General features: G+C 70.0%; 53 protein-coding genes, 3 pseudogenes and 1 riboswitch (2 of these 57 running past the window's edge). Of the genes and pseudogenes, 21 read left to right on the top strand and 35 right to left on the bottom strand.

The annotated features are described in order from the left end of the window. From rbfA to rimP, 6 genes are all read right to left on the bottom strand, one after another. Window positions 1-308, bottom strand: partial view of a 30S ribosome-binding factor RbfA gene (gene rbfA / locus QSK25_RS14835; protein ID WP_285638813.1) — the 5' portion only. The gene continues 142 nt to the left of window position 1, outside the view; 308 of the gene's 450 nt are visible here — the first part of the coding sequence; the start codon lies at window positions 306-308; its stop codon lies beyond the left edge, outside the window. Between the two features lie 13 nt (window positions 309-321). Continuing rightward, window positions 322-618 carry a DUF503 domain-containing protein gene (locus QSK25_RS14830; protein WP_285638812.1) on the bottom strand — a complete coding sequence of 99 codons (297 nt, stop codon included), beginning with the start codon at window positions 616-618 and terminating at the stop codon, window positions 322-324. Between the two features lie 71 nt (window positions 619-689). Further along, the gene (gene infB, locus QSK25_RS14825) at window positions 690-3,860 is read right to left on the bottom strand and encodes a translation initiation factor IF-2 (protein ID WP_285638811.1); all 3,171 of its coding nucleotides are present in this window, start codon (window positions 3,858-3,860) and stop codon (window positions 690-692) included. An 87-nt stretch (window positions 3,861-3,947) separates the two neighbouring features. Next, entirely contained in the window at window positions 3,948-4,187 is a 240-nt protein-coding gene (locus QSK25_RS14820) for a YlxR family protein (RefSeq protein WP_502881859.1), read from the bottom strand. Window positions 4,188-4,313: 126 nt separating this feature from the next. Then, window positions 4,314-5,327, bottom strand: a complete 1,014-nt coding sequence (gene nusA / locus QSK25_RS14815) for a transcription termination factor NusA (RefSeq protein WP_285638810.1) — start codon at window positions 5,325-5,327, stop codon at window positions 4,314-4,316. Next, complete coding sequence (gene rimP / locus QSK25_RS14810) at window positions 5,324-5,848, bottom strand: ribosome maturation factor RimP (RefSeq protein WP_285638809.1); 525 nt, start codon at window positions 5,846-5,848, stop codon at window positions 5,324-5,326. Before rimP ends, nusA begins: the two co-directional genes overlap by 4 nt. Window positions 5,849-5,977: 129 nt before the next feature. Here rimP and QSK25_RS14805 point away from each other — a divergent pair, with 129 nt between their 5' ends. Beyond that, a complete protein-coding gene (locus QSK25_RS14805; protein ID WP_285638808.1) occupies window positions 5,978-6,421 on the top strand; it encodes a hypothetical protein in 444 nt (147 codons plus the stop codon). Next, window positions 6,418-6,846: a ferritin-like domain-containing protein gene (locus tag QSK25_RS14800; RefSeq protein ID WP_285638807.1), complete on the top strand. Its 429-nt coding sequence runs from the start codon at window positions 6,418-6,420 to the stop codon at window positions 6,844-6,846. The genes QSK25_RS14805 and QSK25_RS14800 overlap by 4 nt, the downstream gene beginning before the upstream one ends. A 76-nt stretch (window positions 6,847-6,922) precedes the next feature. Here QSK25_RS14800 and QSK25_RS14795 read toward each other — a convergent pair whose 3' ends face one another. From QSK25_RS14795 to QSK25_RS14780, 4 genes are read right to left on the bottom strand one after another with little or no spacing between them, the layout of a single operon-like run. Further along, window positions 6,923-7,660, bottom strand: a complete 738-nt coding sequence (locus QSK25_RS14795) for a hypothetical protein (RefSeq protein WP_285638806.1) — start codon at window positions 7,658-7,660, stop codon at window positions 6,923-6,925. A gap of 55 nt (window positions 7,661-7,715) precedes the next feature. Beyond that, window positions 7,716-8,669 (bottom strand): aminotransferase class V-fold PLP-dependent enzyme, encoded by a 954-nt coding sequence (locus QSK25_RS14790; RefSeq protein WP_285638805.1) that lies wholly within the window; start codon window positions 8,667-8,669, stop codon window positions 7,716-7,718. Continuing rightward, window positions 8,662-9,126, bottom strand: a complete 465-nt coding sequence (locus tag QSK25_RS14785; protein ID WP_285638804.1) for a DUF4442 domain-containing protein — start codon at window positions 9,124-9,126, stop codon at window positions 8,662-8,664. Before QSK25_RS14785 ends, QSK25_RS14790 begins: the two co-directional genes overlap by 8 nt. A gap of 11 nt (window positions 9,127-9,137) precedes the next feature. Next, the gene (locus QSK25_RS14780; protein WP_285638803.1) at window positions 9,138-10,085 is read right to left on the bottom strand and encodes a glycosyltransferase; all 948 of its coding nucleotides are present in this window, start codon (window positions 10,083-10,085) and stop codon (window positions 9,138-9,140) included. Between the two features lie 22 nt (window positions 10,086-10,107). On the opposite strand from QSK25_RS14780, the gene QSK25_RS14775 reads away from it, so the two are divergent. Both QSK25_RS14775 and QSK25_RS14770 read left to right on the top strand, forming a co-directional pair. Beyond that, complete coding sequence (locus QSK25_RS14775; protein WP_285638802.1) at window positions 10,108-10,665, top strand: sugar O-acetyltransferase; 558 nt, start codon at window positions 10,108-10,110, stop codon at window positions 10,663-10,665. A 4-nt stretch (window positions 10,666-10,669) separates the two neighbouring features. After that, entirely contained in the window at window positions 10,670-11,077 is a 408-nt protein-coding gene (locus QSK25_RS14770) for a YjbQ family protein (RefSeq protein WP_285638801.1), read from the top strand. Here the strand turns inward: QSK25_RS14770 and QSK25_RS14765 are convergent. Beyond that, a complete protein-coding gene (locus tag QSK25_RS14765; protein WP_285638800.1) occupies window positions 10,973-11,932 on the bottom strand; it encodes a YhgE/Pip domain-containing protein in 960 nt (319 codons plus the stop codon). The genes QSK25_RS14770 and QSK25_RS14765 overlap by 105 nt on opposite strands. A gap of 116 nt (window positions 11,933-12,048) precedes the next feature. On the opposite strand from QSK25_RS14765, the gene QSK25_RS14760 reads away from it, so the two are divergent. Further along, window positions 12,049-13,059, top strand: coding sequence for a DUF8017 domain-containing protein (locus tag QSK25_RS14760; RefSeq protein WP_285638799.1), 1,011 nt, complete (start codon window positions 12,049-12,051; stop codon window positions 13,057-13,059). Between the two features lie 195 nt (window positions 13,060-13,254). Here the strand turns inward: QSK25_RS14760 and QSK25_RS14755 are convergent, their stop codons facing one another. After that, the gene (locus QSK25_RS14755) at window positions 13,255-16,242 is read right to left on the bottom strand and encodes an AfsR/SARP family transcriptional regulator (RefSeq protein WP_285638798.1); all 2,988 of its coding nucleotides are present in this window, start codon (window positions 16,240-16,242) and stop codon (window positions 13,255-13,257) included. A gap of 708 nt (window positions 16,243-16,950) precedes the next feature. Between QSK25_RS14755 and QSK25_RS14750 the strand changes: the two genes are divergently transcribed. The 3 genes from QSK25_RS14750 (at window position 16,951) to QSK25_RS14740 (ending at window position 20,470) form a co-directional block, all read left to right on the top strand. Further along, entirely contained in the window at window positions 16,951-17,187 is a 237-nt protein-coding gene (locus tag QSK25_RS14750) for a hypothetical protein (RefSeq protein WP_285638797.1), read from the top strand. 44 nt (window positions 17,188-17,231) lie between these two features. Continuing rightward, window positions 17,232-19,787, top strand: coding sequence for an ATP-binding protein (locus QSK25_RS14745; RefSeq protein WP_285638796.1), 2,556 nt, complete (start codon window positions 17,232-17,234; stop codon window positions 19,785-19,787). Window positions 19,788-19,954: 167 nt separating this feature from the next. Next, the gene (locus QSK25_RS14740; protein ID WP_285638795.1) at window positions 19,955-20,470 is read left to right on the top strand and encodes a hypothetical protein; all 516 of its coding nucleotides are present in this window, start codon (window positions 19,955-19,957) and stop codon (window positions 20,468-20,470) included. Window positions 20,471-20,528: 58 nt separating this feature from the next. Here QSK25_RS14740 and QSK25_RS14735 read toward each other — a convergent pair whose 3' ends face one another. Continuing rightward, window positions 20,529-22,274 (bottom strand): proline--tRNA ligase, encoded by a 1,746-nt coding sequence (locus QSK25_RS14735; RefSeq protein WP_285638794.1) that lies wholly within the window; start codon window positions 22,272-22,274, stop codon window positions 20,529-20,531. Between the two features lie 135 nt (window positions 22,275-22,409). Between QSK25_RS14735 and QSK25_RS14730 the strand changes: the two genes are divergently transcribed. Then, window positions 22,410-22,766: a VOC family protein gene (locus tag QSK25_RS14730; protein WP_285638793.1), complete on the top strand. Its 357-nt coding sequence runs from the start codon at window positions 22,410-22,412 to the stop codon at window positions 22,764-22,766. A gap of 617 nt (window positions 22,767-23,383) precedes the next feature. On the opposite strand, the gene QSK25_RS14725 is transcribed toward QSK25_RS14730, so the two are convergent. After that, window positions 23,384-24,346, bottom strand: coding sequence for a GNAT family N-acetyltransferase (locus tag QSK25_RS14725; RefSeq protein ID WP_285638792.1), 963 nt, complete (start codon window positions 24,344-24,346; stop codon window positions 23,384-23,386). A gap of 86 nt (window positions 24,347-24,432) precedes the next feature. On the opposite strand from QSK25_RS14725, the gene QSK25_RS14720 reads away from it, so the two are divergent. From QSK25_RS14720 to QSK25_RS14700, 5 genes and pseudogenes are all read left to right on the top strand, one after another. Beyond that, entirely contained in the window at window positions 24,433-25,188 is a 756-nt protein-coding gene (locus QSK25_RS14720; protein WP_285638791.1) for an SAM-dependent methyltransferase, read from the top strand. A 52-nt stretch (window positions 25,189-25,240) separates the two neighbouring features. Further along, the gene (yaaA, locus tag QSK25_RS14715; protein WP_285638790.1) at window positions 25,241-25,969 is read left to right on the top strand and encodes a peroxide stress protein YaaA; all 729 of its coding nucleotides are present in this window, start codon (window positions 25,241-25,243) and stop codon (window positions 25,967-25,969) included. 210 nt (window positions 25,970-26,179) lie between these two features. Next, window positions 26,180-27,151 (top strand): serine protein kinase RIO, encoded by a 972-nt coding sequence (locus QSK25_RS14710; RefSeq protein WP_502881858.1) that lies wholly within the window; start codon window positions 26,180-26,182, stop codon window positions 27,149-27,151. Between the two features lie 231 nt (window positions 27,152-27,382). Then, a complete protein-coding gene (locus QSK25_RS14705; RefSeq protein WP_285638789.1) occupies window positions 27,383-28,930 on the top strand; it encodes a DEAD/DEAH box helicase in 1,548 nt (515 codons plus the stop codon). A gap of 96 nt (window positions 28,931-29,026) precedes the next feature. Then, window positions 29,027-30,115: pseudogene (locus QSK25_RS14700) on the top strand (MFS transporter); the annotation flags it as partial. 34 nt (window positions 30,116-30,149) lie between these two features. Here QSK25_RS14700 and QSK25_RS14695 read toward each other — a convergent pair. The 14 genes and pseudogenes from QSK25_RS14695 to QSK25_RS14630 form a co-directional block, all read right to left on the bottom strand. After that, a pseudogene (locus QSK25_RS14695) lies at window positions 30,150-30,374 on the bottom strand (ABC transporter ATP-binding protein); the annotation flags it as partial. A 93-nt stretch (window positions 30,375-30,467) separates the two neighbouring features. Continuing rightward, window positions 30,468-31,337: a ricin-type beta-trefoil lectin domain protein gene (locus QSK25_RS14690; protein WP_285638788.1), complete on the bottom strand. Its 870-nt coding sequence runs from the start codon at window positions 31,335-31,337 to the stop codon at window positions 30,468-30,470. Window positions 31,338-31,461: 124 nt separating this feature from the next. Continuing rightward, on the bottom strand, window positions 31,462-32,670 hold the full coding sequence (cobA, locus tag QSK25_RS14685) for a uroporphyrinogen-III C-methyltransferase (protein WP_285638787.1): 1,209 nt from the start codon (window positions 32,668-32,670) through the stop codon (window positions 31,462-31,464). A 51-nt stretch (window positions 32,671-32,721) separates the two neighbouring features. Beyond that, a complete protein-coding gene (locus QSK25_RS14680; RefSeq protein ID WP_285638786.1) occupies window positions 32,722-33,435 on the bottom strand; it encodes a PIG-L deacetylase family protein in 714 nt (237 codons plus the stop codon). A gap of 52 nt (window positions 33,436-33,487) precedes the next feature. Next, window positions 33,488-34,264, bottom strand: a complete 777-nt coding sequence (locus QSK25_RS14675) for a S1 family peptidase (protein WP_285638785.1) — start codon at window positions 34,262-34,264, stop codon at window positions 33,488-33,490. A 122-nt stretch (window positions 34,265-34,386) separates the two neighbouring features. After that, window positions 34,387-35,754: a M36 family metallopeptidase gene (locus QSK25_RS14670; RefSeq protein ID WP_285638784.1), complete on the bottom strand. Its 1,368-nt coding sequence runs from the start codon at window positions 35,752-35,754 to the stop codon at window positions 34,387-34,389. Between the two features lie 107 nt (window positions 35,755-35,861). Further along, entirely contained in the window at window positions 35,862-37,118 is a 1,257-nt protein-coding gene (locus QSK25_RS14665) for a cobalamin biosynthesis protein (RefSeq protein WP_285638783.1), read from the bottom strand. Window positions 37,119-37,296: 178 nt separating this feature from the next. Beyond that, on the bottom strand, window positions 37,297-38,118 hold the full coding sequence (locus QSK25_RS14660) for a hypothetical protein (RefSeq protein WP_285638782.1): 822 nt from the start codon (window positions 38,116-38,118) through the stop codon (window positions 37,297-37,299). Next, entirely contained in the window at window positions 38,118-39,158 is a 1,041-nt protein-coding gene (locus tag QSK25_RS14655; protein ID WP_285638781.1) for a cobalt-precorrin-4/precorrin-4 C(11)-methyltransferase, read from the bottom strand. The genes QSK25_RS14660 and QSK25_RS14655 overlap by 1 nt, the downstream gene beginning before the upstream one ends. A 32-nt stretch (window positions 39,159-39,190) precedes the next feature. Continuing rightward, window positions 39,191-40,564: a cobyrinic acid a,c-diamide synthase CobB gene (locus QSK25_RS14650; RefSeq protein WP_285638780.1), complete on the bottom strand. Its 1,374-nt coding sequence runs from the start codon at window positions 40,562-40,564 to the stop codon at window positions 39,191-39,193. 49 nt (window positions 40,565-40,613) lie between these two features. Further along, window positions 40,614-41,228 (bottom strand): cob(I)yrinic acid a,c-diamide adenosyltransferase, encoded by a 615-nt coding sequence (gene cobO, locus QSK25_RS14645; RefSeq protein WP_285638779.1) that lies wholly within the window; start codon window positions 41,226-41,228, stop codon window positions 40,614-40,616. Between the two features lie 13 nt (window positions 41,229-41,241). Further along, window positions 41,242-43,149 (bottom strand): putative cobaltochelatase, encoded by a 1,908-nt coding sequence (locus QSK25_RS14640; RefSeq protein WP_285638778.1) that lies wholly within the window; start codon window positions 43,147-43,149, stop codon window positions 41,242-41,244. Between the two features lie 36 nt (window positions 43,150-43,185). Continuing rightward, window positions 43,186-43,320, bottom strand: a riboswitch (cobalamin riboswitch). A 112-nt stretch (window positions 43,321-43,432) separates the two neighbouring features. Next, complete coding sequence (locus tag QSK25_RS14635) at window positions 43,433-44,392, bottom strand: threonine aldolase family protein (RefSeq protein ID WP_285638777.1); 960 nt, start codon at window positions 44,390-44,392, stop codon at window positions 43,433-43,435. 22 nt (window positions 44,393-44,414) lie between these two features. Further along, a complete protein-coding gene (locus QSK25_RS14630) occupies window positions 44,415-45,476 on the bottom strand; it encodes a cytochrome P450 family protein (protein ID WP_285638776.1) in 1,062 nt (353 codons plus the stop codon). A gap of 43 nt (window positions 45,477-45,519) precedes the next feature. Between QSK25_RS14630 and QSK25_RS14625 the strand changes: the two genes are divergently transcribed. Continuing rightward, complete coding sequence (locus QSK25_RS14625) at window positions 45,520-46,713, top strand: 8-amino-7-oxononanoate synthase (protein ID WP_285638775.1); 1,194 nt, start codon at window positions 45,520-45,522, stop codon at window positions 46,711-46,713. On the opposite strand, the gene QSK25_RS14620 is transcribed toward QSK25_RS14625, so the two are convergent. Together QSK25_RS14620 and QSK25_RS14615 are read right to left on the bottom strand one after the other, a co-directional pair. Continuing rightward, entirely contained in the window at window positions 46,667-47,125 is a 459-nt protein-coding gene (locus tag QSK25_RS14620; RefSeq protein ID WP_285638774.1) for a GNAT family N-acetyltransferase, read from the bottom strand. The two genes, QSK25_RS14625 and QSK25_RS14620, sit on opposite strands and share 47 nt — an antisense overlap. A gap of 13 nt (window positions 47,126-47,138) precedes the next feature. After that, window positions 47,139-47,873 (bottom strand): serine protease, encoded by a 735-nt coding sequence (locus tag QSK25_RS14615; protein WP_285638773.1) that lies wholly within the window; start codon window positions 47,871-47,873, stop codon window positions 47,139-47,141. 148 nt (window positions 47,874-48,021) lie between these two features. On the opposite strand from QSK25_RS14615, the gene QSK25_RS14610 reads away from it, so the two are divergent. Next, the gene (locus tag QSK25_RS14610) at window positions 48,022-48,630 is read left to right on the top strand and encodes a LysE family translocator (RefSeq protein ID WP_285638772.1); all 609 of its coding nucleotides are present in this window, start codon (window positions 48,022-48,024) and stop codon (window positions 48,628-48,630) included. A 23-nt stretch (window positions 48,631-48,653) separates the two neighbouring features. On the opposite strand, the pseudogene QSK25_RS14605 reads toward QSK25_RS14610, so the two are convergent. The 3 genes and pseudogenes from QSK25_RS14605 to QSK25_RS14595 form a co-directional block, all read right to left on the bottom strand. Further along, window positions 48,654-49,316 (bottom strand): annotated as a pseudogene (locus QSK25_RS14605) (S1 family peptidase); the annotation flags it as partial. Between the two features lie 58 nt (window positions 49,317-49,374). Then, the gene (locus tag QSK25_RS14600) at window positions 49,375-50,151 is read right to left on the bottom strand and encodes a S1 family peptidase (RefSeq protein ID WP_285638771.1); all 777 of its coding nucleotides are present in this window, start codon (window positions 50,149-50,151) and stop codon (window positions 49,375-49,377) included. A 15-nt stretch (window positions 50,152-50,166) separates the two neighbouring features. Then, entirely contained in the window at window positions 50,167-51,189 is a 1,023-nt protein-coding gene (locus QSK25_RS14595) for a M48 family metallopeptidase (protein WP_285638770.1), read from the bottom strand. A gap of 70 nt (window positions 51,190-51,259) precedes the next feature. Between QSK25_RS14595 and QSK25_RS14590 the strand changes: the two genes are divergently transcribed. From QSK25_RS14590 to QSK25_RS14575, 4 genes are read left to right on the top strand one after another with little or no spacing between them, the layout of a single operon-like run. Next, on the top strand, window positions 51,260-52,156 hold the full coding sequence (locus QSK25_RS14590) for an alpha/beta hydrolase (protein WP_285638769.1): 897 nt from the start codon (window positions 51,260-51,262) through the stop codon (window positions 52,154-52,156). Between the two features lie 34 nt (window positions 52,157-52,190). Then, a complete protein-coding gene (locus QSK25_RS14585) occupies window positions 52,191-54,065 on the top strand; it encodes an ABC transporter ATP-binding protein (protein WP_285638768.1) in 1,875 nt (624 codons plus the stop codon). Then, window positions 54,062-54,697 (top strand): CatB-related O-acetyltransferase, encoded by a 636-nt coding sequence (locus QSK25_RS14580; RefSeq protein WP_285638767.1) that lies wholly within the window; start codon window positions 54,062-54,064, stop codon window positions 54,695-54,697. Before QSK25_RS14585 ends, QSK25_RS14580 begins: the two co-directional genes overlap by 4 nt. Further along, entirely contained in the window at window positions 54,694-55,221 is a 528-nt protein-coding gene (locus QSK25_RS14575) for an AAA family ATPase (RefSeq protein WP_285638766.1), read from the top strand. The genes QSK25_RS14580 and QSK25_RS14575 overlap by 4 nt, the downstream gene beginning before the upstream one ends. On the opposite strand, the gene QSK25_RS14570 is transcribed toward QSK25_RS14575, so the two are convergent. Beyond that, entirely contained in the window at window positions 55,206-55,781 is a 576-nt protein-coding gene (locus QSK25_RS14570) for a hypothetical protein (RefSeq protein ID WP_285638765.1), read from the bottom strand. The genes QSK25_RS14575 and QSK25_RS14570 overlap by 16 nt on opposite strands. 23 nt (window positions 55,782-55,804) lie before the next feature. Then, entirely contained in the window at window positions 55,805-56,635 is an 831-nt protein-coding gene (locus QSK25_RS14565) for a helix-turn-helix domain-containing protein (RefSeq protein WP_285639373.1), read from the bottom strand. A 134-nt stretch (window positions 56,636-56,769) separates the two neighbouring features. On the opposite strand from QSK25_RS14565, the gene QSK25_RS14560 reads away from it, so the two are divergent. Beyond that, a protein-coding gene (locus tag QSK25_RS14560; protein ID WP_285638764.1) for a GntR family transcriptional regulator crosses the window boundary here: on the top strand, window positions 56,770-57,254 show its 5' portion. 49 nt of this gene lie beyond the right edge of the window; the window shows 485 of its 534 coding nt (coding positions 1-485); it begins with the start codon at window positions 56,770-56,772; the stop codon falls past the right edge of the window.

The raw sequence follows: 57,254 nt of genomic DNA, 5'->3' as shown, positions 1-57,254 counted from the left end.
GGAACGGTGTCCGTCATGAACGTCAAGGTGGGCGTGAACCGAACCCCGGTCTGAGCTCCGACCAGGGACCGCAACACCCCCTTGGCCTTCTCCAGCGCCGCGGCAGCCCCGGCGTAGTCGGGCTCGACGTCCAGCCGCTCACCCAGAACGGTGTAGTACACAGTCGCGTCGTGCAGGTCGCCGGTCACCTTGGTGTCGGTGATCGTGACGCGCGCCAGACGCGGGTCCTTGACCTCGTGCTCGAGAGCCGAAGCGACGATCTGAGAGATCCGCTTGGCGAGCTTGCGGGCACGTGCCGTGTCGGCCACGAGCCTCCCCTTCCTAGTCGTCCTCCGGCCCGACGAGTCGCGTCCGGGCGGAGAGCAGTTCCAGTTCGGGCCGTCCGGCGACCAGCCTCTCACAGCCGTCGAGAACGTCCCTGACGTGCGAAGCGTCGCCGGCAACCACGGCGACACCGATCAACGCTCGCCGGTGCAGGTCCTGGTGACCGGCCTCGGCGGCGGCGACTTCGAAGCGCTTGCGCAGTTCGGCCACGACGGGCCGGATCACCGAGCGCTTCTCCTTCAACGAGTGGACGTCACCCAGCAGCACGTCCAGTTCCAGAGCCCCCACGTACATGGGAAAGATCCTCCAGAAGAAAGGGGTGCGAAGCCACTGGTTAAAGCGGCTCCGCACCCCTCATCGTCCTACTAGGCGCGCGGCTTCTCGCGCATCTCGAAGGTCTCGATGATGTCTTCCAGCTTGAGGTCGCTGTAGTTGCCGAGCGTGAGACCACACTCGAAACCTTCGCGGACCTCGGTGGCGTCGTCCTTGAACCGCTTGAGCGAGCTGATCGGGAGGTTCTCCGCGATCACCTTGCCGTCACGGAGCAGGCGAGCACGCGCGTTGCGGCGGATCTCGCCCGACAGGACCATGCAACCCGCGATCGTGCCGACCTTGGAGGACTTGAAGACGTCGCGGATCTCGGCGCGGCCGAGCTGGACCTCTTCGTACTCCGGCTTGAGGAGACCCTTGAGGGCCGCCTCGATCTCGTCGATCGCCTGGTAGATGACCGTGTAGTAACGGACGTCGATGCCCTCGCGGTTCGCGAGCTCGGTCGCCTTGCCCTCGGCCCGGACGTTGAAGCCCAGGACGATGGCGGAGGAGGCCACGGCGAGGTTGATGTCGCCTTCGGTGATGCCACCGACACCGCGGTGGACCACGCGCAGCTCGACGTCGTCGCCGACCTCGATCTTCATGAGCGCGTCCTCGAGGGCCTCGACGGTACCCGAGTTGTCACCCTTGATGATCAAGGTGAGAGCGCTGGTTTCCTTCAGCGCCGCATCCAGGTCTTCCAGGCTGACGCGCTTGCGCTTCGCGGCGTTCTGCGCGTTGCGGGTGCGGGCCTGGCGACGCTCGGCGATCTGCCGGGCGACGCGGTCCTCGTCGACGACGAGGAACGAGTCACCTGCGCGCGGCACCGACGTCAGACCGATGACCTGCACCGGACGCGACGGGGTCGCGTCGTGCACGTCGTCGCCGTGCTCGTCCACCATGCGGCGGACGCGGCCGTAGGCGTCGCCCGCGACGATCGAGTCGCCGACGCGGAGCGTGCCTCGCTGGACCAGCACCGTGGCGACCGGACCGCGACCGCGGTCGAGGTGCGCCTCGATCGCGACGCCCTGGGCCTCCATGGCCGGGTTGGCCCGCAGGTCCAGCGACGCGTCGGCCGTCAACAGGATGGCCTCGAGGAGGCTGTCGATGTTGATGCCCTGCTTCGCGGAGATGTCGACGAACATCGTGTCGCCGCCGTACTCCTCGGCGACCAGGCCGTACTCCGTCAGCTGCTGACGGATCTTGGCCGGGTTGGCGCCTTCCTTGTCGATCTTGTTGACCGCGACCACGATCGGCGCCTGAGCGGCCTGCGCGTGGTTGATGGCCTCGACCGTCTGCGGCATCACGCCGTCGTCAGCGGCGACGACGATGACCGCGATGTCGGTCGCGTTCGCACCACGGGCACGCATGGCGGTGAACGCCTCGTGACCGGGGGTGTCGATGAAGGTGATGAGCCGCGGGTTGCCCTCGAGCTCGGTCTCCACCTGGTAGGCACCGATGTGCTGGGTGATGCCGCCGGCCTCGCCCTCGTGCACCTTCGCCTTGCGGATGGTGTCGAGGAGTCGCGTCTTACCGTGGTCGACGTGACCCATGACGGTGACGACCGGCGGGCGAACCTGCAGGTCATCCTCGTCACCGGCGTCCTCGCCGTAGGTGATGTCGAACGTCTCGAGCAGCTCGCGGTCCTCCTCCTCGGGGGACACGACCTGCACGACGTAGTTCATCTCGGAGCCGAGCAGCTCCAGGATCTCGTCGGACACCGACTGGGTCGCCGTGACCATCTCGCCCAGGTGGAAGAGCACCTGCACGAGCGACGCCGGGTTGGCGTTGATCTTGTCGGCGAAGTCGGTCAGCGAGGCACCGCGCGGCAGGCGGATCGTCTCGCCACTGCCCTTGGGCAGGCGGACGCCACCGACCGAAGGCGCCTGCATGTTGTCCATATACTCCTGGCGCTTCTGCCGCTTGGACTTGCGTCCACGACGCGCCGGACCACCCGGACGACCGAAGGCACCAGCGGTACCGCCGCGACCAGCACCGCCGCCACCGCCACCGGGACGACCGCGGAAACCGCCGCCACCGGCCGGGGCGCCGCCACCGGCACCGCCACCACCGCCGGGACGGAAGCCGCCGCCTCCGCCACCGCCGCCACCGGGACGGAAGCCGCCGCCACCGCCACCGCCGCCACCGGGACGGAAGCCACCGCCACCGCCACCGCCGCCACCGCCGCGGAAGCCGCCACCGCCGCCGCCCCCACCGGGACGACCGCCGCCACCACCGGGACGGCCACCGCCGCCACCGCCGGGACCAGGACGGTTACCGGCCGGACGGCCCGGCATCATGCCGGGGTTCGGCCGCGGGGGCATGTTGCCCGGGTTGGGACGGGGACCGCCCTGACCGGGAGCTGGGCGAGGCCCGCCCTGGCCGGGGCCGGGACGACCGCCACCCTGAGCGGCGGCCGGACGCGGACCACCCTGACCGGGCGCACCACCGGGACGGGGGTTCGCCGGACGCGGGTCGCCGGGCTTCGGGCCACCGGCGGGGCGGTCGCCGCCCTGCTCGGGACGCGGGCCCGGACGGGGTCCGGGACGCGGCGACGGAGCGTTGCCGCCACCGACGCCGAAGGGGTTGTTGCCCGGACGCGGCGCGCGCGGGCCGGCAGGCTTGGGAGACTGCGGGCGCGGCGGGACCACGGACGGGGACTGGCCACCGGCGGCCGCGGCGGGAGCCTGCGGCTGCTGGGGCTGGGACTGCGGCTGCTGCGGAGCCGGGCGCGGGCCCGGACGCGGTCCGCCACCCGGCTTGGTGCCGGGAGCCGGGGCAGCCTTCGGGGCCGCCGGAGCCTGCGCGGCCGGAGCCGCGGGAGCGGCCGGGGCCTGCTGCTGCGGAGCGGGCGCCGCCGGAGCCTGGGCCTGCGCGGCAGGAGCTGCCGGAGCGGGCTTCGGTGCGGGCGGACGCGGAGCCGCCGGGCGCGGGCCGGGCATGGCCCTGGGCGCGGCGGGCTTGTTGTCGGAGGATGCCGGCTTCTGCTCCGCCACCGGGGCGGAGGGAGCGGGCGCGGGAGCCTTCGGCTTCGGAGCGGACGGCTTGGGAGCCGGCTTCGAGGACTTGGCTTCGTAGGCGTCACGGAGCCGCCGGGCCACGGGGGCCTCGACGGTGGAGGACGCGGTCTTGACGTACTCGCCCTGCTCGGCGAGCTTGTTCAGAATTTCCTTGCTCGATACACCGAGCTCTTTCGCGAGCTCATGCACGCGGGCCTTGCCTGCCACTGCTCTCCTTGGTCGTGAGGCCGGCGGGCAAGTCCCATCGACCTCGTCTTAACGTCGCGCGTTCATGTCTTCAGCTTCACGGCTGACTCATGACGGGTCGACCTGCTTCCTTGATGCTTGTTGGCCTCGGGGCTGTCCCGTGGCCAATTCCCCTTGCCGCTCCACGTGCTCACGCAGCGAAGCGACGTCGAGTGCTCCCTGGACCCGGAGGGCCCGCGAGAACGCCCGTCGCCGCTCGGCGTTGCGGAGACATTCGAGATCGAAATGCAACCAAGCACCCCGACCAGGAAGCCGCCGACGGAGGTCCGGAACCACCGAACCGTCCACCGCGACCACACGCAGCAGCTCAGACGGCAGCGTCCGTGCGCGGCACCCGATACACGTACGAACAGGGCCGATGTGCTGGAGAACCTCGCCTGACGCTGAACCGTTGATAATTCTATCCCCTGGAGCTCATTCAGCCGAACCGGATGTGACCGCACCGGCCGCCGGAGCCTCCGCATCGCTGCGGATGTCGATGCGCCAGCCCGTCAGACGAGCGGCCAGGCGAGCGTTCTGGCCCTCCTTGCCGATCGCCAGCGAGAGCTGGAAGTCGGGCACCACGACGCGAGCGGTCTTGGCGCGCTCGTCGAGCACCCGTACCGACACAACCTTCGCTGGTGACAATGCATTCCCGACGAAAGTGGCGGGGTCGTCCGAGTGGTCGATGATGTCGATCTTCTCGCCACCGAGCTCGTGCATGACGTTGCGCACACGGGCCCCCATCGGGCCGATGCAGGCGCCCTTGGCGTTCACTCCGGCAACCGTTGATTTCACCGCGATCTTCGAACGGTGACCTGCCTCACGTGCCACCGCGGGGATCTCCACGGTGCCGTCCGCGATCTCCGGGACCTCGAGGGCGAACAGCCGCCGCACGAGGTTCGGGTGCGTCCGGGACAGGGCGATCTGCGGGCCGCGCGCGCCCCGCGAGACGCTCACGACGTAGCACTTGATGCGCTCGCCGTGGTTGTACTGCTCGCCCGGCACCTGCTCGGCCGGCGGCAGCACGCCCTCGGTGTCACCCACCTGGACGACGACCATGCCGCGGGCGTTCGCGCGGGCGTCGCGCTGGACGACTCCCGCGATGATCTCGCCCTCCTTGGCGGCGAACTCGCCGAAGGTGCGCTCGTGCTCGGCGTCGCGCAGGCGCTGCAGGATGACCTGGCGCGCCGTCGTGGCCGCGATGCGGCCGAAGCCCTCCGGAGTGTCGTCCCACTCCTCCTGGACCGAACCGTCCGGCCCCAGGTCCTGCGCGAGCACGCGCACGACGCCGGTCTTGCGGTCGATCTCCACGCGCGAGTGCGTGGCGTGCCCTTCGGTGTGCTTGTAGGCGGTCAGCAGCGCTGACTCGATCGCCTCCAGGACCGTCTCGAAGGGGATGTCCTTTTCACGTTCGATCGCCCTCAGGGCGGCGATGTCGACGTTCACCTCGGCTCCTCCTTCGGTGCTTTCCGAGTGAGCCGAGCCAGTTCCTCGACCGGCGGCTGCTTGAACTCGATCTCCATGACCGCGCGTTCGATGTGTCGGTACTCCACGCGCCGCAGCTCGCCCTGGTGCAGCAGCTCGACCCCGGACTCGTCGCACTCGCCGACCCGGCCGAACCACTCGGCCTTCTCGGGTTGCTTGACCTTCACGAGACGCAGGTGCGCACGCTTCCAGTGGCGCGGGCGGGTGAGCGGGCGGTCGACACCCGGCGAGGTGACCTCGAGGGTGTACGGCCCGTTGATGATGTGGTCGTGCTCGTCGAGCGCGGCGGAGACCACGCGGCTCGCCTCGGCGACCTCGTCGAGCCCGATGCCGTCTTCACCGTCCACGACGACCTTGACCAGACGGCGGCGCCCAGCCTGATTCACGTCGAGCGCGTCGAGGTCGAAGCCCGCGGCTTCGAGCGCTTCCCGCACAACGGGTGCTAGCTGCGCGGAAAGCTCTCCGCGCGGCGGGCTGGACACGTGGTGTCTCCTTCAGTTCGAACGCATGAAAACCCCGGCCGACGCTGACTCCGGCGGCCGTGGACGACCAGACTATCTCGTTCGCCCGGCTCCCACCGACCCGCACGGCTGCTGGCAATATGGGTTCGCGTGATCTCCGAATCGGTCAGCCGCCGCCGTGTGCTGCTCGCGGTGGCCGCCGCACCGCTCGCCGTTGCGTGCACCACAGAACCTCCGCCGCCACCGCCGCCGGACCCGCTCTCGGCCCTCGCGGCGCAGGCCCGCGCGGACGCGAAGCTGGCGCAGACGCTGACGACGGTGCCCGCCGCGGCCGAGATCGCGAAGGCCCGCGAGACCCACGCCTCGCTGCTGCAGGCCGAGGTGGACCGCGAACGCCCGCCGCTGTCCTCCACCGCCCCGCCCGCCCCCACGACGCCTCCCACGCCCCCGGACCCCGTGGCGGCCCTGCGGACGGCGCTGGACGAGGCCGTGCGCGAGGCGTCCGCCGTCGTGGCCTCGCTGCCGACGTACCGCGCGGGCATGGTCGGTTCGGTGGCGGCGGGCTGCGCTTCGTTGCGGGAGGTGCTCGGATGAGCGTCGAGTCGGTCCAGACCGCGCTGGGCACCGAGCACGCGGCGCTGTGGACCTACGGGATGGTGTCGGCGTTCCTGGACGACCAGGCGGCGGCCGTCTCCGAGGGCGCGAACCTGCACCGGGCGCGCCGCGACACCACCGAACGCTGGCTGCGCGACCACGGGGCCGTGCCGAACCCCCCGGCGGCCGCGTACCTGCCGCCCTCGCCCGTGTCGGACGCCCCGTCGGCGCTCGCCGCGCTGGTCGCGGTCGAGCAGGACACGTGCGCCGCGTGGCGCGGGGTGCTGGAGCGGACCGACGAGGCCGGGCTGCGGGCGTCGGCCCTGGAGGCGCTGACGACGGCGGCCGTGCGGGCCACGCGGTGGCGCAAGGCGGCGGGGACGACCCCGGCGTCGATCACGCTTCCGGGCGTCGCGTCAGGCTGAGGGCGGTGAGGGGCCTGCCGTTCGCGCGGGCCCCGGGGGCCAGGGCCGGGCCCGCGACGCAGGCGGGCCCGAATCCTCAGCCGGCGAACGACGACGCGAGCCTGATCGCGTCGTTGGAGACCTTCTTCATCTCCCGGTTGTGCACGATCGCGTCGGAGCCCCTGGCGGGCGAGTCCGACTCGACGATCACGACGGTCTGCTCGCGCTGCTCCGACGCGTACCCACCGTTGCCCAGCGTGGTGAGCGACGGCACCGTGATGGCCTTGTCCAGCACCAGGTCCTTGACGTTGCCGGTGCCGTCCTTCTGGGTCAGCTCGCGCAGCGCCCTGGCCTCCTCGGTGCTCTTCATCTTGACCACGGACACCGACGAGTACACGGTGCGGCCGTCCGGCAGCACGACCGTGTAGAACGCCCGCGTCAGCTGGAGGCACGGCGTGGTCTTGAAGAACGCCTGCGTCTGGCCCGTCGCGTGGGCCGCGCAGTCGCTGTCCTTCACCGGTTCCGGGAGTTCCGGCACGGTGGTGAACTCGAACTCCCCCGCGGTCTTCTGCGGTTGCCCGACCGGTTGGTCGATGGGGTCCGACGGCTGCAACACCCACCACACGAACCCGGACACCACCGCGACGCCGACGAGCGCCAGCGCCTTGCCCACCCAGGTCGACCTGCGCTGGGGAGGCGGCGGCTGGGGAGGCATGTGCTGCTGCCCCTGCTGGCGGTTGTCCATGATCGACTGGAGCTTCACGAGCTCGTCGGCCGGGTACAACGGCGCGGTGTCGGTGGGCCTCGGTGGGAAGCGAGGCAGGTTCTGTGTCACCTCTTCAGGTGACTGGCGTGGTTCCGACACAAGGACCCACGGTAACGGACGGCGGTCATGCAAGCGCTTCGAGCACCCGATCAACGTCCTCGACCGTGTTGTACAGGTGACATGCATACCGTGTGCGACCTGCGCGAACCGACGAAACCACTCCTTGGACGGGTGGTCCGGCCACTGAGACGATCGCCGAGCCGTTCGGCGGCAGCCCCAGCCCGGTGAGGAGGCGATCCGTCAGGCCGACGCAGTGCGCGCGGACGGCTTCGAGGTCCACAGAGGCCACCCACGGGAGCGCGACCGCGGCGCCGACGTGGGAGATCCACGCGGGTGAGAGGTCGAACCGCCGTGCGTCCGAACGGAGCACCAGCTCGGTGCCGTAGTTCTCGCCCGTGCTGTACCAGTTGGCGGCCAACGGCTTCAGCGAGTCGGCGCGGTCGGGCCGCACGGCCATCCAGGCCGCGCCGCGCGGCGACATCAGCCACTTGTACGCGACCCCGACCACGAAATCGGCCCACGCCAACGACAACGGCATCCACCCGGCCGCCTGCGACACGTCCAGCAGCACGGGTTTCCCGGACGCCCGCAACGCCTCGAGGTCGGCGAACGTGCCGTCCGCGCTCTGCACCACGCTCGTGGCAACGAGATCAGCCTCGTCCACAGTGGACGCGATCACGTGCCCGGCGGCGACGAACGGCAGCGCGACGCTGGTGAACTCGATCGGGTCGACGAACACCTTCGACCCGGCCGGCAGCGAGGCGGCCACGAGCGACACGAAGTGCGAAACCGTTGCGCCGCAGGCGACCGACGTCGCGGGCACCCCGATCAGCTGACCGAACGCCGCGCGCGAGGTCTCGACGGCTTCGGTGAACGTGGACGACGTGTCCTCGCCGCGCCGCCAGCGTTCGAACGACGCCGCGACCGCGTCCGCGACGTGCCGCGGCGGCACCCCGATGGACGCCGTGTTCAGGTACCCGTCCTGAACGTCGAAAACAGCTCCGAAGGCCTCACGCATGCGCGAGCTGCTTGTCGCGCTTGCGCCGCGCGTAGACCTGCTTCTTCACCCGTGCGATCACGGCCCCATCCTGCCCGACGACGTCGGTCTCGAACCAGATCAACGCCTTCGCGCCACCGCTGGTCTGCTCGAGGACCTGCGCGACGTGCTCGTCGGTCAGCCGGAACTCGGCGCGCACCGTGCCGCGGCCGGGCGCGACGAACTCGATCTCACCGGCCTGGTCCCACACGACGTGCTCGCCGCGGAGCTGGTTGAACAGCAGCAACACCCAGAACGGGTCGGTCATCGCGAACAGCGATCCGCCGAAGTGGGTGCCGAAGAAGTTGCGGTTCCACGGACGCAGACGCATCCGCACGCGCGCATACCGGTAGTCCGCCGAGATCTCCTCGACGCGGATACCGGCGAACAGGAACGGCGGCCACAGGTTCATCCCGAAGCGCAGGCGGCTTGCCTTCATAAAAAACAGTGTTACACAACCTCCGCCAGCCTGTCCGCAACTTCCTCCGGCGACGGCATGTGACGTATCTCCTCCGCCACCTGCACTGCGGCTTCGCCGTACCGTCCGGTGCCGAGCACCAGCCGTGCGCTCTCCGCGATCGCGTCGGCACTCGCCGAGTCAGGCCACACCGCCGCACCTGACGTCACGAGCGCATGAGCGTTGCCGGTCTGATCCGCCCCCTGTGGCAACACGACCTGAGGAACCCCCTCGGCCAGTGCCGCGAGCATCGTGCCGCTACCGCCGTGATGCACGACCAGGTCCGCCTGCCTGATCACCTCGACCTGCGGCACCCACTGGTGCACCGTCACGTTCGACGGCACGTGCGTGAGCGCTGCCCTGGGCGCCGCGACGACGATCTGCGCGTCCAGCCGGGCGAGCCCCGCGATGGCCGGCAACAAGGCGTCCCGCGTGCCGAACACGCTCCCGAGCGTGAGGTAGACGAGCTTCTCGTGCGTGCGCCGGGGCAACTCACCGGGCATCTCATGCGCGACGGGCCGCAGCAGCAGACGTTCCTGCTTGAAGTCCTTGTCCTGCAACGACGGCGGGCAGATGTCGAGGTGCCGTCCGGCAGAGGGCCGCGCGAGCCCGATGCCGTCCGCGAACATGCGCCCGAACCCGTGCCACAGCACGGGAAACGCCCGCCGCCGCGCCTCCCGGAACACCTTCGGCACCGCCCAGCCGCTGATCACCAGGTCCGGCAGCACCCGTTCGAGCTCGGGCGCGATGTCCTCGGCGTAGATCTCACCGAACACCATGCCGGGCCGGAAAGGCTTCAACCCCAACCGGTCCAGCTCTGCGTGCAGGTCGTCGCCCACGGCGAAGTGCACCTCATGGCCTGCATCGCGCAGTGCGAGAGCCAACGGGATCATCGGGAACGTGTGGCCGACCGTGGCCATGCTGGCGAAGAGCACGCGCATGCCGTGACGATACTGAAGCGCTATGGGAACCAACCGCGAGAAGATGATCAACGGCGAGCGCTACCTCCCGGCTGACCCCGAGCTCGACGCGGACCGGCGCCGCGGCTGGCGCGAGATGGCCCGGTTCAACGCGCACGACCCCGAGGACCTCGACGGGATGTACGCGATCCTCCAGGGGTTCGTGGCGGAGATCGGCGAGAACACGACGTTCATGCAGCGCCTGCAGATCGAGTACGGCTACAACACGCGGGTCGGTGCGAACAGCTTCATGAACTACGGCGGCGTCATCCTCGACTGCGGGCCGGTGACCATCGGCGACCACGTGATGATGGGCCCCAACGTGCAGTTGCTGACCGCGTTGCACCCCGTCGAGGACCACGACGCACGGATCGAGGGGTGGGAGACGACCGCACCGATCGTCATCGGCGACAAGGTGTGGTTCGGCGGTGGCGTGATCGTGTGTCCCGGTGTGACGGTCGGTCACAACACGGTCGTGGGCGCGGGCAGTGTCGTGACGCGTGATCTGCCTGATCACGTGCTCGCGGTCGGCAACCCCGCCAGGGTCGTTCGTAAGATCTGAGGTCATGCGCAGCGAGGAGATCCAGATCCGCACCGGTTCCGACGAAGTCGTCCACGACCTGACCCGGGACTGCCAGCGGTTCCTCGAGAGCGAGGACGGCGACGGCCTGCTGCACGTGTGGGTTCCGCACGCGACGGCGGGTGTCGCCGTCATCGAGACGGGCGCGGGCAGCGACGACGACCTGCTGACCGCGCTGGAACGGATCCTGCCCCGCGACGTGAAGTGGCGGCACAGGCACGGCACCCCCGGTCACGGTCGTGACCACGTGATGCCCGCGCTCGTGCCGCCTTACGCGACGATCCCGGTGCTAGGCGGTGTGCTGACGCTCGGCACGTGGCAGTCCGTGTGCCTGGTCGACACCAACGTCGACAACCCCGTCCGCACGGTCCGGCTGAGCTTTCTTCGCGGCTAACAGCACGACGCCGACGAGCGCGATGCCGCCGAACACCCACCACTCGGCGCCGACGGACCCGCCGTACATGAGGCTGCGCAGCCCCTCCGTGGAGAACCGGAACGGCGTCCACGACCACAGGACCGCCCGGTAGGCGGGGTTGAGCAGCTCGGGCACCTGGCCCGCGACGGCCGGCGCCATCAGGTAGAGCAGGCCGAGGACGCCCATCGCGCGGATGCCGAGGAGCTGGAAGAGCCCGGCCTGCAGCAGCGCGAACGACGCCGCGACGGCGAGCATGAACGCGAGCGCGTCCGCGTCGAACGTGACGCCCCACCACGCCAGCAACCCGACGGTCGAGCCCGTGACCAGCACGGCCGCGGTGAGCGCCGACAGCCACCGCAGGCGCCTGCCCCTCAGCACCACGAAGAGCAGCCCGGCGACCATGCCACCGACCCACAGCAGCGCGGACGCGGCGAGCGGCGCGGTGCGTTCGGCGGCGGACACGGCCGGAGCCTCGACCTTCACCGGCAGCCCGGCGCCCTGGGCCACGCCGGTCAGCACCTGCTGCGCCACCTGCGTGCCGGACGGGTTGACGGCGGGGTTGAGCCGGATCGTCGCCTGCCCCGGCACGATCTCCAGCACGCCGTAGACCTCCTTGTCCCGCAGCAGCGTCGCGGCCTCGGTCGAGTCCACGACCCTGAGCCGCACCTCGGGCGAATCGGCCCGTGCGACGCGGTCCGCGATCGGCGGAGGCGCCACCACGGCGAGCGGGACGTCGTGCGGGTGCGCGGTCGCCTGCACGCCGAACGTCAGCAGTCCCAGGAGAAAAGCCACCACCGCGCCTGCGACGGCGGTGACCAGCGCGGTGCGCATCATCTGCCTCCCTAGTTCATCAAGCGTTGAATTTAACGAGGACCGTACGCCCGCGATGCGACGGAAGTCAACGCTTGATGAATTAAGCTCCTGTCAGACCCACCAGGTACCGTTTGCCCGTGACTTACCCAGGTGGCGGCGGACAGGGCGGCTGGAACGACCAGCAGGGCTGGGGCCAGCAGCAACAGGGTGACCATCAAAGCGGTGGCTACCAGACCGGCGGCTACCAGACCGGCGGTCAGCAGCAGGGCGACTACCCGAGCGGCGGTTACCAGACCGGCGGCTACCCGCAGACCGGTGGTTTCCCGCAGCAGGGCGGCTTCCCCCAGCAGGGCTACGGCGGGTACGGCGGCCTGGGCGTGTACGGCGGCTTCGACGACGAGCCTCCGAACAAGGGCAAGAAGACGCTGTGGCTCGTGGTCGGCGCGGTCGTCCTCGTCGTGCTGCTCGGCGGCGGCATCACCTGGTTCGCGCTGTCCCGCAGCGGAGGCGGCACCACGGCGGCACCGGAGTCGTCCACCCCGACCAGCGCCACCTCGCAGCCGGCCGACAGCCCGTGCCCGAAGAACGAGGGCCAGCAGTGCATCGAGACGGCGCTCGGCTACAACTACGTCGTCCCGAAGAACTGGGACGTCATCGCTGACGCCAAGATCCCGGTGGACGGCTTCGAGGGCATCTCGCTGTCGGGCATCACCACCTACGGCGACTACACCTGCGAGGGCAAGCAGTTCACCAAGGGCACCAACGGCGGCACGCTGCTGCCCAAGAGCGACATCAACAAGACCGCCACCGACTTCACCAAGGCCGTCGCCGCGCAGTTCTACTCCTCGGGCGTCGACCCGAAGGTCACGACCACCGAGCCCAAGCCGGTGAAGATCCAGCACACCCAGAAGGACGGCAAGAAGGTCGTCGTCGAGGGCGTGCAGGTCGACGCCACCATCACCCAGACCGGCAACAAGTGCCTGGCCAGCAAGGGCATGGTGAAGGTCGTGGTCCTCAACGGCAGCAACAAGCTGCACGTGCTGATCGTGAACGGCGACCTGGAGGGCGGCGGTGGCGGCGCCACCCCGCCGCTGCCCAAGGAGTCGGACCTGCAGAAGATGGCCGACTCGCTGACGCCGACCTCCTGACGCCTACCGGGCGCCGCCGTCGGTGACGGCGGCGCAACGGGTCTCTTTCGACGCGGGCCAGGGCGTTCGCACCGCGCGGCCCGCTCACCCGCACGACGCGCGCAGGTGCGTTCGGCGGAGGCAGCGGACTCAAAATCCGTCCAGTGTGCGTTCAGGTCACGCGGCAGCGCGATCCCACATCCGTGCCGGACGCTCCTACCGGGTGCCGCCGTTGGCCGCGGCGACGGCCGGCAGCGGGTTCTCGGCGGTGATCTTCTCGAGCACCGCCAGCGCCTTGCCCTCCCACAGCTGGAGCCGGAGCTCCTGGAACGTCATCATCGCCTGCTCCACGATGGCGACGGCGTGGAACGTCTCACCCCGCTGCGACACGAGCTGCGCGAGGTCGAGGCGGATGCGCGCGGCCCCGACCCGGTCGAGGTTCTCCTCGCACAGCCGGATCGCGCGCCGCAGCAACCGTCCCGCCTCGGCGAACATGCGCATGCGACCGTGGATCAGGCCCAGCAGGTGCAGCGCGTAGCTCTCCCCCACGGTGTCACCGGAGCGCTGCACCATGCCGAGCACCGACGTGATGAGCTGCTGCGCCTGCTCGTACCGGCCCTGCACGAGCATCGCGTTGCCGAGCCGGTACAGCACCTGGGCCTCGACGCGCGGGCTGGAGATCTCCCGGCACATCGCGAGCGCGCCCCGCAGCTGGCCGACGGCCAGTTCGTGCTCGCCCCGGTCCAGCGACAGCTGCGCGAGCTGGGAGACGACGTAGGCCTGGCCGACGACGTCACCGACGCGTTTGAAGCCGGTGAGCGACTGCTCGAAGATCCGCAGCGCGACCTCCGGCCTGCCCTCGTTGTACTCCAGCAGCCCGAGGTTGCGGCGGACGAGCGCCAGGCCGTGGTCGTCGTCCAGCTCGGTGAAGATCTCCAGCGACGGTTCCAGCGCGGCGCGCGCGGCGTCCATGCGGCGCTGGCTGTGGTGCAACGAACCCAGCGAGCAGAGCAGGGCCGCGGTGCCGCGCTGGTTGCCCGCCTCGCGCACGGCGTCGAGCGCGCGTTCGTGGGTGTGCTGCCAGTCGTCGAGGTAACTGCGCGTCTCGAACAACGTCACGAGCGTCATCGCGAGGTCCCAGCTCAGCTCGTCGAGGCCCGCGTCGGCGGCCTGCAGGACCGCGGCGCAGATGTTCTGGCGTTCGCTTTCCAGCCAGCCCAACGGGTCCTGCAACACCTTCTCGACGTACGGCGCGCTCGGCTGCCAGCGTTGCCCGGAGCCGTGCAGGACGGTGAAGTCGCCGCCGTAGAGCTGCTGGTGCGCCTGTTCGGCCATGGCGAGCCAGCCACCGGCGACGCGTTCGACGGACGCGAGCTGCACGGCCGGGTCCTCGTGCACCGCGAGCTGTTCCTTGGCGAACAGGCGGATCAGGTCGTGGAAGCGGTACCGCGGCAGGCCCGTGACGTCGCTGCCGACGACGTCCAGCAGCTGCGCGTCGACCAGGCGCTCCAGCAGGTCGAAACCGCGATGGCGCTCGTCGTCGGTCAGCGCCGAGGCCGTCCAGACCGGCAGGCTTTCCGCTTCCAGCAACGACATGAGCCGCATGACCCGGCAGGTCTCCGGCTCCAGGCCGTCGTAGGTCAGCGAGAGGCTGGCGCGCACGACCATGTCGCCGTGTACGAGTTCGTCGAGGCGGTACCGCTCGTCGGCGAGGCGGCCGACCATCGAGGCGAGCGTCCAGTGCGGGCGGGCGGCGAGGCGCGCGCCGATGATCCGCAACGCCAGTGGGAGCCCTCCCACGACGTCCACCAACGCGGCCGCGGCGACCGGTTCGCTCTGCAGACGTTGCGTGCCGATGATGCGCCCCAACAACTCCAGGGCGTCATCGGAGTCCATGAAGTCGACGTCCACCAAATGAGATCCGGCAAGACCCGTCAACCGCGTACGGCTCGTGACGACGACACCGCACGTGGGCGAACCCGGAAGCAGTTGGTGCACCTGGGACTCGCTGCCCGCGTCGTCGAGGACGACCAGCACGCGCCGGCTGGCGAGCATGCTGCGGTACATGTCGGCCCGTTCGTCGACGCTGTCGGGCAGAGTCGAGCCCACGGCGCCCAACGCGGACAGGAATCGGCCGAGGACCTCGGCGGGCGTGGCCGGTTGGGCCTGGGTGCCGCGGAGGTCGCAGTACAGCTGGCCGTCCGGATAGGTCTCGGTCGCGACGCGATGGGCCACGTGCACCGCGAGAGCGCTCTTACCGATGCCCGCCTTGCCCGAGATGTTGACCACGGGCATCGTCAGGTGCTCGCCCGCGAGGACGCTCTCAGCGCGCGCCACGACGTCCTGGCGGCCGATGAAGTCCGAGATGGTGGCCGGGAGCTGGTGCGGTGACACGACGTTCTGCACGGTGACCGGAGCGGACTTCTCCTGGTCGAGGCGCAGCACCTCGTCGTCGGTCAGGATCGCGGTCTCGAGTTTGCGCAGCTGGTCGCTCGGTTCGAGACCGAGGTGCTCGATGAACAGGTCTCGGCCTGCGCGGTAAACGTCGAGCGCTTCCGACTGCCGGCCGGAGCGGTAGAGCGCGAGCATGAGCTGGCCGCGCGGCCGTTCGCGCAGTGGGTGTTCGGTGACCATGCTCTGCAATTCACCCACAAGAGCGTGATGCCGGCCCAGCAACAACTCGATGTCGATGCAGTTCTCCAACACCGACAGGCGTTTCTCGTCGAGGCGCAGCGCCTTGTTCTGCAACGTGGCCCCGGCACCACCCAGCGCCGGACCGCGCCACAGCGCGAGCGCGGCGCGCAGCACCGCGGACGCCTCGTCCATGCGGCCTTGCCGGACGGCGACGTCGGAGTCGGCCACGCGGCGTTCGAAGAGGAAGGTGTCGATCTTGTCAGCGGCGACTCTCAGCAGGTAGCCGGGCTGACGGGTCTCGATCTGCGCGTCGACGTCGACCCTCGAGAACTCCCGCCGGAGCGCGGACACGCAGATCTGGATCTGCGCTCGCGCGGTCGACGGCGGGGTGTGCTCCCAGACGAGGTCGATCAACTGGTCCATGCTGACGACGCGGTTCGCTTCGAGCAGCAACGCGCCCAGGATCGTCAGCTGACGTCCCGGCGGCACCTGCACCTGCTCCTCGGCGCCGATCACCTCGATCGGGCCCAGCAGCTTGAAGATCAGTTCCTCGTCAGGGGCTGTGCTCATGACGGACGACCCCTCGCGCCTCTATTTTCCGCAATGCCCCCGCACCTCGCGCTCCCGGTCGTTCTCACCTTTGTGTGAATCAATTTTCAGAAGCTGCGAAACAAAGCACTTCCGGGACATCTACCCAAGAGTGGACTTGAATATGAAGCAACCTCACATCTAACACTGGAACGCTCCGAAACTAGCCTCAGCGACGAAACCTGTCAAGATCCTTCTTGTGCATCGCGGCACAATCCATCACAATGATACCGATCTCAACAGGCATCTCATTTGGAGATGATCAGGGCCGGGGTATCGAGGCAGATCAGCCCGCACGTGAAGCGAGAATTCCCCGGCACCGAGGATCACTTCACAAAGATCGTACGGCGTGTCGCCAAACAGCCCGCCAGCTCAAAGGACTACTCCGTGCGGCGCAGGACGTTCGTTCGGTTCGCTAACCGAATCTAACCATTGCGGTACACCGCACCTAATTCCTGTGATTAACAGCCACCCTGCGTAGTAACAGCTGCGCGCTGACCGGGTACTCGGCGGTGGAGCTGTCTCATTTGGCGTCTGCCGCACCACCATCGCGACCGATTGATACGCGGCGGGTGCGTGATAGAGCCGCGATGGGCGGCGCTCCTAACTTCGTTCTCAGACGCCGCTCGTATGGCGTTGGAGCACAACTCGAAGCCTTAAGTCCGACCAAACATGCATGAGGAGGCCGACATGATCCGCAGGACGACCGCCGTCGCTCTGGTTCTCTCCGCCGTTCCGGCGGCCCTGGCGCTCGCCTTCACCGGCACCGCGCAGGCCACCGACACCCCGTGGCAGCACAGAGGAGGAAACGACACCCCCTGGGTGCAGCGCCACGCCAACGACACCCCTTGGGGCGCGATCGACACACCGTGGAACCACTCCGTCAAGCTGCCCAAGCCGCAGGGCGACGACACCCCCTGGAGCTGATCACTCCCCTCTGCACGGACACCCACCCACTGGAGACCGGAACCATGCGATTTCACCTGCTGGGCTCACTGGAAGTCCTCGACGACGACCTGCCCGTACCACTGGGCGGGGTCAAGCAGCGCGCGGCTCTGGGTTTCCTCCTGCTGCACGCCAACCGGGTGGTGGCGACGAGCAAGCTGCTCCAAGCGCTGTGGCAGCGGGACGTCCCGCCCACCGCGCGCAAGATGCTGCAGAACGCCGTCTCAGGGTTGCGAGGCGTTCTCACTCCTCACGGCAGCGCCGCCGAGGGGTCCGCACTGCTGCTCACCCACGCGCCGGGATACCTGCTGCGCGTGGACCAGAACTCCCTCGACCTGTCGCGCTTCCAGCAACTGGCCGAACAGGGACGAGGTGAACTGTCCGCCGGCAACTGGCCCGCCGCCGCCAGGGTGCTGCGCAAAGCGCTCAGCCTGTGGCGCGGCCCGGTGCTCGCGGATCTCGTGGAGACCGGGATCAACTGGCCGGAGCTGACCGCCATCAAGGACTGGCGGCTGTCGGCTCAGGAGAACTGCTTCGAGGCGGAGCTCGCCTGTGGCAGGCACTACGAGGTCATCGGCGAGCTGGAGTCGTTGATCGAGGTCGAGCCGTACCGCGAACGGATCGGCGGCCAGTTGATGCTCGCGCTGTACCGGTGTGGGCGGCAGGTGGACGCGTTGAGCGTCTACCGCCGGACCAGGGCGGCGCTGGTGGAGGAACTCGGCCTCGAGCCGGGCCGCGAACTCCAGGAGCTGGAGCGCGCGATCCTCGATCACGCCCCCGTGCTGGACCTTCCGCCGTCGGTGCAGCGCAGGCACCTGCTCGCCGTCGGCCAGACCTCTCCCGCTCCCGTCGTGATCACGGCTCCGGCCGCCGCCGAGCCCGCTGTGGCGGTGCCCGCCGCGACGGTGCCCGCGCGGGACGTGACAACGGTGGAGCGCAAGCTCGTCAGCGTCGTGATGGTGTCCGCGCAACTCGGTCTCGCCGCCGGGGACGGCGACCCGGAGGACGTCGACGCGGTGCACCAGGAAGTCGCCGCTGTCGTTGCCGCCGAGGTTTCGCGACTGGGTGGCGTCGTCGGTGGCAACGTCGGATCCGTGTTCCTGGCGATGTTCGGTGTGCCCAAGACAGCCGAGGACGACGCCGACCGGGCCGTGCGTGCTGCTCTCGCCGTTCGGGATCGTCTGGCTTCTGTGGCGGACGTGCAGATCGGTGTGGCCACCGGCGACTCTCTCGTGCGTTTGCCTGCTGTTGGTACGCCGACCGCGACGGGCGTGCTGCTCGACCAGTGCCGTCAGCTGATGGCGTTGGCACCGCTCGGTGCGGTGCGTGCGTGCACCTCGACGCGTGAGGCCACGGTCTCCGTGACGTGGGAACCCGATGGCGCACCGACCGGTGGCTGGCAGGCGGTGTCCTGCGTGTCGCCGCGTGGAGCCGACCGTCGCGCGCGGGCGGCCGTGCCGTTCGTGGAGCGCGAGCGAGAACTGCTTGTGCTGCAAGGAATTCTGGAGGAGGTCCGCACTCGCCGGCGGCCGCACTTCGTGACCGTGCTCGGCGAGGCCGGGGTCGGCAAGACGCGGCTCGTCGACGAGCTGGCCTCTTCTGCTTCGGCTTTGCGCGGTACCGCGACGGCTTTCGGTGACGACCACGGCTTCGGGCCGTTGGCGGACGTGGTCAGCGGGTTCTCGCCGTTCGAGACCCTGCGGGCAGCTCTGGCGTCGCTGGTCGGCGTCGGTGAGCTCGCGGACCGGTTGCACGGCAGCCTGGCCTGCCTGGCCTCCCCCGGTGCCGGCGTGCAGCCGGACTTCCCCTCGTGGCGGCGGTTCCTCGAAGAGGTCGCGGAGTCGTCACCGCTGGTCGTGCTGCTGGAGGACGTGCACTGGGCCAACGACGTGGTGCTGGACTTCGTGGAGGAGTTGAGCGAGCACGCCGGTTCGGTGCCGCTGCTGGTGATCGCGACCGCACGGCCGGAGCTGCTGCAGCGCAGGCCGTCGTGGTTCGGCGGGAAGCGCAACGCGACCACGATCAGCCTGGAACCCCTGTCGCACATCGGGACGCGGAACCTGCTGAACTCGTTGCTGCCGACCGGCGAGCTGTCTGCCGAGCTTTGGCAGGCCTTGGTGTCGTGCGTCGGCGGCAATCCGTTGTTCGCCACCGAGTACGCACGGATGATGGCCGACCCACGGCTCTTGTGCGTGCAGAACGGCAATTCGTTGCCCCTGCCGCCATCGGTTCGTGGCGTGCTCACGGCTCAGCTCGACTCACTGCCGTTCGAGGTGAAGGCGGTGCTCCAGGACGCCGCCGTCGCGGGTGACCTGGTGTCGCCCGGAGCCGTGGCGGCGACGGGCGGACGGGACGCGCTGGAGGTCGCGAAGGCGCTGGAACTGCTGGAGCAGCGCGACTTCCTGCGCCGGCAGGGCCGCAACAGCGAGACGGGCGAGATCGAGTACGGCTTCCGGCACGAGCTGGTGCGCGACGTGGTGGCCGACCAGGTGCCCCGTGCGGTGCGGGCCGCGAAGCACGAACGGGCCGGGGCGTGGTTCGACGAACCTGCCCTGAACCTCACCGACCGCCGGGCGGGCTAGCCCGGTGCACCGCTGAACGCCGGGTGCGCGCCCACCCCCTGCGCGCTGCCCGGCGTTCGGTCGTGTGACCGGAAAGTTATTGAGCCCCTTGGCAACCCCCGTGCTCTAAGGGGCGTCTCTTCACCGTGGCCGCAGGGGGCGGCCCGTTGCACGGGGGGTTTTTCGTTATGCGCAAGTATGTTCTGGCGATCCTCGCTGCCTTCGCAGCGTTGATCAGCGTCGCGGTGCCGTCGTCGGCGGCACCGGTGCAGGCGCAGGACCTCAAGATCCTGCACAGCTTCGGCTACAAGCACCTGCTGCTCGGCATGAAGCCCGCACAGGCTGAAGCGACCGGTCTGCTCACGGACAAGGACACATCGGGCGGCCAGGGCTGGGCCTTCTACCAGTTCGTGGCGTCCGAGGGGGACCGGGGACCCAACACCTGGGTCGCGGCGCACGAGACCTGCGGCGTTCAGATGATCATCGCGACCTACGCCATGAAGACGCCGCGCGGGATCGGCGTCGGCTCGTCCCGGGCAGACCTGGTGAGGGCCTACCCGAGCGCGCACGCCGACCCCACTGGCAAGTACGACGTGCTCGTGGACGCTCCGCTGAACCCGGGCTTCCAGTACGCCTTCGTGATCGACTACGACACCGACGAGGTGACCTGGATGAGCCTGGAGAAGAAGGGCGGCTTCTGCTGACCACGTGAGAAACGCCCGGCCGGGAAGCTCCCGGCCGGGCGTTTCGCCGTTCGTGCGCTCAGCCGCAGACGACCTGCACGAGGTGGTCGACGACCTCGGCGACCGGCACGTCGGCGCGTTCGCCGGACTTGCGGTCCTTGACCTCCACCACGCCGTCCTTCAGGCCGCGGCCGACGACGAGGATGGTCGGGATGCCGACGAGCTCGGCGTCCGCGAACTTCACGCCGGGGCTCGCCTTGCGGTCGTCCAGCAGGACCTTGAGGCCCTTGTCGCTGAGCTGCTTCGCGAAGTCCTCGCCGGCCTGCACGAGCGCCGCGTCCTTGCCGGCGACCACGACGTGCACGTCGGCGGGGGCGACGTTGCGGGGCCAGATCAGGCCGCGGTCGTCGTGCGACTGCTCGGCGATGGCCGCGACGAGCCGCGAGACACCGACACCGTACGAACCCATGGTGATGCGGACGGGCTTGGAGTCCGGGCCGAGGGCGTCGAGCGTGAACGCGTCCGCGTACTTGCGGCCGAGCTGGAAGATGTGGCCGATCTCGATGCCGCGCGCGGCGACCAGCACACCCTGGCCGTCCGGGGAGGCGTCGCCCTCGCGGACCTCGGCGACGTCGATGACGCCGTCGGGGGTGAAGTCGCGGCCCGCCACCAGGTCGACGACGTGGTGGTCGGCCTTGTCCGCACCCGTGACCCACGCCGTGCCCGTGACGACGCGGGGGTCGGCGAGGAAGCGGATGCCGTTGGCCTGGATCGCGCCCGGACCGATGTACCCCTTGACCAGGAACGAGTTCTTGGCGAAGTCCGACGCCTCGAGCATCGCGACCTCGGCGGGCTCCAGCGCCGCTTCGAGGCGCTTGAAGTCGACCTCGCGGTCACCGGGGACGGCCACCGCGAGCAGCGTCCAGTCCTTCTGGCCGGGCTGCTGGGTCTTGACCAGGACGTTCTTCAACGTGTCGGCCGCGGTGAACTTGCGGTCGGTGTTGGCGTTGAGGAAGTCGACCAGCGTCTCGATGGTGGGCGTGTTCGGCGTGTGGTGCACCTGCGCGGCGGGCTTGTCGTCGATCGGCTGCGCGGCGGGCACGGGCGTCTTGACGGCCTCGACGTTCGCCGCGTAACCCGACTCGGTGCTGCGCACGAACGTGTCCTCACCGGTCTCCGCGACCGCGAGGAACTCCTCCGAAGCCGAACCGCCCATCGCACCGGACGTGGCGGAGACGATCACGTACTCCAGGCCCAGCCGGTCGAAGATGCGGATGTAGGCGTCGCGGTGGTTGCGGTAGGACTCGCTGAGACCCTCGTCGGTGAGGTCGAACGAGTACGAGTCCTTCATCAGGAACTCGCGCCCGCGCAGGATGCCCGCACGGGGACGCGCCTCGTCGCGGTACTTGGTCTGGATCTGGTACAGCGTGACGGGGTAGTCCTTGTAGGAGCTGTACTCGCCCTTCACGGTGAGGGTGAACATCTCCTCGTGCGTGGGCCCGAGCAGGTAGTCCGCGCCCTTGCGGTCCTTCAGCCGGAACAGGTTGGGCCCGTACTCCTCCCACCGGTTCGTCGCCTCGTAGGGCTCCTTGGGCAGCAGCGCGGGGAACTGGATCTCCTGCGCGCCGAAGGCGTCCATCTCCTCGCGGACGACGGCCTCGATGTTGCGCAGGACCTTGAGCCCCAGCGGCAGCCAGGTGTACCCGCCCGGCGCGACGCGGCGGACGTAGCCGGCGCGCACCAGCAGCTTGTGGCTGGGCACTTCGGCGTCCGCCGGATCCTCGCGAAGGGTGCGCAGGAACAGCGACGACATCCTGGTGATCACGGTGGGTACTCCTCGTTCACGGGCAGTTGAAACAGCGTACTGGTTGGACGTTCTTTAACGATGCGCGCGGTGCTTCACTTGACCTCTGACCTGCGCAAACCGGAATTGTCAGACCCCCTGGGTAGCGTCCCTCCCATGCCTCTGAACATCGACATGATCACCATCGACACGGGCGACGCCCGCAAGCTCGCCGAGTTCTGGACCGCCGCCCTCGGCACCACGATCCAGAACGACTGGGGCGAGTTCCTCGTCCTCGCCCCCACCGGCTCCGGCCCCGCCCTCGGCATCCAGCAGGTGCCGGACGTCACCCCGGGCAAGAACAGAGTCCACTTCGACTCGCACGTGCCGGACCGCAAGGCGGAAGTGGCCCGCCTCGTGGCGCTGGGGGCCGAGGAGGTGGCGGTGCACGGCGTGCCGGGCCTGGTGTGGTCGGTGGTGGCGGATCCGGACGGCAACCAGTTCTGCGTGGGCCAGCCGGGCGAGGAGCTCTGACTCCCAGCCCGCTCACGGCCCAGCCCGCTCACGGGTGAGGCCTGAGGCCTCTGGTGCCTGAGGCCTCTGGTGCCTGAGGCCTCAGGCAGGTGAGGGGCTCTGGAGGGTGAGGCTTGCGGCCGTGCGGCTCCTGACCGCACGGCACCAGCCGGCGAGACCCGACCGGCCAGACCCAGCCGGCGGGCGAGGCCCAGGGCCGCACCGCACCGCACCGCACCGCACCGGCCAGCAAGACCCAGGGCCGTGCCGCGCAGGCTGCGACACCAGCGTTCAGCCACCCGGTTCCGGCCGACCGGCGCCAGCACCAACCACCCGACACCAGCTGCCAGCTGCCAGCTGCCATCGCCGGCGACTCAACGCCGGCGACTCAACGCCGGCCACCAGACCCGGCTACACCGCACCCGACCCCGGCCGCTCGACCCCAGACACCCGGCACCGGCCACGTGCCGCCATCCGCCCGACACCGGTCACCAACCTGACCACCAGCCCGCCGCCGGGCACCGACAGCTCAGCCCCAGGCACCCGGCCAACACCAGCTCACTCGGCGCCAGCCTCAACCGGCGCCAGCCTCAACAGGCGCCAACCCGTCAGCCCCAAGCCGCGCGGCCCGTCGGACATCACCTCCGGCAGTCCACCGGCACCCCGTAGTCGACCCACGTCCGCACCACCCCGAACCCGGCCCGCTCGTACACGCCGAGCGCACCGTCCGAGTTGGCCGAGTCCACGGAGATCCCCGCGCGGTGGAACCCCGCGGCCGCCCCCTGGGCCAGCGTCCAGCTCAGCAGCCCCGAGGCCACCCCACGCCCGCGGTGCTCCTCCAGGGTGCCGACGTCCCCGATCCACAACTCGCGCACGCCGGTCATCTCCTCGACGACCGGGTAGTGCCGCGCGAGCACGAAGCCGACCACCGCGCCCTCGTGGAGCGCGAGGAAGGAGGACTCCGGCACGAAACGCGCGCTGTCGGTGAACGACGCCGCCCACTCCTGCGGGCTGCGGTCGGTCGAACCCCAGTGCCGGGCGAACGCCGCGTTGCAGACCTGCCTGACCTCCTCGGAACGGGCCGCCGAGAACGGCACCACCTCGTAGCCGGCGGGTGGCGGGACCTGGGCGAGTGACTCGCCCAGTGCCACCTCCAGTTCGTGGAAGTGGCGGTCGGCGGTGAAGCCGAGGCCTTCGACCAGGGCGACGTGGCCCGAACACCTGCTCTCGACCATCGTGGTCACGACGAGCGGCAGGTCGGGGTGTCGCGCGGAGTGGAGTTCGCGGGCGAGCGCGGCGAGCTTCAGCAGCAGCAGCCGGCCGATGCCCCTGCGGCGGAACGCCGGGTGCACCAGGCCGTCGAGGCGGAGTCGGTGTGCGCCAACGGGTTGGTCGCGCGGAGCCAGCAGGCCGTAGGCGACCAGCTGCGAGTCGGCGACCGCGCCCAGCGAGCCGACCGGGAGGTCGGTCCTGCCGAACGACTCGGCGAAGTCCTCTTCGGACAGCAGTTCGCCGGTGTCGTCGACGGCCTCGGCGGCGTTGTAGAGCGCTGCCACCTCAGGGATGTCCGCTGTCGTGAGCGGGCGCCACACGAGTTCCACGTCGCCCGAAGTTACGGAAGGGAGGTACCGCCGACAACTGAATAAGGCGTTGCCCGCGCAACGCGGAAAAAGCCATCCTGCAAGGGATGACGCCTCCAGAGATCGCACCGCTGCACGAGGACCTGACGTTCCACGGTCCCTTGTCCGAGGAACGGGCGGCCCGCCTGATCCGGTCGCTGGCGCCGCTGGACGGCGCTCACGTGGTCGACGTCGGGTGCGGCTGGGCGGAGTTCCTGCTGCGCACCCTCGATGCGGCGAGAACGGCCACCGGCACGGGGGTGGACCGCGATGCGAAAGCCATCGCGCACGCCGAGGCCAGCGCCGGCGCCAGGGACCTCGCCGACCGGGTGCGCTTCCAGGTGGCCGACGTGAGCGGGTGGCGGCCGGACCGGCCCGCCGACGTGCTGATCGTCAACGGGGCCAGCCAGGTGTGGGGCGGGGATCCGTTGCACCACACGGCGAACGCGCTGACGGAGGCCAGGAAGTTGCTGGCGCCGCGCGGGCGGTTGTTGCTGGGCGAGGGTTTCTGGGAGCGGGAACCCAGCGAGGCGCAGCTGGCGGCGATGCCGGTGCCCAGGGCCCAGTACCGCTCGCTGGCGGACCTCGTCGACCTGGCGCACGCCCACGGCTACCGGTTGGTGGCGGTGGAGCAGGCGAACCAGGACGAGTGGGACGTCTTCGAGAACGGTCACGCCCTGGCCTGGGAACGCTGGCTGCGCGACCACCCCGGCTCCGAGCACGCGGCGGAGATCAGGGCTACGGCCGACACCCAGCGCGACTACCGGCTACGCGGGTGGCGCGGCACGATGGGCCTCGCCTACCTGACCCTGCAGGCACCCTGACCGCACAGGCACCCTGACCGCACGGCCCGCGCCGCTGCCCTACGCTTCTCCCGTGCTGGTGCTGCTTCCCCCGTCGGAGACCAAGGCGATCGGCGGCGAGGGCGCGCCGCTCGACCTCGACGCGCTGTCGTTCCCCGAGCTCAACCCGGTGCGCGACAAGCTCGTGTCCGCGCTGGCCGACCTCGCGCGGGACGTCCCGGCGAGCCTCAAGGCGCTCGACATCTCCGAGCGTCAGCTGGACGAGGTGCACCGCAACGCCCAGCTGCGCACGTCGGAGACGACACCGGCTCTGCTGCGCTACACCGGCGTGCTCTACGACAACCTCGACTTCCCGTCGCTGAAGAAGGTCGAGAAGGAACGCGCCTACGAGCGGCTCGCGGTCGCGTCGGCGCTGTTCGGGGCTCTCAAGGGCGGCGACCCGGTGCCCGCGTACCGGCTGTCGGGCGGCACGACGCTGCCCGACCACGGCAGCCTCCGCACGCTGTGGAAGCCCGCGTTGGAGCCCGTGCTGACGAGCGCGGACGAGTTCGTCGTCGACCTGCGTTCCGGCGCGTACTCGAGCCTCGCGAAGATCCCGCACGCCGTGGTCGTCCGGGTGGTCACCAGCGAGGGCAAGGTAGTCAGCCACTTCAACAAGGCGCACAAGGGTCTGCTCGCCCGCGCCATCGTGCGGTCCGCGAGCGCGCCGAAGGACCTGAAAGGCCTGGTCAAGCTCGCACAGAAGGCCGGCCTGAAGATCGTTCCGACGGGCGAGAAGACCGCGGACCTGATCACGGATTAATTCGGTTGCGGGCCGGCGGGCCCGCACGGCAGGGTTCTCCCCGAAGCGTGACATCGGAGCTGGATCGAGGAGGTGCGTCATGTCAGAGCCTGTCTTTGGGCGTGGCACCGCACTCGCGACCCGTCCAGCCGCCCTTCGCGCCTGATCAGCATCGTTTGATCGCAGAGCGCCAGTAGGGCGGTCACCCTTCATCTCTTGGGAGACCCCACCGTGCGCGAGCACGATCTTTACGAGCGTTTCGAAACGTCCTACGACGACGCCGACACCATGCGTCGCAAGGGAAAGCGCAGCAGGAGCAACCGGGCCGCCGACGACGGGGAACCGACGCGTCGCGGCCGCATGACCGAGGAAGAGAAGGTCCGCGTCGCCCGAGTGCGCGAGGACCAGCTCAGTTCGGCGGACACCCCCGAGGACGGTGACCGCTGGTCCACGTGGGGCGACGCCGAGCAGGGCCCCAAACCGCACCCGAGCTGGCTCATCACGGAACTGGCCGCGGTCGACCGCGAGCTCGGCATCGTGAAGACCGGCAAGGAGGCGGACGTCTTCCTGCTGGAACGCGCCATGGGCGAGAAGGCGTGCCTGCTCGCCGCCAAGCGCTACCGCAGCAACGACCACCGGATGTTCCACCGCGACGCGGGGTACCTCGAGGGTCGTCGCATGAAGAAGTCCCGTGAGACGCGGGCGATCGCGAACCGCACCGCGTTCGGGCGCAACCTGATCGCGGAGCAGTGGACGGTCGCGGAGTTCGCCGCGCTCTCGAAGCTGTGGCAGATCGGCGCGCCCGTGCCGTACCCGGTGCAGCGCAGCGGCACCGAGCTGCTGCTGGAGTTCATCGGGGACGACGAGGGCAACGCGGCACCGCGGCTCGCGCAGACCCGTCCGGACGAGGACGAGCTGCTCGACCTGTGGCGTCAGCTCGTCGCGGCGCTGATGACGTTGTCCGAGGCGGGTATCACGCACGGCGACCTCTCGGCGTACAACCTGATGGTGCACGACGGCAGGCTGGTCATGATCGACCTGCCGCAGGTGGTCGACCTCGTCGCGAACCCGCGCGGTGTGGAGTTCCTCGACCGCGACGTCCGCAACATCTGCGGCTGGTTCGCCTCGAAGGGCCTTCCGCCGGAGATCGGAGACCCGTCCGCGCTGGTCACGACGTTGCTGGACGTGGCGGGCATGTCGTGAGCGTCGTGCGCGCCCGGCCGTGTCCAACGACACGGCCGGGCGCGCAACGCGTTGGCGATGATCAGCTAGACTGTAAAAGCACCGATGAAGGCTTGACCGCCGTTGACCGGTGCGTCCACCTACTCATTCAGGCGTGACCACCACGCCGGGCTCGTCCTTGTGAACTGGCACCGCGACTCGCGCGGGGCAGCCTTGAGACGTGCCATGTCTCGGAGGTTTGTTTTGCCATCCATGTCCGAAGGTCGTTCCGAGCGCGGACAAAGCCGCAGGTCACCGCGGCGCCGCTCGGGTCGCCAGGGCAACTCCTCGCGTCCGCAGGCGCGGGTCGAGGAACCGATCGTCGCCGAGCACATCGAGAGCACGCTGCCGGAAGGCCCGTTGCCCTCGTTCGCCGAGCTCGGCCTCTCCGACGCTTTGATCCGTTCGCTGGCCGCCAACGAGATCACCGAGCCGTTCCCCATCCAGGCGGCCACCCTGCCCGACTCGATGTCGGGCAAGGACATCCTCGGCCGCGGCCAGACCGGCTCCGGCAAGACGCTGGCGTTCGGCCTCGCGATGCTGACCCGCCTCGCCGGCGGCCGTTCCGCGCCGCACAAGCCGCGCGGTCTCATCCTCGTCCCCACCCGTGAGCTCGCGATGCAGGTGGAGACGGCGCTCATGCCGCACGCCCGCGCGCTGGGCCTGTGGTGCCGCGTCGTCGTGGGCGGCACGTCGTTCCCGCGCCAGATCGACCACCTGCGCCGCGGCGTCGACCTGCTGATCGCCACGCCGGGCCGGCTGTCCGACCACGTCCGCCAGGAGACCTGCGACCTGTCCCAGGTCGAGATCACCGCGCTGGACGAGGCCGACCAGATGGCGGACATGGGCTTCATGCCCCAGGTCCGCGCGATCCTCGACCTGACCCCGCAGGACGGGCAGCGCCTGCTGTTCAGCGCCACCCTCGACGGTGACGTGGACAAGCTGGTCCGCCAGTACCTGCACGACCCGGTGACGCACTCGGTGGCCCCGCCCACCGCGAGCGTCACGACCATGGAGCACCACCTGCTCTTCGTGTCCCAGGAGGACAAGCAGACGGTGGTGACCGAGGTGGCCGCGCGCGAGGGCCGCACGATCATGTTCGTGCGCACCAAGCACCACGTCGACCGCCTGGCCAAGAAGCTCCGCTCGGTCGGTGTCCACGCGGGAGCCCTGCACGGTGGCAAGGCGCAGAGCGCCCGCACCCGCGTGCTCGGCGAGTTCCGCGAGGGCACCACGCCGGTCCTGATCGCGACCGACGTCGCCGCGCGCGGCATCCACGTCGACGACGTCTCGCTCGTCGTGCACGTCGACCCGCCGGCCGACCCGAAGGACTACCTGCACCGTGCAGGCCGCACGGCGCGTGCGGGCCAGTCCGGCACGGTCGTCACGCTGGTCACGCACGACCAGCGTCGCGCCGTCCAGGGCATGGCCGCTCGCGCGGGCATCCGTCCGGAGAGCACGAAGGTGCGCCCCGGTGACGACGACCTGGTCCGCATCACCGGCGCGCGCACGCCGTCGGGCGAGCCGATCGTCGAGCGCGAGAAGCCGGCCCGCCGCGGTGGCGGAGGCCGTCGCTTCGGCGCTCCCGCCGCCGGTGGCGGTGGCCGCGGTGAGTACCGCGGTGGCTCGGGCCGCCGGTCCGAGGGCGGCGAGTTCCGCGGTGGACCGCGCCGGTCGGAGCGGTCCGAGGGTGGTCGTTCGTTCGGCCGCACGGAGCGGGGCAGCAGCGCGGGTCGTCCGCGCCGGGCGCCGCAGCACTGACGCCTGATCTGATCGACCGCTGAGGCCGCTTCCCCGTTTCGGGGAGGCGGCCTCAGCCATGTCCGGGGTCTGCGGGCGAGCCGGATACGGTGGCCCATGGGGCGGAACTGGTACCTGCTGTGGAGCGGGAGCGCGGTCTCGGCGCTCGGCGACGGGATCTTCCTGGCGGCACTGCCGTTGCTCGCCGCCACCCTCACCCAGGACCCGGAGCTGATCGCCGGCTTGAGCTTCTTCGGCACGCTCCCCTGGCTCCTGGTCTCACTCTCCGCCGGTGCCGCGGCGGACCGGTACGACGGCAGGAAGCTGCTCCTCGTCGCGCTCTGGGCGCAATGTGCGCTCATGGCCGTGCTCGCCACGTTCCACAGTGCACACATCGTGTTCCTGTACGGCATGGCGTTCCTGATCGGCGCGGCCGAGACCGTCCCGAAGGCCGTGGGGCAGCCGCTCATCAAGGCCACCGTCGACGACCACCTGCTGGAGCGTGCGAACGGTCGGCTGTTCTCGTCGCAGGCGGTGGCGTTGCAGTTCGTGGGGCCACCGCTGGGCGGGCTGCTGTTCGTCATGGCGGTCCCGGCGCCGTTCTGGGTCAACGCCCTGACGTTCGCCGTCGCGGCCGCGTTGGTCACGAAGATGCGCATCAGCCACCAAGCGCCGGCCACCAGGCCGAAGGCGCGCGAAGGCCTGCGGTGGCTGGTGCGGCACAAAACATTGCGGACCATCACGATCGTGTCGGCGACGACGAACCTGTGCATCGCGATGACGATGGCGACGCTGGTGTTGTTCGCCCGGCAACGCCTCGGGCTCACCGGCGCGGGCTTCGGTGCGTTCCTGGCCACGCTCGCCTGTGGAGGGGTGGCGGGCGGGCTGCTGGCAGAACGGCTCATCGCCCGGTTCCGAGACGCGGTCGCGACCACGATCGTGCTGATTCCGTTGATGTGGCTGGGAATTGCGACGGTTGCCCACGACCTGAAGACGGTCGCGGTGTTCGCGGTGGTCAGTTCGTTCTGCACCGCCGTGTGGGGTGTGGCGACGGCCAGCTACCGGCAACGCGTTGTGCCCGCAGAACTCCTGGGACGCGTCAGCAGCGCGCAGACGCTGGTCACCTGGGGCGTTCAGCCCGTCGGCGCGCTGCTGGGCGGCCTCATCGCAAGCCAGGGAGGACTGCTCGCGCCCTGGTACGTCGCGGTGGCCCTCAGGACCGCGGTGGGGTTGTGGAGTTTCAGACCGCTGCGGCGAACTGAGCTGAGTGCAGCCGGTGCCAGGCGCCTTCCCCGGCGAGCAGTTCGTCGTGCGTGCCCTGTTCGGCGATGTGGCCCGCCTCCATCACGAGGATCAGGTCGGCGTCGCGGATCGTCGAGAGGCGGTGGGCGATGACGAACGACGTGCGCGACGAACGCAGGGCCGCCATCGCGTGCTGCACCGAGGATTCGGTGCGGGTGTCGACGAGTCAGGATTCATTGCTGAATCAGGTGACGGCCACACGACGAAGGCCGCTCCCCCGACACGAGGGAACGGCCTTCCTGCCCGGATCAGCGGGCTACTTCTTGGCCGCTGCCTTGAAGTTCCACTGCGCGGCGGTGCCGGAGCAGGACGCCGCGGTCACCTTGCCGGACGCGTCCCGGTAGCACTTGGTGTTGTACTGCATGTCCGAAATGGTCTTGTTCGGGTTGATCGACCACTGCTGGGCCGGCCCGCCGTCGCACTTCTTCAGGACGACCTTGCCGGACGAGAGCGCGGTGCACAGCTGCGGCGAACCCTGTTCCATGAACGCGCCGTGGAACTTGAACTGCTGGTTCGCCGCGCCGGTGCAGGTGGCCGTGGTGAGCTGCGCGCCGGACGCGCCGCCCTGCAGGCACTTGCCGGTCGAGACGTTCTTGTACTCGCCGTTGGTGGTCTTGGGCTTCGCGCCGCCGTAGCACTCGCCGGTCGAGGTGTTGAAGATCGGCGTCGAGTCCACGGTCAGGTTCGACGGCGGGTTGATGATCGTCTCTTCGAGCACCGGCTTGCCGTCGTCGTGGTACGTCGTCAGCGCGTCCTCGCAGTCGATCGCGGCCATGGCGTTGCCGCCCTTGCCGCCGATCCACGCGTCGAAGTGCCACAGCCTCGGGCCACCGTTGGGGCCGTTGCCGTTCCAGTCCTGCTCACAGGAGGAACAGGAGTCCTCCATGACGAAGTACTTCTTGACCCGGGGGAAATAGATCTTCGTGCCCGGCTTGGCCTCTTTGCTGGACGTGGCGAACGTGATCGGGTCGTTCCACGTGCCCTTTCCACCGGCCGTGTCGTGCAGCCCCGGATAAGCGATGTCGCCGCCGGGGGGCGTGTTGTCCCACCAGCCGTAGAACGTCCAGAAGACCTGCTGGGAGGCCGGTGCCGCCATTACGGGTGACGAAGCGAGCAAACCGGACATCGCGAGCAAAATACCTGCCGCCAAAGACAGGGCGCGTTTCATGCGTGCCTCCGCACAAACCGGTGGACATTGACGGCGTGAGAGCAGAGTCCACCGGTTGCGCGGCTTTTGTAAAGAAACTTATCTAACTATTTGCGGAAGCAATGTCGGTGACCGGGCCGACCACGATGATCGCCGGCGGACGGATCTCGTGGGCCTTCACGTCGGCCCCCAGCGTGTCCAAAGTGGACTTCAGAACGCGCTGGGACGCCGTGCTGCCCTCCTGGATGACGGCGACTGGCGTCGAGCCCGGCCGTCCCTCCATCAACGCCGTGGCGAACGCACCGGCGCGTTCGACAGCCATCATCAGCACGACCGTGCCGTTGAGGCGTGCGATCGCGGACCAGTCGACCAACGAGCGCGGGTCGTCCGGTGCCACGTGTCCGGAGACAACGACGACCTCGTGCGCCACCCCTCGGTGCGTCACCGGCACTCCGGCCAACGCGGGCACACCGAACGCCGACGTCACGCCCGGCACCACGGTGACCGGGATGCCGGCCTCCGCGCACGCCAGCAACTCCTCGAAGCCGCGCCCGAAGACGTACGGGTCGCCGCCCTTGAGCCGGACGACGAACTTGCCCTCCTTGGCGCGGTCGATCAGCGTCTCGTTGATGAACTCCTGCGTCGCCGCGCGCCCGTACGGGATCTTCGCCGCGTCCACGACCTCGACGTGCGCGGGCAGTTCCTCCAGCAACTCGCGCGGTGCCAGCCGGTCGGCCACCACGACGTCCGCGTGCGCCAGCAAACGCTTGCCCTGCACCGTGATCAGCTCGGGGTCGCCGGGACCGCCACCGACCAGCGCCACGCCGACGGGCGGTGCGGCCTGGTCCGCGATGCGGCCGTCGCGCAACGCCGCCACGAGCCCGTCGCGCACGGACGCCGACCGGCGGTGCTCACCCCCGGCCAGCACGCCGATCAGCATGCCGTCGTGCATGCCGCTGGCCGGCGTGACGGCCGTGCCCTCGACGGCGATGTCCGCGCGCACGCAGAACACGCGCTGCGCCAGTGCTTCTTCGCTGATCTGCGCGTTCACCTCGACGTCGGACGTGCAGGCCAGCACGTACCAGGCACCCTCGACGTCACCGGCCTCGAACAGCCTTTCGTGCCAGGTCAGCTCCCCCGCATCGACCATGCCCTGGACGGAGGGGGTGACGGACGGCGACACGAGCTCGACGACGGCGCCGGACGCGATCAGGCGGGGCAGGCGGCGCTGCGCGACCGTGCCACCGCCCACCACGAGGACGCGCCGGCCCCGGAGGTCGAGGCCGGCCAGGTAGTGCTGTTCAAAGGGCATGCGTAGAAGCATCCACACCGGACCCGCCGTGTCCAGCCGAAGGGAACATGGTCACAGCGCCAGCAGCTCGAAAGAGGTGGCCAGCACCCCTCCGAAGCGCTTTCCCGCGGCTTCTGCCATCGAACGGAGGAACGGCTCCGGGTTCGCCATCTCGCCGCCCAGCTCGTCCAGGTACGCCTTGTGCGCGCGCAGCGAGGCCACGGAAGCGTCGAACGAGTCGGTGATGTCCACGCCGTGCGTCGACAACGGCGAGGATGCCGCCAGCACGAACTTGACGCCCTGCCACTTCTCCAGACCGAGCTCCGGGAAGATCCACCGGTTGCCCGCGTCCCGCACGGCGTCCACGGCGGCGCGTCCGACGGCGATGTGGTCGGCCATGTTCAGGCCGCCGGCGGGCCAGGTCTCGCGGAAGTTGCCGGTGATCACGACCTCCGGCCGGTGCCGGCGGAGGGCGGCGGTGATGTCGCGCCGCAACGGGACCCCGTACTCGATGGTGCCGTCCGGGTGGTCCAGGAACTCGACCTCGGTGACGCCGACGGCGGCGCAGGACGCGATCTGCTCCTCGACCCGCAACGGTGCGCAGGTGGCCGGGTCCATCGAGTCGATGCCGTTCTCGCCACGGCACGCGAGCAGGTACGTGATGTTCTTGCCTTGAGCGGTCCAACGCGCGATTGCGCCCGCACCGCCGTACTCCATGTCATCGGGATGAGCGACGACGACCAGTGCACTCGACCAGTCCTCGGGCACGGGTTCCAGATCAGCCATGCAGAGCAGGGTGCGCGCCGGAGCACGCACCCCGCAACTGACGAATGACTGCTTACAGCTGAGCGGTGATCACGTCGTAGTAGGTCGCGATCCGGCCGTACACACCGGGGTAACCGGCGCCGGCGCAACCGCGGCCCCACGAGGTGTCACCGATGAGCTTGCCGCCGAAGACCAGCGGGCCACCGGAGTCGCCCTGGCAGGTGTCGACGCCGCCCTGCGGGAAGCCCGCGCAGATCATGGAGCTGTTGCTGTACTGGGAGTACGCCGTGCGGCAGGTCGCGTCGGACGTCAGCGGCACGTTGGCCTTGAGCAGGTAACGCGACGCGGAACCACCCGAGGAGGTGGTGCCCCAGCCGAGGATCAGCGCGGAGTTGCCGGCCGCGTAGAGCGCGGTGTCGGACGGCGTGGCGAGCGGCAGGGTGGCCGAGCTGATGTTGCGGTCGAGCGTCAGCACGGCCACGTCGAAGCCGGAGGTCGCGCTGCGGTAGCTCGGGTGCACCCAGATGCGGGTGACGCTCGCGACCGTGCCCGCGGTGCTCTGCTTGTCGTCACGCCCGTGCACGACGCGCGTGCTGGACGCGGAACGACCGGAGACGCAGTGTGCGGCGGTGACGACCTTGTTGGCCTTCACCAGCGTGCCGCCGCAGAACTGCGAACCCGAGGTCGACGCCAGGTAGACGACCCACGGGTAGGTGGCGGTGCTCGCCCGCGTGCCGCCGACGATCATCGGCGACACGTCGCCCGCGTTGGCTGCGGGAGCGACGAAGAAGATGCTTGCGAACGCGGTCACCGCGATGGACACGATCAGGCGACGCAGGGTTTTCGCCATGGTGCCAGTCCTTCCCTTGACGCTGTGTGTGCAGGGTGTGAAGCACGGCACACACAGCGTCAGGGTCGGAGATTCGGCGGCGGAACCGCCATTAGTCGGACATGTCCGACTTCACCGTTGACTCAGGCGATGCCACGAGCCGTGAACGCGGCCTTGACCGTGGCGGCGTCCGCGTCGCCGTAGAGCTTCTTGGCGGTGGCGACCGTCGCGGCGGCGGCCTGGGCGAACGTGGTCGAGGGCGTGTACGAGAACTGCGCCTCCAGCACGATCTTCGCCGCCTTGTCCCGGCCGAACGCCTTGTAGACGTCGAACAGGGCACGCGACCAGATCTGGCCGTCGAAGTGGACCTCGTTCTGGCGCTGGCTGACCGTCAGGTTCGTGTCGGTGCGGCGCAGGCAGTGCGGGGTCTCGGTGGTGTAGGCCGTGGCGTCCCAGTCCATGATGCACGCGAGCGGGGTCGTGGCCGTGTCCTGGGCGTCGCGAGAGGACATGATCAACGCCCACCAGTCGCCGAAGCCCTCGCCGATCGAGCCGCCGTCGAGCGACGAGCCGAATCCCGGCACCTGGGCGTCCTGGATGGCGTGGCCGAGTTCGTGCCAGACGACCTCGACGTCCTCGGCGTCGTCGACACCGCCGGTGCCGAACGTGATCTGGTCCTTGCTCGGGTCGTAGAACGAGTTGTCCTCGGTGAGGCCGAGCGTGGTGATCTTCTGGGCCTCGTTGTTGATGTTGGTGAAACCGAGGCCCTGGATGTACTTCTGCGCCTCGGTCACGCCCCAGTAGGCGTTGACCTGCTCGAAGAAGTCGTTGGTGCGGGTGTAGTCGAACCGGTTGCTCTTGTTGTACGCGAGCTTGCCCTTGGCGCCGGTGATCGTCGCGTACTTGCCCTTGAGGTAGCCCGAACCGTCCAGATCGGACAGCGTGACCGACTTGTACGCGGCGGCGGGAACGGCCGAGTCGGCGTCGTTGGCGTCCTTCAGGTTCTGGTTCTGCTGCGACGACACGGGGTTAGGGCTGAACACCTTGCCGGTGCCGTTGGCGTGCTTGACCAGGCTCTCGGTCTTGACGACCGCGCCGGACTCCGCGTGCACCAGCGTGCGCTCGGATCCCCTGCCGTGGTCGGAGATCACCTCGTAGACGAGTCCGGTGCCGGGCAGCACCTTGAGGTTCGCGCCCTCGGGTGCGTTCGTCTTGGACTTGGCGTCTTCGGCCGTGATGGCGGGCGTGACGTCGACCGCGCCGACCTGCAGGCGGCCGTCGTCCACGGTCTTCACGCCGGTCGCCTTGTCGACGTGCTCGACGTAATAGGCGCCCAGCACGGGTTTTCCGTCGAAAGTCTGCTCGTACCAGGTGTGCGTGGCCGTCAGCGAGTCGCGCACGGTCAGCAGGCGCAGGCCTTCCTTCGGCGCGGCGGCCTGGGCGGTGATCGTCAGCAGGGACAGTGCGACGCCGGCGGTGCAGGCGACAGCGACAAGACGACGGGCTCTCATGCCGGTCTCCAGTGCTTCGGGCCCCCTGGTGCAGGGAATGGGGCCGTGTGCATGGCGACGCTAATCAAGAAAACTTCGTCGCTGACCCTACGAAAGAAGGAAAAACATCAGCTTTCCCATACTCCGGGAACAACAATTACGTCGGCTTCGACCGGAATGTCCAGCGTTGGCCCGGTTCCGAATGCGACGAACGCGACGGCCGCGCCCTGAGCGGCCAAATCGCACGCGCCCTCGTGCCGGATTTCCGTACCGGCCCGCAGAAGCGGGCCCACCGCGTCGGTCGCCTCTTTCGTCCCGACCACGTACGCGGCGCGCCGGATCTCCGCCTCGGCCCGCGGTGTCCGTTCCTGCGCCGACCCCGGTCCGAGCCCGACCAGCGCGAGCCGGCCACGCGGCAGCACCCGTGCCGCGGCCACGGTTACGTTGTCCCGCTTGAACTTCTCGGCCGCGAGCTCGACCGGACCGCCGTACCCGAGGCTCTGCGCGCCCTTGATCGCGGCCGCCTCGGCGACGCTCGCCGTCCCCATCGAGTTGCGCACCACCGAACTCGGGTTGGGCACGTCGATCTCGGCGAGCACCTCCGTCGGGAACGTCAGCAGCTCGGCGGTGTCGCCGTGCCAGAAACCCCAGTCCTCCACGGCGTCCACGATGCCGGGTTCGTCCGCCTTGGAGTCGGCCGTCGCGAACGCCTTGATGGCCCTCAGGTCCAGGCCACCGGTCGCGTCCAGTTCGGACAGTGCCGCCCCCACGCTGGTGGCCGACGCACCCCGCGTCGAACCCACCCCGACGACGAGCGTGCGCGGCACGATCCGCAGCACGTTCTCCTTGCTCGCCCCTGCCTTGTCGTCCACCACGACCACCCAGGTGGCGTCCTCGCCGCCCGGCACGACGTTCGGTGGCAACGCGGGCAGCGGGAAGTTCAACGGGTTGCGCAGCACGACCTTCTCGCCGGCCTCGATGGCGGCGGTGCAGGCCGCGACGTCGCCGTCGGCGGTGGCGTCGAGCTGCTCGACCAGTTCGTCCAGCATGGAGTCGATGGACGGGCCGGTCGTCACCACGGCGGTGCGGTTGAGCAGGTCGGCGACGTGCCGCGTGAAGACGTCCGCGTCGCCCGCCAGCGCCACGACGAAGTGCTGGTCGACGCAGACCACGGCGGGGTCGGACCGCTTGTCCCGCAGGAGGGGCGCGACCAGCCGGACGGCGGTGGCGGCGTCGAGGAACAGCACGACCGCGCCGAGGCGGGGCCAGAGGCTGCGGACTGCGGGCTTGACCGGGCCGTCGGGGACGACGGCGTCGGCGCCGAGGAGACCTGCCAGGTCGGCGGCGTCACCGCGCTGAGCCGGTCCGGCGAACACTCCGATCACGCCTGCGCTCCCCGCGGCTGGAAGAGGACGGCTGAGGCAGGCGGCGCGGACGGACCGCTCACACCCGCCACCCACGACTGAAAACGAACGGCTCGGGCGAGCCGCGCGAACGGACCGCTCACACCCGCCACCCACGACTGAAAACGAACGGCTGGAGCGAGCCGCGCGAACGCACCGCTCACTTCTTGGTTCCCCACAACACCGTCACCGGCACCGCCGGCGCGAACCCCGAGTCCAGCAGGCGTGAAGCCGTCCAGTGCACACCCTCGACCTCGTACCCGGCCGCCGCCAGCGCGTCCCGGGCGGGCACGATCTCGTCCACGCTCTCCGTCGCCACCACGACCCGCTTCGCCGACACGGCGGCGGAGGCCTTGACCGCGCTCAGGTTCCCGCGCCCGACGAACACCGCGTCCGGCCGCGGCAGCGAGGGTGCGTCCAGCTCGGATTCCTCGACCCGGACGTCGACGCCGTGCGCCGAGGCGTTCGCGATGATCCGCACGCACTGCACCGGGTCCGGTTCGACCGCGATCACGGCGGCACCGAGCCGGGCGCACTCGACGCCCACCGCGCCGGAGCCGGCCAGGACGTCCCACACCAGCACGCCGGGGCGTGGGGCGAGGCGGGCCAGCACGAAGGCGCGGACCTCGGCGCCGAGGACGTGGGTCCTGGTCGCGAAGGAGTCGTCGGGCAGTGCCCAGCCGTCGCGGGACTGGAGGAACTCGTTGTCCGCCAGGCACAGCACGGCGGTCGGGGCGGTCCAGCGCCGGGTGACGGCGTCGCGCGGGTCGATCGGGACCAGCTCGTCGCCGTCCTGCACGGTGAGGGTGCGGCGCCAGCCCGCGAGGCCCGCGCCGATCTCGGCGGGGCCGATGCCGTCGGCGAGTTTCACGACGACGGCGGAGTGGGCCCGGCAGACGTTCAGCGCCGGACGCAGGCCGTCCGCCGCGTCGACGACCTCGGCGGGGCGGGCGGCTGCGCTCAGCAGCTTCTCGAACGACATCAGTCAGCTGACCGCTTGGCCTTGCGGGCCTGCCTCTTGCGCGGCGAGGAAGTGGAGGCGTTGACGGTCGGCGGCTTCGGCTTCTCGGCCGCCACGACGGTCAGCTTCGGCTTGGGGGCCGGCTCCTCGGCGGGCTTGCGGACCGACTGCTGTATTTCCTCGACCGCCGTCCACGCCGGGTTCGACTCGGCGGGAGTGGCGGCAGGAGCGACGGCCGGCACGGCGGCGGGGATCGGCTCGTCGGTGCGCGTCGCGATGCGCGAGGCGGCCCGGCGCGACCAGCGGGTCGGGCGGGCGGCGCGCAGCGGTTCGTCGACGGACGCGGTGGCCGTGCCGGAGACGCGGCGGGTCGGGGCCTTCACGGCCGTGCCCACGAGGAACAGGGTCGGGCGGTACAGCTTGTGCTGCTTCACCACGGACTCCAGCGCGCCGACCGTGGTGTGCACGACGACCTCGTCGGTCTGGCTCACCTTGTACGCGACGACGACCGGGGTGTCCTCGGTGTAGCCGCCCGCCAGCAGCTTCTCCACGAACTGGCCGGTGCGCGCGCCCGAGACCGTGGCGGCCATCGTGGTCTGCAGCGCGGCGAACTCCTGGACGCGCTCGCTGCTCTCCGGCGAGATCAGCACGGTCGAGGACGCCTCGGTCGTGGTGAGCTCGCGGCCGATCCTGGCGGCCGCCGCGGCGACGACGGACACGCCCGGCACGACCTCGACCTCGAGGCCGAGGCGCACGCACAGGTCGTGCTGCTCCTGCACGCCCCCGCCGGTCGCGGCGTCGCCCGCGTGCAGGCGCACGACGACCTGGCGCGACGCGGCGGCGCGGCGGTACAGGTCGGTGATCTCCTCCTGCGTGACGCGCGAGAAGTCGACCAGGTCGGCCTCGGCCTTCGCGTGCTCGCGGACGCACTCCACGTCCACGGCGCTCGGAGCCCAGATCACGACGTCGGCTTCCGCGATGCGGCGCGCGCCGCGGAGGGTGATGAGGTCGGCGGCACCGGGACCGGCGCCGACGAAGGAGACCCGACCGGTCGTCGTCACGACAGCTCCACAGGGGGTTTGGGGAGAGAGGCTTAGACGAGGACCGTACCGTCTGCCACTCCGGCCACGAACGGGTGGCAGGCCCGCACGAACCGGGCCACCGCTTCGGGGTCACCGGCCGGGTGCGTGTGCAGGTACGACGCGTGCACGCCACCGAACGCGAACCCCTCGGCGACCGGCCTCGAATCGACGCCGCGCCACTGCCACGCGGGCGGGTCGGAGTGCGGTGTGGACAGCTGCGTGCGGTGGAACTCGTGGCCGGTCACGCGGCTGCCGGGAGCGTGCAGCGGCGACCCCGCGGACGCCACCGCGTCCCGATAGCCCAAGGTCAGCTTCGGCGTCATGAACCCCTCGGCGTCGATCACCCCGCACATCGGGTGCCCGTCGAGCGAGCGCGCGAGGTACAGCAACCCTCCGCACTCGGCGTGCACCGGCGCACCCGATCGAGCGAACCGAGCGACCGCCGCGCGCAACGGGGCGTTGGCCGACAGCGCTTCCGCGTGCTGTTCGGGAAACCCACCCGGCAGCACGAGTCCCGCCGTGCCTTCCGGCAGTTCCTCGTCGTGCAGCGGATCGAGCACCGCGACGGCCGCGCCGGCCGCCTTCAGCACCTCGACGTGCTCTGCGTACCCGAACGTGAACGCCGCCCCGCCCGCGACCGCCACCACCGGCTCCGAAGGCACCCGCTCGACCTGCGGCTCCCACGCCGCGACGGCCATCGCGGGCACCGACGCGAGCCGGCGCACCCCGTCGAGGTCGACGTGCTTGGCCACGGCGGCGGCGATGGCGTCCACGGCGGCCACGGCCTCGGCACCGTGCTCGGCCGCCGTCACGAGCCCCAGGTGCCGTGAGGGCAGGGAGAACTGCGGATCGCGCGGCAGCACGCCGAGCACGTCCAGCCCCACCTCGTCGCACGCCGACCGCAGCACCTGCTCGTGGCGTTCCGACCCGACCTGGTTGAGGATCACGCCGCCGAGCCGGACCGTGGGGTCGTAGCCGCGGAAGCCGTGCAGCAACGCCGCGAGCGACCGGCTCTGCCCGCGCGCGTCCACGACGAACAGCACGGGTGCGCCGATCAGCTTCGCGACGTGCGCGGTGGAGCCGAGACCGGCGGTGTCGATGCGGCCGTCGAAGAGGCCCATGACGCCTTCGACTACGGCGATGTCGCAGCCCTTCGAGCCGTGCGCGAAGAGACCCGGGACGCGGTGCTCGCCGACCATGACCGGGTCGAGGTTGCGACCGGGACGGCCGGTGGCGAGCGAGTGGTAGCCGGGGTCGATGTAGTCGGGCCCGACCTTGAACGGCGCGACGCGGGAACCGGTGCGGCGCAACGCGGCCATCAGGCCGGTGGCCACGGTGGTCTTGCCGCTGCCGGAGGCGGGGGCCGCGATGACGAGGCGGTTCACCACCGGGCACCCCGCTGCCCGGAGGCGAAGACGGTCGTGAACGGTCCGCTCACCACTCGATCCCCCGCTGCCCCTTCTGCCCGGCGTCCATCGGGTGCTTGACCTTCGTCATCTCCACCACGAGGTCCGCCGCGTCGACCAGCTTCTGCGGCGCGTACCGCCCGGTGATCACCACGTGCTGGTGGCCCGGCCGGGAGACCAGCGCGTCCACCACCTCGTCCACGTCGATCCACCCCCAGTGCAGCGGGTAGGTGAACTCGTCCAGCACGTAGAACCCGTGCCGTTGCGAAGCGAGGCGGCGAGCGATCTCGGCCCAGCCCTCACGGGCGGCCTCGGCGTGGTCGTCCTCGGTGCCCTGCTTGCGGGTCCAGGACCAGCCCTCGCCCATCTTGTGCCACTCGACGGCACCGCCCTCGCCGGTCTCGTCGTGCAGCCGGCCGAGCGCCTTGAACGCGGACTCCTCGCCCACCTTCCACTTGGCGGACTTCACGAACTGGAACACGCCGATGTCCCAGCCCTGGTTCCAGCCGCGCAGCGCCATGCCGAACGCCGACGTCGACTTCCCCTTCATCTCGCCGGTGTGCAGCATCAGCAACGGGCGGTTGCGGCGCTGCCGGGTGGTCAGCCCGTCCTTCGGGACCGCGGTGGGTTGTCCTTGGGGCACTGGGGTTTCTCCTTCACGCGGCCCGGACGACGCCGGCGAGGTGGTCGGCGGACAGCTGGTCGAGCCGCACGCAGGTGCCCTGCAACGCCTCGGCGACCTTCGCGGCGAGACCGAGGCGGACGTGTCCCTGCTCGCAGTCGACGACCACGACGGCGGTCTGCTCCAGCAGCCCGGCGGCCTTCAGCGCGTCCTTGGTCGGGTCGCCGCCGAGGCCGCTCGAAGTGGCCCGGCCGTCCGTGAGCAGCACGACCAGGGGGCGCTTGCGCGGGTCCCGCAGCCGTTCGATCTCCAGTACTCGGTGGGCCTTCAACAGTCCGTCCGCCAACGGGGTGCGGCCCCCGGTGCGCATCTTCTTCAACCGCGTCGCTGCGGCGTCGACCGAGGTCGTCGGGGGCAACGCGACCTCGGCGGACCGGCCGCGGAACGTCACCACGCCCACCTTGTCGCGGCGCTGGTAGGCGTCGCGCAACAGCGAGATCACCGCGCCGCTGACCGCCGACATCCGCTTCTGCGCGGCCATCGAGCCGGAGGCGTCGACCACGAAGAGGACCAGGTTCGACTCCTTGCCCTCCCGCACGGCCCTGCGCAGGTCGGAGGCGGTGAGCAGGAGTCCGGGGCCGGTCCGTCCCCGTGCGGCCTGGTGCGGTGCCGCGGTGGCCAGCGTGTCGACCAGGTGCAGCCCGTTGCCGTCCACTGTGGACGAGCGGACGATCCGGCCGGTGCGGGCGCGGGCGCGGGACCGCTTGCCCGGCGCGCCTTCGCCGACTCCGGGGACCTCCAGCAGGCGCGCCTTGAACGCGGGTGAGGGTTCCGGCGCCGGACGGTCTTGAGGCGCGTTCCCGTTGCCCTGGGGGCGTTCCTGCGGTTCGGGCAGCTCTCCACCGCCGGGGCCGTCGTCGTCCGGGCCCTCGTCCGAGGGCTCCTCGGCGTGCTCGGCGGCCTGCTTCATGGCGTCCTCGAGCTGCTGCTCCTCGATGCCGGGCTCGTCGAACGGGTCGCGGCGGCGCCGGTGCGGCAACGCGAGCCGGACGGCGGTCTCGACGTCGGCCTCCTCGACCGCGCCGGCCCCGCGCCACGCCGCGTGCGCCACGGCGGCGCGGGCGACCACGAGGTCCGCGCGCATGCCGTCGACCTCGAAAGCCGCGCAGACGGCGGCGATCCGGCGCAGCTCACCGTCCGGGAGGGACACCCCGGCCAGCCGGGACCGCGCGTCGGTGATCTGCTGCTTCAGCTCGGCGTCCTGCGCTGCCCAGCGGGCGGCGAACCCGGCCGGGTCGGCCTCGTAGGCGAGCCGGCGGCGGATGACCTCGGTGCGCACGGCGACGTCACGGGCGGCCTTCACCGCGACGGTCAGCCCGAACCGGTCGAGCAGCTGCGGCCGCAGCTCGCCCTCTTCGGGGTTCATCGTGCCGACCAGCAGGAACTGCGACGGGTGCGACACCGACACGCCCTCGCGCTCGACGTGCGCGCGGCCCATCGCGGCGGCGTCGAGCAGCAGGTCGACCAGGTGGTCGTGCAGCAGGTTGACCTCGTCGACGTACAGCACGCCCCGGTGCGCGGCGGCCAGCAGACCGGGCTGGAACGCGCGGACCCCCTCGGTCAGCGCCTTCTCCAGGTCGAGCGATCCGACCAGCCGGTCCTCGGTAGCACCGACGGGCAGTTCGACGAGCCGGGCCGGACGCCGCTGCACGCCGTCGTGCGGCGCGTCGGGGCAGTCGGTGGTCCCGGGCGCGCAGCCGAACCGGCAGCCGGCCGAGACGTCGAGCTCGGGCAGCAACGCGGCCAGCGCGCGCACGATGGTCGACTTCGCGGTCCCCTTCTCCCCTCGGACGAGAACGCCGCCGATGCCGGGGTGCACGGCGTTCAGCAGCAGGGCGAGCCGGAGGTCGTCATGGCCGACGACAGCCGAAAACGGGAACATGCTCAGCGAAGTCCTTCCTCGGGTGTCCACGCCCGCGGTGAGGTGAAGAGGGGGACGAGTTCCTGACTCCCGGCTTCGGAGAACCGGTCACAGTCGCGGGACGGCGCCGGAGTTCCACCGGCTTCCTCGCACTCCCCTCACAGCCCCGGCATCGTCGCATTTCGCACGGCAGGGTCCAACAGCCAGGTGAGCGACGTCGCTAGTGGCGTCGATCAAAACGGTGCCGGTGCATTCGTGTTCAGACGGTCGTGTCGGGGTGCCGCCACCGATTTGAGCGACGTCGCTAGATCAGCGCGAGGAACTCCTTCCACGCCGCTCTGACCTCGTCGCCCGTCCACTCCAGCGCGGGCTCGGCCACGGTCACCTCGGTCTTGGCCAGCTGCCCGTCCTGCCAGAACCCGCCGAGGAACTTCCCGCTCAGCTCCTTGAGCCGAGCCGGATCGCCGGGCAGGTGCAGCGCGAACTGGTGCGTGTGCGGTTCGGGCTGGTCCATCGCGGCGGCGACGACCTTGGCGTGCGCGACGTACGAACCGAGCTTGGGCAGGACCGTGTCCAGGCCGTGCAACGCCGACAACGCCGCAGGCCACTGCTGGAACAGCATGCCGCCGTAGCGGTGCCGCCAGACCCGTGCCTGCTCGACGAAGTCCCGCGTCCCGGCGAGCGCCGCGCCGGAGATGCCCTCCAGCGACTTGTAGAACGACACGTAGACCGAGTCGAACAGCCCCGCGATCTCGGGCAACGGCTTGCCCAGGCCGTGCGTGCTCTCCCACAGCCGCGCGCCGTCGAGGTGCACGACCGCGTCCCGTTCGCGGGCGAGGTCCACCACCGACACCAGCTCGTCCCACGAAGGCAGCACGAATCCGGCCTCGCGGTCCGGCACCTCCAGCAGCAGCGTCCCGAACGGCTCGGGGCACGTGCCGACGTCGGCGTTGCGCACCTTGATCGGCCGCAACCCGGACAGCACGGTCAACGCCTCGTCCTCGTGCTGCAACGGGTGCGCGGCGGGGTGCATCGCGACGATCGGGTTGTGGGTGCGGTCGGCCCAGCAGCGCAACGCGATCTGCTGCGCCATCGTCCCGGTCGGCACGAACAAGGCCGCCTCGGTGCCGAGCAACGCGGCCACCCGCTCCTCCAGCGCGCCCACCGGGCCGCCGTCGCCGTAGCGGTCGGGGTCGACGTCCGGCACCGGGCCGAGCGACTCCAGCAACGTCTTCCTGCGGACTCCCGAGAGCTGTCGGTTCATCACCCCAGCATCAAACCTCAGGTCAGCGGCTCACAGCCACCGACTTCGGGGCGCGGAAGGACAGCAGGTTCAGCCACTCCGGCCGCGGCCCGACCAGGTGCAACGACGGTTCGTGCCGAGCCACCGTGCGCAACGTCACGGCGACCTCCAGCCGGGCCAGCCCCGCGCCGAGGCAGAAGTGGCGGCCGTAGCCGAACGCCAGGTGGCGCGGGTCGGTTTCCTTACCGCTCAACAACAACACGAGCTCCGCACCGGCCGGAACGCGCACACCGGACAGAACGACCTCACGCGCGGTCAGCCGCCGCCAGGTCACCACGGGTGTCTCGGTCCGCAGCACGTCCTCGACGAACGCCTCCGCGACGCCGGGCTCGGGCAGCCGCGCCCACAGCTCCCGGTCCTGCAACGCGCGCCGCAACGCCGTGGACAGCAGCTGGGTCGTCGTCTCCTGGCCGGCGATCAGCAGGAAGTAGCAGAGACCCGCGGAGTCCTCCGCCGACACACCGGCGTCGGCCAGCGCGCAGAACAGCCCGCCGTCGCGGGCGTGGTAGCGCTTGACCAGCCACTGGTGGAAGTCGCCGACGTCGCCGACCAGCTCCAGCTGGCGTTCGCGGGTGATGTCGCCCCAGAAGAACTCCAGCGACCCCGTGCTCCACCGCTTCAAAGTCGGTACGTCGACATTGGGCAGCCCGAGCAGGTCCATCAGCACGATCGCGGGGAGGTCCCAGGCGAGGTCCCGCACGAGATCCGTGCCACCCAGGCGTTCCAGAACAAGGGCTTCGATGCGAGGCTCCGCTGCGGCAACGCGCGTGGCCGTGAAGAAGGACGCCACGAGTCGCCGCAGGTCAGCGTGTGAATCGGACCCGTTGTTCGCGAGCGTCGGCGGAAGCGAGAAGCGGGCGCGGACCAGCGACCGCAACGCCGCCGGAGCCACCGGCGTCACGGCGGTCAGCGCGTTGTCGGGCAGGTACGTGACGGGATCGGCGAGCACGGCACGCACGTCGTCGTAGTCGGACACCACCCAGCGGCCGCCGAGGAACTGCACCGGCGAGGTGAGTTCGGCGCGCGTGAAGGTGAACAGGTCCACGAGCGGCACGCTAGCGGCCGGATGGGAGACTCAGGCGGTGACCGTGAGCACAACTGAGGCGATTTCCAGTCCTGGTGAGGCGACGTTCGACTGGATCGACGTCCGCTCCGAAGCGCGGGCCAAGGCCGGTCTGACCCGGCGGCTGCGGCCGCGCACGTCGGACTCGACGGACCTCGACCTCGCGAGCAACGACTACCTGGGCCTCGCCAAGGACAAGCGCGTCGCCGGCGCCGCCGCGGCCGCCACGCTGAAGTGGGGTGCGGGGTCCACGGGATCGCGCCTGGTCACGGGCTCGACCGAGCTGCACGCCGAGCTGGAGTTCGAACTCGCGAACTTCTGCGGCTCGCAGTCCGCGCTGGTGTTCAGCAGCGGCTACATGGCGAACCTGGCCGCGGTCACGGCGTTGTCCGGCCCCGGCACGGCGATCGTCGCGGACCAGCACATCCACGCGTCGCTGATCGACGGCACGCGGCTGTCGAAGGCCGACGTCGTCGTCGCGGACCACTGCGACGTCCGCAAGGTCCGGCACGCGCTGGAGACCCGCGGGAAGCGGCGCGCGATCGTCGTCACGGACTCGGTGTTCAGCGTCGACGGCGACATCGCCCCGCTGAACGAACTGCACGACGTGTGCCGCGAGACCGGTGCGGCGCTGGTGGTCGACGACGCGCACGGCCTCGGCGTCGTCGGACCGGGCGGCCGCGGCGCCGTCGCGGAGGCGGGCCTCATCAAGCAGCCGGACGTGATCACCACGCTGACGCTGAGCAAGTCGCTCGGCGCGATGGGCGGCGCGGTGCTCGGTCCATCACGCGTGATCAAGCACCTGATCGACACCGCGCGGCCGTTCATCTTCGACACCGGCCTCGCGCCGAGCAGCGCCGCGGCGGCCCTCGCGGCGATCAGGATCCTGCGCGAGGAGCCGGACCGTCCCGAACGGGCGCTGACCGTGGCGCACGAGCTGAGCAACCGGCTCAAGGAAGCCGGTTTCCAGGTCAGCACGCCGACCGCGGCCGTCGTGAGCGTGCGGGCACCGGGGCCCGAGCAGGCGTTGCGGTGGGCGGAGACGTGCCGCATGAGCGGTGTCGTCGTCGGCTGCTTCCGGCCGCCGTCGGTGCCGGACCAGATCAGCAGGCTGCGGCTCACCGCGCGCGCCGATCTGACCGAGGCCGACATCGAGCGCGCGGTGCGCGTGATCAGGGAGAGCGCCGCATCCGCAGGTGTGGAATCCCGTCCTCGATGAACTCGGCGCCTTCGGCGACGAACCCGAACGACGCGTAGAAGTCGGCGACGTACGTCTGCGCGTCGAGCACTGACGGTGTGCTGCCGACGTCCGCGAGCGCGGCCTGCATGAGCCGGCGGCTGTAGCCGCGGCCGCGGGCCATGCGCGCGGTCGCGACGCGGCCGATCCGGAACGTGCCGTCGGGTTCCTCGAGCAGGCGCAGGTACGCGAGCGGCTCGTGCGAGCCTTCCGCTTCCAGCCAGAAGTGCCGTGTGCCCTGCTCGAGGTCGCGGCCGTCGACGTCGGCGTAGACGCAGTTCTGCTCCACGACGAAGACGTCCTGCCGCAGCCGCAGGATGGCGTAGAGCTGGTCGGGGCTCAGGTCGAGGCCCCACTGCCGCCGCAGGGTGGCGGGAAACTGTGTGGTTCGCACCTCACCGTGGATATCAGAAGCCCAGCGTCTGCCGGTAGTTCGCGAGCCGGGTGTAGACACCGGGTTCGTCCGGCCGTGCGCAGCCCCGGCCGAACGACACGACTCCGGCGAGCCTGCCGCGCACCACGAGCGGCCCGCCCGAGTCACCCGTGCACGCGTCCCGACCGCCTCGCCCGGCGCACAGCATCGCGCCCGGCCGGTAGTCGGGTTCCTTCAGCAGGCACTCGGAGTCGGACAGGATCGGCACCGTCACCTTGCGCAGCGACAGGGCGGGCGGGACGTTCTCGGCGGTGCGGCCCCAGCCGAGCACCACGCCGTCGTCCCCGACCTCGCCGAGCGCGATCGTCCGGTACGGCACCGGCCGCGCGAGCGTCAGGATCGCCACGTCGTCGCCCTTGGTGACCTCGACGTAGTCCGGGTGCCGCCACACGCCGCTCACCGCCGCGTCCACACCCTCGGCCTTGTCGCGCAGGTCCGTGCGGCCCGCGACGACGCGCAGCTGCTCCGGCGGGCGCTGGTTCTTGCCGAGCACGCCCTTCAGCGTGACGCAGTGCGCGGCCGTCATGACCTTGTTCTCGGCGACGAGCGCGCCACCGCAGATCAGCTGACCGTCCGTGGTGGTGATCGCCACAACCCACGGGGTGTCCGCCACCCGCGCGGGTGTCCCCCCGACGATCGCATCGGCGGACGTACCACCGCTGACCAGCGCGATCACCGCTACCAGCACGGCAAGCCGCTTACCCCTCACGGACCACTCCTCGTTGCGCCAGGTGGACGATCGGTCACCAACGGTAGCGATCGCGCTAGGACGGCGTCAAAACCGGAGATTCTTGTGCTAGTTTTCCGTTCGGCCGGAGATTTTACGGCCAGTGAGGTAGATCACGGGGGTATGTACGGTGTTGTTCGACTTCGGCCAGGTTCCGGCCTTCCTCATCGCGTGCGCGGTCGTCATCGTGACCCCCGGCGTGGACGCGTTCCTGCTCCTGCGCACGTCACTGCGGTCGGGGACGCGGGCCGGGCTGCTCGCGCTGGGCGGGATCCACACGGCTGCCGCCGTCCAGGTGGGGCTGGTGATCTCCGGGCTCGGCGTGGTGCTCGCGCGGTACCCGATGGTGCTCACGGCCCTGCGGTGGATCGGCGCCGGCTACCTGCTCTACCTGGCGGTTTCCATCACGCGGGGGCTGTTGAGGCGGTCCGGCGAGGAGCCCGTCGAGGTCATGAGCTCGCGGCCGTTCCGGCAGGGCTTCCTGACCAACATCACGAACCCGAAGATGATCCTGTTCTCGCTGGCGTTCCTGCCGCAGTTCATCGGATCGGGTGAACCGGCGCCTCAGCTCGCCATGCTGGCCGTGGTGTTCCTGGGGCTGGCGGCGGTGTGGGAGTTGATGATCGTGCTGGCGGCTTCCCGGGTCGCCGGGCGGTTGAAGCGGCCCGGGGTCACCACCGCGCTGGACGCGGTGTGCGCCGCGGTGTTCCTGACGATGTCAGTGGGGCTGGTCGTCTGAGGTTTCGGGGTCAGGTAGGTCGTGACCCGCGTGTAGACGCCTGGCGCGTTCGGCCTGGCGCAGCCGATGCCCCACGAGACGATGCCCGCCAAGCGGCCGTTCACCACGTACGGGCCGCCCGAGTCGTCGATGCAGGCGTCGATGCCGCCGTCCGGGTAGCCCGCGCAGAACATCGACTGCGCGTCGTAGCGCGCGTAGGTCGCGGCGCACTGGCCGTCCGCCCAGATCGGGACGAAGGCCTTGTGCAGCAACGGGCTCTTGTTCGTGTCGTGCTCCGCCTGCCTGCCCCAGCCGTACACGACCCCGACCGTGCCCGGCATGTGCACGCCGGGGTCGGCGACCGGGAGCGGCTGGTACGGCAACGGTTCCGCGAGCGTCAGCAGGGCGATGTCCTTGCCGCGGGAGGGAGTCACGTACCCGTCGACGAGCCGGTAGGACGCACCGGCGGTGGTCACGCCGACGTCCGTGCGCAGGTCCAGCCGGCCGCCGACGACCGTGATCGAGGCGGGTTCGCGGCCCTGCACGCAGTGCGCCGCCGTGACGACCTGCGTCGGGCCGAGCAGCGCTCCGCCGCAGAACTGCGCGCCGGACGTTGTCGTCAGGGCCACCACCCACGGCGCCTCGGCGACGTCGTCGACCGGCACACCGCCGACGATCCTGGGTGTGCTGTGCGCCGGAGTGGCCATCAGCACGAGCAGGACCAGAACCGCCGGCAGTCGCATGGTTCCAGGAGTACCGAGTGGACTACGGCTCGACAACCGCCGGCGGCACAGCGTCCACCACCGGGTGAAGGTCCTTGGCGTAGCGGGAGATGCGGACGTAGACGCCCGGCTTGTTCTTGCGCGCGCAGCCCTCGCCCCAGGAGGTGACGCCGACGAGCTTGCCGTCCGCCACGATCGGGCCGCCGGAGTCGCCCTGGCAGGTGTCGACCTTGCCGCCCTCGAAGCCCGCGCAGAACATGTCGGTCTTCACGAACTGCGGGTAGGTGTCGACGCAGAAGCTGTCGGGCAGGACCGGGACGGTGGCCTGCATCAGGTAGCGGGAGGTCTTGCCGTTCTCGGCGGTGCGGCCCCAGCCGAGGGCGCGCAGTTCGGTGCCGGGCTGGTAGAGCGCCCGGTCGGTGAGTTCGGCGAGCGGCAGCGGGGTGTACGGGAGCTCGTCCTTCAGCGTGAGGACGGCCAGGTCCTCGCCCTGGTCAGCCGACACGTATTGCTTGTGGATCCAGATCTTGGCCACGTCGGCGACGACGCCGGACTGGCGGTCCTGCTTGTCCTCGCGGCCGGCGACGACCTGGAGTTCGCGGGCGGCCCGGCCCAAGGCGCAGTGGGCCGCGGTGAGGACCTTCGCGGGGGCGACGATCGTGCCGCCGCAGAACTGGAGCCCCCGGTCGTCGACCAGGTAGACGACCCACGGATTGGCTTTGATGGACGCCCGCTCGCCGCCGACGACCTGCTCGTCGGCGGCGGCGGTGCCCGTGGAGGCCAGCAAAGCGGAGAGAACCAACACCAGGAGTCGTCTCATGACTCCAGATGGTAGCTACTCCGCTGGGCCGTTCGGAGCAACCTTGCTCCAGAGCTTGCCGGCCGCGCCCATGACCGACTCGCCGATGTCGTTGATCGTCTTGATCAGCGGGTCGGCGGAGTTGTTCATGGACTCCCGGTACGACCGGGCGGCGCCCTTGATGTCGTCGGTCAGGTTGGTCGTGGGCCGGTCGTCCTCGCGGCGCGGGTACGTGCCGGTGAGGATCTCGCGGTACTCCTCGCTGGCCGACCAGCGCTGCAGCTCCGCGGCCCGCACCACGACCAGCGGGTGCGTGCGGTGCTCGGTGTGCAGGAGCTTGAGGAGGCTGTCGCGGATGTCCTCGACCTCCTCGTACTCCTTCGCCTGGGCGAGGAACGACGCGATGTCGACCTGACCGCCGAGGTCGCCCGCGAGCGCGAGGTGCGTGCGCAGCGCGGCCTGCGGGTCCTGGCAGGCCAGCAGGCCCGCCCGGTCGCAGGAGAGCTCGGTCTTGCGCTGCCACTCGCGCAGCGCCGCGATGACCGCCCGCATCGCGATGGCGCCCGCGGGCACCCACGCGAACGACGTGGTCAGGTCGACGAGCCGGCGCAGCAGCGTGTTGTACAGCGCGTGGCCCGACATCGCGTGGCCCATCTCGTGACCGATCAGGAAGCGCAGCGACTCGTTGTCGAGCAGGTCGACCGCGCCCGTGCTGATCACGATGAACGGCTTGTCGATGCCGTAGGTGTAGCCGTACGCCTGCGAGTTGCGCTCGACGAAGAGCTCGGGCACCTCGGCGAGGTCGAACGTCGCCGCCACCTCGTTGCGGATGCGGTCGAGCTGCGGGTACTGCTTCGGGCCCACCCGGACGGAGGACGCCACCTGGAGAAGGCGCTCGCCTCGTTCCGTGAAGGCTCCGGCGACCGCCTTGAGGATCGGTGCCACGGCGGGCACCGCCCTCAGCACCGCGAGGGCGCCTCGGTCGGCAGGGTGCTCATAGGCGCGTGGGCTGATGCCCGGGAACCGCACCCTCGATGACTGCTCAATATCCCCCGTCACACCATCCAGGTTAGACACGATCCGGACAAGGCTGCACGGAATCGGCTCCAGACCGTTGCAAACTTGCGCGGTGAGCAGCGACGAAGACACCACGGTCCTCCCCCTGCGCGGCGGCGCCTCAGCGACCCTGGTCCGCAGGCGGGCGGTGGCCAACGACCGCGGCGCGATCCTCTACGTGCACGGTTTCGCGGACTACTTCTTCCAGGAGCACGTGGCCGAGCACTACACGGCCCAGGGCTACGACTTCTACGCCGTGGACCTGCGCGGTTACGGGCGGTCGATGCGCGACGGCGAGCTGCCGAACTACACGACCGACATCACCGTGTACTTCGAGGAGATCGACGCGGCGATCGCGGTCATCCGTGAAGAGCACTCACGTGTCGTGCTCATGGGGCACTCGACGGGTGGCCTCACCACGTCGTTGTGGGCGCACGAACGGCGCTCCAGCGACCTCATCGACGCGTTGGTGCTCAACAGCCCGTGGCTGGACGTGGTCGAACCGCCGCTCGTGCGGCAGATCGTGAAGGTGCTCGGCGGCGTCGCGCCGAAGGTGAAGATCCGCGCGAACCTCGGCGAGGCGTACGGCGCGGCGATCCACAACACGCGCAACGGCGAGTGGGACTTCGACCTGAAGTGGAAGCCTTTGGCGGGCTTCCCGGTGCTCGCCGGGTGGATCCGGGCCGTGCTGCTGGGCCAGGAGAAGGTCCACAAGGGACTCGACGTGCGGGTGCCCGTCCTGGTGCTGCACTCGGACAGGAGCATGTTGAACGCCAAGGAGTGGAGCGAGGACGTCTCCCAGGCCGACGCCGTGCTCGACGTCGAGGGCATGCGCAAGTGGGGCCCGAAGATCGGCTCCTCGGTCAAGGTCGTGGAGATCAAGGCGGGCATGCACGACCTGTTCCTGTCGCCCGCGCCAGTGCGTGCGGCGGTCTTCGCCGAGGTGGACGAGTTCCTGAAAACGGCTTGACCTCGTTGTAGGTCGAGGTTCGAGACTGGTCGTCATGAACATCGACTTCAACGCCTGGTACGCGCTCGAGAGCGCGATGCAGGACGAGAAGAGCCGCCGGGTGAGCCGGGCGACGTTGAAGCGTGTCGCCCGGTTCGCGCGTCCGCAACGCCGTGCCGTGTACGGACTTCTGGCCACGTCCTCGTTCGCCGCGGTGCTCGCGGTGGCGTCGCCGGTGCTCGCCGGCCGGGTGGTCGACACGATCATCGCGGGCCAGGACTTCGGGCTGGTGGTGTGGCTGGCGCTGGCGATCGCCGGCGTGGCGGTGCTGGAGGCCGGGTTCTCGCTGGCCGAGCGGTGGCAGTCGGCGCGGGTCGGCGAGGACCTGATCCTGCGGCTGCGGCAGGCGGTCTTCGACCACGTGCAGCGGATGCCGATCGCGTTCTTCACCCGCACGCGCACCGGCGCACTGGTCTCGCGGCTGAACAACGACGTGATCGCGGCGCAGCGGGCGTTCTCCGAGACGATCTCCGGTGTGGTCACGAACGTGATCGCCCTCGTGCTGACGCTGGCCGTGATGCTGACGCTGTCCTGGCAGGTCACGGTGCTCGCGATGATCCTGCTGCCGATCTTCCTGATCCCCGCGCGGCGGATGGGCAAGCGCTTGGCATCGATGCACCGCGAGGCCGCGAACCTCGACTCGGCGATGACGACGCAGATGACCGAGCGGTTCTCCGCACCCGGCGCCACGTTGATCAAGCTGTTCGGCCGTCCGGCGCTGGAGAGCGCGGAGTTCGGAGCGCGCGCTCGGCGCGTGCGGGACATCGGCGTGCGGACGGCCGTGGCGCAGTGGCTGTTCCTCGTGGCGTTGACGCTCGTCTCATCGTTGGCGCTGGCGTTGGTCTACGGGCTGGGTGGCTGGTTCGTGTTCCAGGGGGAGATGGCGCCGGGCACGATCGTGACGCTGGCGCTGCTGCTGACACGGTTGTACGCGCCGTTGACGGCGTTGGCCGGCGCACGGGTGGACGTGATGACGGCGCTGGTGTCGTTCGAGCGGGTCTTCGAGGTGCTGGACCTGCCGCCGTTGATCAAGGAGAAGCCCGACGCGGTGGCCGTGCCGGACGGTCCGGTGGAGGTCGAGTTCTCGAACGTGGAGTTCGCCTACCCGTCCGCGGACAAGGTGTCGATCGCGTCGCTGGAGGAGGTCGCCTCGCTCGACACCCGCGGCGGCGAGGAGGTGCTCGGCGGGGTGTCGTTCACCGCCGCGCCGGGCTCGCTGATCGCGCTGGTCGGCGCGTCGGGTGCGGGCAAGTCGACGATCGCGTCGCTGGTGCCCCGCTTGTACGACGCCGACTCCGGCACGGTCCGGCTGTCCGGTGTGGACGTTCGCGACCTGTCGTTCGACTCGATCCGCGAGACCGTGGGCATGGTGACGCAGGACGGGCACCTGTTCCACGAGTCGATCGGCGCGAACCTGCGGCTGGCCGCGCCCACCGCCACCGACGAGGAGATCTGGGACGCGCTCGGCCGGGCCCGGCTCGCGGACCTGGTGTCGTCGCTGCCGGATCAGTTGGACACCGTCGTCGGCGAACGCGGCTACCGTCTTTCCGGCGGTGAACGGCAACGGCTGACGATCGCACGGCTGCTGCTGGCCAAGCCGCGCGTGGTGATCCTGGACGAGGCCACCGCGCACCTGGACTCGCGGTCGGAGGCGGCGGTGCAGGAGGCGTTGGTCGAGGCACTGGCGGGGAGGACGTCGCTGGTGATCGCGCACCGGCTCTCGACCATCCGCGCGGCGGACCAGATCCTCGTCGTCGACGCCGGTCGAATCGTCGAACGTGGCACGCATGAAGTGTTGCTGGCCAAGGAGGGCCACTACGCCAAGCTGTACCGCACTCAGTTCAGCGAAGAGCCGATCGGAGCACCGTGACGATTCCCTCGCCCGACAACCTCTACCCGTTGCCGGACTACGCGCGCACGGTGTTGCTCAAGCCGTTGGTGAAGAACCCGCAGATCGAGATCGGCGAGTACACCTACTACGACGATCCCTTTCACGCCGAGGAGTTCGAACGCCGCAACGTCCTCTACAACTTCGGCACCGAGAAGCTCGTCATCGGCCGTTACTGCGCGCTGGCGGAGGGCGTGCGGTTCATCATGTCCGGCGCCAACCACAGCATGGCGGGCGTGTCGACGTTCCCGTTCACGATCTTCGGCGGCGTCTGGGGCGAGAAGACGCTGGACATCGCCCTGGGCGCGCCGTCCCGGGGTGACACGGTGGTGGGCAACGACGTCTGGATCGGCTACCACGCCCTGATCATGCCGGGCGTGCGCATCGGCAACGGCGCGATCATCGCGGCCGGATCCGTTGTGGTGTCGGACGTTCCGGCGTACGGCATCGTCGGCGGCAACCCGGCGAAGCTGCTGAAGACGCGGTACAGCCCCGAGGAGGTCGCGCTGCTGGAGCGGATCGCGTGGTGGGACTGGCCGGTGGAGAAGGTGACCGAGCACGTCCGCGTGATCATGTCCGGCACGCCCGCCGAGCTGGCCGAGGTCGCGGGGTGAAGGCACTGCTGATCACCGGCCCGGTCGGGGTGGGCAAGACGACGGTCGCCGAAGCCGTCGGCGACCGGCTGGCCGGGGCCGGGGTGCCGCACGCGGTGATCGACCTCGACTGGCTGTCCGCCTGCTGGCCGCCGCCGTCCGACGACCCGTTCCACTTCGAGCTGCAACTGCGCAACCTCGAAGCCGTGGTGCGCAACTACGTCGCGGCGGGCGTGCAGCGGATCGTGCTCGCCGGCGTGCTGGAGAGCCGGGAGGACCGGGCGCGTTACGCGTCGGTGATCGGCGGCAAGCTCAACGTCTGCCGGTTGAAGGCGGACCTGCCGGTGCTCCGCGAGCGGCTCGCTCGGCGCCACCACGGCGAGGCCGACCTGCGGTGGCACGTCGAACGCGCCGAGGAGCTCACCGCGCTGTACACGTCGTCGTGGATCGAGGACTACGTGGTGCTCGCCGACCAGCCCGTGACCGAGGTCGCGCAGGACGTGATCTCGTGGTGGCTGACGGTGGAGCGTCAGCCGGCGAACTGAGCGAAGACGCCCCGCACGACGGCGAGGTCGACCGACGTCTCGTAGTACTCCTGCGCCCACTTCCGGTACGCCTCGGGCGTGCCGTCGGTCAGCAGGGCGAACATCCAGCCGGCCCCGTCGTCGTTGCCGTCGCCGGGGAACGTGATGTCCCCGTGCCGCCATTCCGTGTCGCCGTGCTCGCGCCACAGGCACACCGTGACGCGCGGCGTCTCCTCGTCGCAGAACGCCGGTTCCTCCAGGCACGCGCGGAACACCTCGGGCACGGAGGCGACGACACCGGGCCACGGCTCGCCGTCATCGGTGGCGTACGGGCTCATCTCCGACTCGTGGTCGAACCCGCGCACGAACGCCCCGGCGGCCGTGAACGTGATCGAGTACTCGTTGCCCGCACCGTCCTGCATGGACGCCATCTCCTCGCCGGGCGCCCAGTCCGCGTCGTACTGGTGGTAGCGGTAGTCGTCGTCCGGGTCCATGACGGCGTCCAGCGCGGCCAGTGCACGGCACCGCGCGCGCAGCTCCGGGATCGCGGGCAGGGCACGGGCGAGGTCGTACGCGGTCATGGGGCTCATCCAAGCAGCGATCCTCAAAGCGCGTCGTACAAAGCAACTACGAGTTGCCTGGATGTGTCCCCGTCCAATGAATTTTCCTCGAGTGCGTCAACGACTCTCTCGTAGTCCCTGATCGCATCGTCCGTCTCGGCGAAGAGGCTGGAGTTCTCGGTTTCCACCCACACCAGTGGCTTGTACTTGTCGAACGTCAGCCGCGTGAAGGGTCCTGCCATCCCGGCATGTGCGCCGCACTCGGCGGGCAAGATTCGGATCTCGACGTTCGGCCGGTTCGCCGAGGACATCAGACTCAGCAACTGCTCCGCATGCACTTGCGGACCACCGACCGGCAGCCGCAACGCCAACTCGTGGATGACGAAAGTGCACTTCGTCCCTTGCTGGATGAACGCTTGCATCGCCAGTTGTGTGTCTGCTCGCTGATCGAGTTCATGCGATGAGGCAGGAGACGAGGCACTCAGCACCTCCCGCATGTAGCGGGCTGTCTGCAGGAAGTGGGGCACCATGTGCGTGTGCCAACACGTCATCGTCTTGGCCACCTTCAGGTGCTCTACGACCGTGCGAAGCCCGGCAGACGAGCGTGCTCCGTGCTGCCGCCACCATCCCTGCTGGTTCTTCTCACAGTAGAGCGAGAGCAGGCGTGCGACTTCGTCGGATTTCACACCGCAGACGCCGAGCAACAGAGCGACTTCGAGCTGGCTGGCACCGCCTTTGCCGTTCGCGAGGTTCGAGACCTTGGCCTCGTCCCATTCCAGGATCCCGGCTGCCTGACGCGAGGTCAGACCAGCAGCGGCAAGCACCCTCCTCAACTCGGCACCGAACTCGCGGCCACGTACGGTCGAGATCCTCATCGGCACGCTCGGCTCCTCTCCTCCGCCCAAACCTTACTGCAATATCCGAAAGGCAGCAATGCTGCTCTGGCACCTTGCTGCTTTATGACTAAGGTTCATGACCGGGACCATCACCGGCATGGAAGGGGCAAGCGATGGCGCACGCCGGACCGTGGACGAGTGTGTCGATGCCCTACGTCTCCGGCCGACACGGTGACGCCTGGGGAGCCGAAGCCTCCGCGCACGGCGGTGTCGGCACTCAGAAGCTGGTCAGCGTGGACGCGATTCCCGCCCCGGCCTCCGTCGCCCGCATGCTCGGCCTGACGCCGGACGAGCAGGTGATCGTCCGGCGCCGGGTCATGCTCTTCGACGACCATCCCGTCGAGATCACGGATTCCTACTACCCCGCGACCATCGCGCGGGGCACTCGCCTTGCGGAAGCACGGAAGATCCCCGGCGGCGCGGTCGCGCTCCTGGCCGATCTCGGCTACCCGCCTCGCCACGTTCGCGAGGACGTCAGTGCGCGCTTGGCCGATCCACACGAACGAGCCGTGCTGCACTTGGACGCCCGGTCCTGCGTGTTGCTGCTCGCACGCACCCTGTTCACGGAGAAGGATCTGCCCGTCGAGGCCAGCACGAT

The organism is Lentzea sp. NBRC 102530 (assembly GCF_030269365.1).
Taxonomy (GTDB): Bacteria; Actinomycetota; Actinomycetes; order Mycobacteriales; family Pseudonocardiaceae; genus Lentzea.
The sequence above is the reverse complement of the archived record's forward strand: the minus strand, read 5'-3'. Positions and strand labels throughout refer to the sequence as shown.

Bases quoted from the DNA above. Each gene is read 5' to 3' on its own strand.
- QSK25_RS14830 (WP_285638812.1), bottom strand. From the start codon at position 618: ATGTACGTGGGGGCTCTGGAACTGGACGTGCTGCTGGGTGACGTCCAC.
- QSK25_RS14800 (WP_285638807.1), top strand. From the start codon at position 6,418: ATGAGCGTCGAGTCGGTCCAGACCGCGCTGGGCACCGAGCACGCGGCG.
- QSK25_RS14790 (WP_285638805.1), bottom strand. From the start codon at position 8,669: ATGCGTGAGGCCTTCGGAGCTGTTTTCGACGTTCAGGACGGGTACCTG.
- QSK25_RS14785 (WP_285638804.1), bottom strand. From the start codon at position 9,126: ATGAAGGCAAGCCGCCTGCGCTTCGGGATGAACCTGTGGCCGCCGTTC.
- QSK25_RS14780 (WP_285638803.1), bottom strand. From the start codon at position 10,085: ATGCGCGTGCTCTTCGCCAGCATGGCCACGGTCGGCCACACGTTCCCG.
- QSK25_RS14775 (WP_285638802.1), top strand. From the start codon at position 10,108: ATGGGAACCAACCGCGAGAAGATGATCAACGGCGAGCGCTACCTCCCG.
- QSK25_RS14770 (WP_285638801.1), top strand. From the start codon at position 10,670: ATGCGCAGCGAGGAGATCCAGATCCGCACCGGTTCCGACGAAGTCGTC.
- QSK25_RS14765 (WP_285638800.1), bottom strand. From the start codon at position 11,932: ATGATGCGCACCGCGCTGGTCACCGCCGTCGCAGGCGCGGTGGTGGCT.
- QSK25_RS14755 (WP_285638798.1), bottom strand. From the start codon at position 16,242: ATGAGCACAGCCCCTGACGAGGAACTGATCTTCAAGCTGCTGGGCCCG.
- QSK25_RS14750 (WP_285638797.1), top strand. From the start codon at position 16,951: ATGATCCGCAGGACGACCGCCGTCGCTCTGGTTCTCTCCGCCGTTCCG.
- QSK25_RS14745 (WP_285638796.1), top strand. From the start codon at position 17,232: ATGCGATTTCACCTGCTGGGCTCACTGGAAGTCCTCGACGACGACCTG.
- QSK25_RS14740 (WP_285638795.1), top strand. From the start codon at position 19,955: ATGCGCAAGTATGTTCTGGCGATCCTCGCTGCCTTCGCAGCGTTGATC.
- QSK25_RS14730 (WP_285638793.1), top strand. From the start codon at position 22,410: ATGCCTCTGAACATCGACATGATCACCATCGACACGGGCGACGCCCGC.
- QSK25_RS14720 (WP_285638791.1), top strand. From the start codon at position 24,433: ATGACGCCTCCAGAGATCGCACCGCTGCACGAGGACCTGACGTTCCAC.
- QSK25_RS14705 (WP_285638789.1), top strand. From the start codon at position 27,383: ATGTCCGAAGGTCGTTCCGAGCGCGGACAAAGCCGCAGGTCACCGCGG.
- QSK25_RS14690 (WP_285638788.1), bottom strand. From the start codon at position 31,337: ATGTCCGGTTTGCTCGCTTCGTCACCCGTAATGGCGGCACCGGCCTCC.
- cobA (WP_285638787.1), bottom strand. From the start codon at position 32,670: ATGCCCTTTGAACAGCACTACCTGGCCGGCCTCGACCTCCGGGGCCGG.
- QSK25_RS14680 (WP_285638786.1), bottom strand. From the start codon at position 33,435: ATGGCTGATCTGGAACCCGTGCCCGAGGACTGGTCGAGTGCACTGGTC.
- QSK25_RS14675 (WP_285638785.1), bottom strand. From the start codon at position 34,264: ATGGCGAAAACCCTGCGTCGCCTGATCGTGTCCATCGCGGTGACCGCG.
- QSK25_RS14670 (WP_285638784.1), bottom strand. From the start codon at position 35,754: ATGAGAGCCCGTCGTCTTGTCGCTGTCGCCTGCACCGCCGGCGTCGCA.
- QSK25_RS14660 (WP_285638782.1), bottom strand. From the start codon at position 38,118: ATGTCGTTCGAGAAGCTGCTGAGCGCAGCCGCCCGCCCCGCCGAGGTC.
- QSK25_RS14640 (WP_285638778.1), bottom strand. From the start codon at position 43,149: ATGTTCCCGTTTTCGGCTGTCGTCGGCCATGACGACCTCCGGCTCGCC.
- QSK25_RS14635 (WP_285638777.1), bottom strand. From the start codon at position 44,392: ATGAACCGACAGCTCTCGGGAGTCCGCAGGAAGACGTTGCTGGAGTCG.
- QSK25_RS14600 (WP_285638771.1), bottom strand. From the start codon at position 50,151: ATGAGACGACTCCTGGTGTTGGTTCTCTCCGCTTTGCTGGCCTCCACG.
- QSK25_RS14585 (WP_285638768.1), top strand. From the start codon at position 52,191: ATGAACATCGACTTCAACGCCTGGTACGCGCTCGAGAGCGCGATGCAG.
- QSK25_RS14570 (WP_285638765.1), bottom strand. From the start codon at position 55,781: ATGACCGCGTACGACCTCGCCCGTGCCCTGCCCGCGATCCCGGAGCTG.
- QSK25_RS14565 (WP_285639373.1), bottom strand. From the start codon at position 56,635: ATGAGGATCTCGACCGTACGTGGCCGCGAGTTCGGTGCCGAGTTGAGG.